The organism is Nonomuraea sp. GTA35 (genome assembly GCF_041950525.1).
In the GTDB taxonomy this organism is placed as follows: Bacteria; Actinomycetota; Actinomycetes; order Streptosporangiales; family Streptosporangiaceae; genus Nonomuraea.
On the sequence record NZ_JBGNUV010000012.1, the window covers coordinates 283,044 to 339,688 of the forward strand.

The window sequence follows — 56,645 nt, forward strand, 5'->3', positions numbered from 1 at the left end:
CTTGCCGTAGCCGACGTCGCCGCAGATCAGCCGGTCCATCGGGACGCCGCGCTCCATGTCGCGCTTGACCTCGTCGATGGCTTCGAGCTGGTCGCCCGTCTCGGCGTACGGGAAGGCGTCCTCCATCTCCCGCTGCCACGGCGTGTCGGCCCCGAAGGCGTGTCCCGGCGAGGCCATCCGGGCGGAGTAGAGCCTGATCAGCTCGCCGGCGATCTCCTTGACCGCCTTCTTCGCCCGGGACTTGGCCTTGGCCCAGTCGGCGCCGCCCATGCGGTTGAGCGTGGGGGCCTCGCCGCCGACGTAGCGGGTGACCTCGTCGAGCTGGTCGGTCGGCACGTAGAGGCGGTCGCCCTTGGCGTACTCGATGACCAGGTACTCGCGGGTGGCGCCCTGCACCGTGCGCTGCACCATCTCGATGTAGCGGCCCACGCCGTGCTGCTCGTGCACCACGTGGTCGCCGACCTTGAGCTGCAGCGGGTCGACCATGTTGCGGCGGCGGGAGGGCAGGCGCCGCATGTCCTTGGTGGAGGCCTTCTGGCCGACCAGATCAAGGTGGGTGAGCACGGCCAGGGTGGGGGTGATGAAGCCGTGCTCGATCAGGCCGGTCGAGACGTGCACGACCTTGGGCTCGGGCGCCTTGTCCAGGAACTGCTGGAGCCGCGCCGGCACGTCCACGCCCTTGAGCAGCTCGACCATGCGCTCGGCCGGGCCGTGGCCCTCGCTGAGCAGCACGACGGCCTTCTCGTCGGCCAGCCAGCCCTTGATGTCGGCCAGCGCCTTGGCGGTGTCGCCGCGGTAGGCCTCGGAGTCCTGGGCGTCGAGCTCGATGCCGCCGCCGAACGGCGCCATCGTCCACCAGGGCTGGCCCAGCACGTCGGCGTGCTCGCGGATCTCCTCCAGCGACCGGAACGCGGCCGCGCCGAGGTCGATCGGCGCCTCGCCGCCGGCCGCGGCGTTGATCCAGGAGGCTTCGAGGAACTCCTGCGAGGTGCGGACGAGCTCCTCCGCCCTGCCCCTGATCCGCTCGGGGTCGCACACGAACACCGCCGACCTGACCGGCAGGTGGTCGAGCAGCAGGTCCATCTCCCCCGCCAGCACGGGCGCGAACGCCTCCATGCCCTCGACCGGCGTGCCCTCGGCGAGCTGGTCGAGCACCTCGGCCAGCGCCGGGTGCTCCTCGGCCAGCTCCCGCGCCCGCGTCCGCACCTCGCCGGTCAGCAGCAGCTCCCGGCACGGCGGCGCGAACAGCCCGTCCTCGGCCGCCTCCAGCGAGCGCTGGTCGGCGACCTTGAACCAGCGGATCTCCTCGACCGTGTCGCCCCAGAACTCCAGCCGCAGCGGGTGCTCCTCGGTCGGCGGGAACACGTCGAGCAGCCCGCCCCGCACGGCCACCTCGCCGCGCTTCTCCACCATGTCGACCCGGTGGTAGCCGTTGTTGACCAGGTTGTCCACGACGTCGTCGAGGTCGGCGTCGTCGCCGGCCCGCAGCCGGATGGGCTCCAGGTCGCCCAGGCCCTTCACGATCGGCTGGAGCAGGGCGCGGATCGGCGCCACGATCACGCTGAGCGGCCCGGCGGCGGCATCGCCCTTGACCGGGTGCGCCAGCCGGCGCAGCACCGCCAGCCGCTGGCCCACGGTGTCGCTGCGCGGCGAGAGCCGCTCGTGCGGCAGCGTCTCCCATGCCGGGAACACCGCCACGGAGTTGGGCTCGATCAGGCTCGTCAGCGCGGCGGCGAGGTCTTCCGCCTCACGCCCCGTCGCGGTGACGGCGAGCACGGTGCGCTGATCGTGCCCGGCCAGCGCGGCCACGCCGAACGGGCGCAGCGCGGAAGGCGCGATCAGCGCGACGTCGCCGCCCTCTTCGAGAGCGGCGGTCAGCTTCGGGTCGGCGCGAACAAGGTCAAGTAGCCCGGAAAGACTCATCAGATACGCCCACAGCCCCACGACGGCAACACGACTACCCCCGGCCGTATCAGGTCGCGGGGGTCCCTCACCAGCCTACTCGCCGCGGCGGCTCAGCCAACTCGATAACCAGGCACGGAGGGCCAGCGCACGGTCAGCACCGTCGAGGCCGCCTCCGCCCGCCAGGAATGGTCGACGCCCTTGCCCCACACCACGTAGTCGCCCGGCTCGCACAGCAGCACGCTGCGCCCCGGCAGCTCCACCCGGAAGCGGCCGCTGATCAGCACCAGCAGCGCGGTGCGCGCCTCCCCCTTGACCCACTCGGCCCGCTCGTCGCCGGCGGGGTGCACGCCCCACTTGATCTCGACGTCGTCGCTGTGTCTTGGATCGCCGGGGGGTTTGAAGTGACCGAGCAACCATCCCCGGTCGCCCGCGGCGTCCAGACCCGCGTTGCCGACGTAGACCTGATCGCTCACAGGCCAGGACGCTAGCAGGGAAATGCATTACGAGGGGGGAGCGGTTGATTACTGTAGGTCACATGTCTGAGGTGCGATCGGTCGCCCAGCGAGGCGACCTCTTCGGTCAACGGGTCCGCGAGCACGTTGCCGGGCAACCGATGAGGCGGCTGGACGTGCTGGTCGCCGGGTGCGCCCACGACGAGCCGCTGGTGCTCGAGCACATCGAGACCAGGGCCACCGGGGCCGACGAAGACCATCCCGCGATCAGGCGGGTCCTGGCGGAGCGGGCCGACCTGGTCGCCTGGCAGCTGGGTGACCTGCGCTCGGTGCCGCTGCCGCCGCGCGGCTTCGACATCATCCAGCTGTCGTTCCTGCTGGAGCGGGTGCGGCACGCGGAGCTGGTCTTCGACCGGCTGCTGCAGTCGCTGCGTCCCGGCGGGCTGGTGCTGCTGCGCATGCGCGACCGGCGGTCGGCGTACGGGCTGCTCGACCGCCTCACGCCGGGCCCGCTGCGCCGCCTGCTCTGGCGTGGCCTGGTCCGGCCCGGCACGCCGGGCCCGCTGCCCGCCGTGTACGAGCCCCTGGCCTCCAGCGACGGGCTGCACGCGTTCTGTCTCAGCCGCGGCCTGATGATCACCGATGACGAGCGCAACCTGAGCGGGCCGGCCCGCTCGCGCCGGATCGGCGCCGCCGCCGTCGTGCTGGCGTCCAAGCTGACCAGCGGGCGCTTCCCCGCCTCCCACGACGAGATCACCATGGTGATCCGCAAGCCTCAGCACCACTTCGCGCGGTTGCTGTGAGGCATGCTGGGGCCCCACCGACCCCAGGAGGGGGTCTAGCGACACACTGGTATCAGCCGGTAGACTCCTTCCCTACCAATTCAATCGGAATAGTTGGGATGCAGACAACGTGGAGTGGACCCCCGACCCGCGCGAGCTGGCCGATCTCGAACTGCTGCTCTCCGGCGCGTTCGAGCCGCTGACGGGGTTCCTGGGCCACGACGACCTGCACACCGTGCACGAGCGCGGCACGCTCGCCGACGGCACCCCGTGGCCCGCACCCGTCACCCTCCATCTCGACGCCGCCGTCGAGCCGGGCGACGAGGTCACCCTGCTCGACCCCGAGGGCCTGCCGCTGGCCGTCATGACCGTGACGGCGCACGAGCCCGACGGCCTCACCTCGGGGCCGCTGAAGGCGCTGAGCTCCCCCGAGCACGGGCCGTTCGGGCGGCTGCGGCGTACCCCCGCCCAGGTCAAGGAGGCGCTCGGCGGGAGCCCCGCGCTGGCCGTCACCATGCGCGGCCCGCTCGACGAGCTCGACGAGATCGTCGCCACCGCCAAGGAGCTGGACGGGACGATCCTGCTGCTCCCCCTCGCGTACGGCGAGGCGGGCCCGGCGGTCGTCCGGGCCGCGCTGCGCGCCAAGGAGCAGCTCCCGGCGGGCACGCTCGTCGTCCCCGTGCCGCTGGCCCCGCGCGAGGAGCCCGAGCTCGACCTGGAGCTGCGCGAGCTCGTCGCCACCGCCTACGGCGCCACCGAGCACCTGGCGGGTCCCGATCCCGTGCACATCCCCGGCCCGCCGCACCGCCGCGGCCTGGTGGTGTTCTTCACGGGCCTGTCGGGCTCGGGCAAGTCCACGATCGCCCGCGGGCTGCGCGACGCGCTGCTGGAGCTGGGCAGCCGCACGGTGACCTACCTCGACGGCGACGTGGTGCGCCACCTGCTCTCCAAGGGCCTGACCTTCTCCAAGCAGGACCGCGACCTGAACATCCGCCGCATCGGCTTCGTCGCCGCCGAGGCCGCCCGCCACGGCGGCCTGGCCATCTGCGCCCCGATCGCGCCGTACGCGGCCACCCGCGAGGAGGTGCGCGAGATGGTCGAGTCCGTCGGGGCCGACTTCCTGCTCGTGCACGTCGCCACGCCGCTGGAGGAGTGCGAGCGGCGCGACCGCAAGGGCCTGTACGCCAAGGCGCGCGCCGGCCTGATCCCCGAGTTCACCGGCGTCTCCGACCCCTACGAGGAGCCGGACAACGCCGACCTGGTCATCGACACCACGCACATCTCGATCGAGGCGGCCGTGTCCAGGGTGCTGGACACGCTCAGGAGCGGAAGGTGGATCCGTTGATCGACTGGGCGCTGATCGCCGGGTCATTCGTCGTCGCCATCGTGGTCGGGCTGACCGGGATGGGCGGCGGCGCGCTCATGACCCCCATGATGATGTTGTTCTTCAACGTCCCGCCGCTGGCCGCGGTCTCCAGCGACCTGGTCGCCTCGGCCGTGATGAAGCCGGTCGGCAGCGTCGTGCACCTGCGCCGCGGCACGGTCAACCTGCGCCTGGTCGCCTGGTTGTGCGTGGGCTCGGTGCCGGCGGCGTTCTGCGGGGTGTTCCTGGCCAGGGCGTTCGCGGTGAGCGACGCGGTCAAGTACGCGCTCGGCGTCGCGCTGCTGCTGGCCGTGGCGGGCATGGCGCTGAAGAGCTGGCTCGGCGGGCGGGGAGGCACGTCGAGCGCGCACGACATCGTCGTGCGCCCAATTCCTACCCTACTGGTCGGTACGGTCGGCGGTCTGGTGGTGGGCATCTCCTCCGTCGGCTCCGGGTCCCTGATCATCGTGGCCCTGCTCGTGCTCTACCCGGCGCTCAAGGCCAACCAGCTCGTCGGCACCGACCTGGTGCAGGCCGTGCCCCTGGTCGCCGCCGCCGCGCTCGGTCACATCCTGTTCGGCGACTTCCAGCTGGACCTCACGCTGTCGCTGCTCATCGGCTCCATCCCGGGCGTCTACCTCGGCGCCAGGATCTCCTCGCGCGCTCCCGGCGGCCTGATCAGGGCCATGCTGGCGATCGTCCTGCTCGCCTCCGCGCTGAAGCTGCTCGACGTGAGCAACACGCTCACCGTCTGGGCGCTGCTCGCCGCCACCGCGGTCACCGTGATCGGCTGGCGGGTGCGGGTCAGGGCCGCGGCACGGGTGTCGAGCGAAAGTACGGATCTCGAGCCAGCTCGGTGAACGCCCGGTCCGCCCCCGGGTCGGAGTCGAAGCTCGTGTCGCCGCGCGGCGCCTGCGGCGAGTCGAAGTAGAGCAAGGCCTTGATCTGCGGGTAACGCTTGATCTGCTTGAGCGCGGACTCGAAGAAGCGCCGCTTGAACGAGCGGTCCTTCGGCCGCTCGAACACCCCCCACTCGGCCACCATGACCGGCTTGCCGGGGAAGCGCGCCTGCATCCACCGGTAGAAGCCCGGCCAGTCGGGGTACTCCTTGCGCGTCTTGTTCACCAGCCCGTCGAAGTCGTGCACCCGGTCGTCGGCGTACGGGTCCATCGCCACCCAGTCGACCACGTCGTCACCGGGGTACAGCTCCTCGAACCAGGACTTGGCCGCCCAGTTGGGCGCGCCCATGTACGTCATGACGACGACCGCGTTCTTGACGCCCTTCTCCCGCAGCCTGAGCACGACGTGCCGGAACATGGCCGCGTAGTCGGCCGCCGACATGCCGGAGCCCGAGGAGGCGTCGACGTCGTTCTCCGGCTCGTGGTGCAGGGTGAGGAAGAACCGTTCGGGGAAGGTGCGTCTCAGATGGCCGGCCAGCCGGTCGATCCTGGCGTCGAGCGCCCCCTCGGCGATCTCCGCCCACGTGTGGTCGAACGACGGCTTCCAGTTGATCATGAGCAGCCGCGGCCGGGCCGGGTCGCGGGCCAGCCTGATCTCCGCCGCGGTCGGGAACAGCTCGCTGCCCCGGTGGTAGACGTGCAGCACGTCGGCCGGCGCGCCCATGCGCGACTCCGCCCCGTGCAGCGCCTGCTCCACCGGGGCGCCGGTGAAGACCTCGGGCGCCATGCCCCACCACGCGCCGCAGGACGGGATGAGCCGGGTGGTCGCCGTACAGGCGGGCGCGCCCGCCGGCTTGGCCACGGGAGCCTGGACCGGCACCGGCAGGACGTCGGAGCCTTCGGCGCTGGAGCAGGCGGCCAGCAGCACGACCATGGCCAGAATTGCGGTGGTGAATGGTTTTTCCTGGGAAATGCCCCGTTGCTGCAAAGCCTTCCAACCCCCTCGTCGAACGACCCCGCATCTCACACCTGAACCTTGCCATGTCATTCCTGGAACTTCAGCCAGTGTGGAAGTCTCCCCAGTTCGTAGCGGTGAGGTGACGTTCCAAATTTCCTGATATTTCGCTTTATCCGATTGCTTGTTTATGGCCTTACCGGAGAAAATCTTGAGTATTCAACCTGGGTGCTGACCGTCCCTCTTATAGTGGGCGCACATGAGCTCCGGCACCGACCTGGACGAGCACCTCTCGCTGCTGCGCAGGCGGTGGCTGCTCCTCGTGGGCTGCGTCGTGTTCGGCGGCACCGCGGGGCTGGCGCTGATGCGCCTGACCCCGCCCGCCTACACCGCCACGACGCAGGTGCTCGTCATGCCGGTCGGCCCGCAGGAGCAGGCCAACCAGGTGACCAGCCGCCAGCGAGAGTCGCTGAACCTCGACACCGAGGCCCAGGTCGCCCAGTCGGCCGTGGTCGCGGCGCGCGCCGCCAGAGCACTCGGGCTCGACAGGATCGAACCGGTCGAGGTCACCGTGCCACCGAACTCCGCGGTGTTGTGGATCTCGGTGACGGCCGCCCACCCCGCCACCGCGGCCGCGCAGGCCGGCGCGTACGCCGAGGCGTACCTCGCCAACCGCCGCGAGAGCGCGCTGACCTCCATGGCCGAGCAGCAGGAGGCCGTGCTCAGCAAGCTCAGGCAGGTCAACGCCGCGATCGACCAGGTGATCAAGCAGCTCGGCACCCTGCCCAAGGGCAGCCCGCAGCACGCCATCGCCGCCCAGCGGCAGGGGGTGCTCAACCGTCAGGCGGCCAGCCTGGCACTGAAGTACGACGCGCTCAGAACCGTCGCGATCACCCCCGGCACGGTCATCAGCCAGGCCGCGCCACCAGAGGCGCCCAGCTCCCCCAGGCTGCCCCTCTACCTGGGCACCGGGCTGATGGCCGGGCTGCTGATCGGCTCGGCCGCCGCCTACCTCCGCGACCGCCTCGACCGGCGCCTGCGCACGCCCGCCGACGTCGAGCGGCTCACCGGCCTGCCCCTGCTCAGCGACCTGTCCAGCCCGCGCGAGCACGGCGCGCTGCACGACCTGGCCTGCGCCGTCGTCTCCGCGTGCCCCGGCAAGCGGCTGCTGATCCGGGCGCTGCCCGCCGACCTGTACGCCTCGTCGCTGGCCGAGCCGCTCGCCGTGAGCGCGCCGCTGGTCGTGCTCGACGGCTCCGACGTACGCGACCTGGCCAGGTCGGACGCCGCCGTGCTGCTGATCGGCCTGGGCCTGGTCTCCGCCGACGAGGTCGCGGCCGCCGTCCGCCAGCTCGCCCGGCACGACGTGCCGGTGATCGGCGTGGTGACGACCACCGACGCGGTGCCGTCGTTCGTGCCGCTGCTGGAGCCGCGCCCGCACAGCCCGCTCGGCAAGCTCGTCGCGAGCGGCGAGCTGGAGCCGAGCGTGTCGGCCGAGACCACCCCCATGCAGGCGCTCCACCACCACCCGAGACGCCCCGGCAAGCAACCGTGACAGGGCCGACGTGAAGGGGCCGGCATGACACGGGCCGCGTGGCCCATCGCGGCGCTGCTGGTCGGCTACCCGGTCTGGTGGGCGCTGGGGTTCGGCGGGCTGTCGGTGATCGTGCTGGCCGTGCCCATGGCGGTGGTGCTGTGGCGGCGGCGGCCGATCAGGGTGCCCCGCGGGTTCGGGCTGTGGGTGCTGCTGCTGGCCGGATACCTGGTCAGCGGGCTGATGCTGGGCGAATCGCCGCCCGGCACGTACGGCGGGCTCGGGGCGGGCCGGCTCATCGGTTACGGCATGCGGCTGGCGCTCTACTGCTCCGTCCTGATCACCGTGCTGTACCTGGGCAACCTCACCGAGCGGGAGCTGCCGCAGCTCCGCCTGGTACGCATGCTCGGCGTGCTGTTCGTCAGCACGGTCGCGGGCGGGCTGCTCGGCGTGTTCCTGCCCGGCTTCGCCTACACCTCGCCGGTGGAGATGCTGCTGCCGGAGTGGATCAGCGGGAACTCGTTCGTGCAGAACCTCATCCACCCCACGGCCGCCCAGACGCAGAAGGTGCTCGGCTTCGCCTCCCCCAGGCCCGAGGCGCCGTACGAGTGGGCCAACGCCTGGGGCAGCAACGCGTCGGTGCTGCTGGTCTGGTTCGTGGTCGGCTGGTGGGTGTACGGCAGGGCGCGGCACAGGCTCTTCGTGGCCGTGGTGCTCGCCCTGGCCGCCATCCCGATCGTGTACTCGCTCAACCGCGGCCTGTGGATCGGCCTCGGCCTGGCCGTGCTGTACGTGATCGTCCGGGTGGGCGGGCGCACCAGGGCCGCCCTGTGCGGCGGGCTCGCGGCGGCGGCGCTGGCGTTCGCGCTCAGCCCGCTGGCCTCCCTGTTCGCGCAGCGCCTGGACCGGCCGCACTCCAACGACATCCGCGCCTTCACCGTCAGCGCCACCCTCACCGCCGCCGGGCACTCCCCCGTGATCGGGTACGGCAACACGCGCAACGCCACCGGCAACCACCGCACGATCACCACGGGCAAGACCGACTGGTGCGACACGTGCGGGCATCCGCCGCTGGGCAGCGACGGGCAGCTCTGGCTGCTGATCATCACGCAGGGGTTCACCGGGGCCGCGCTGTACGTGGCGTTCTTCCTGGGCGCGATCCGGCGCCACTGGCGCGACCGCAGCCCCGTCGGGCTGGCCGGGGTGCTCGTGATGGGGCTGGTGCTGCTCTACATGTTCATCTACGACGGCCTGGTCACGCCCCTCACCCTCTACCTCGTCTCGTTCGCCCTGCTGTGGAGGAACTCATGAGGGATGCCGCCGTCCGGCTCGGGTACCTCGCGGAGACCGTGCGGTTGCTGTATCCGGGGCCCGGCGCGCCCAGGGAGTACACCCTGCTGCCGCACGCCGCCGTGCCGCGCAGGCTGGCGCCGCGCCGCTGGTGGCACCTCGGCTCCCCGGTCGTGGTGCCCGTCGAGGGCTCCATCGCGGCGCACCTCAGCGAGGTCTTCCACCGGCCGGTCGAGACCGTCCTGCACGTGCGGCCGGCGCTGCGGGCCAACCGCAAGCCCATCCTGGAGGCGCACTCGGGCGGGCGGCGGCTGGCGTTCGTGAAGATCGGTGACAGCGCGCGGGCCCGCGCGCTGGTCGACGCCGAGGCGGCGACGCTGCGCAGGCTGGCCGGGCTGTCGCTGGACACGGTCGCCGCCCCGAGCGTGCTGCACCACGGCGAATGGCGGGGGTTGTCCGTGCTGGCGCTGTCACCCCTGCCGGTGCCCGGGAGGGCGCGCCGCGGCCGGGTGCCGGGCCCGCTGCTGCTGGACGCGGTCAGGGAGATCGCCGGCACCGGCGACGGCCGCCCCGCCTGGCACGGCGACCTCGCGCCCTGGAACATGTGCCGCTCGCACGACGGGCGGCTGCTGGTGTGGGACTGGGAGCGGTACGAGATCGGCGTGCCGTACGGCTTCGACGCCGTGCACCACTTCTTCCAGCGGGCGCTGCGCAGGATGGCGCCGCCGCTCGCGGCGCGGGCGTGCGTGGCGCGGGCCGCGCGGGTGCTGGCGCCGCTCGGGGTGACGCCGTCGGCGGCCAGGCAGACCGCGCTGCGCTACCTCATCGTGCTGGCCGAGCGGCACGCCGCCGACGGTCATGCGCCGCTCGGCCCGCCGGAGTCCTGGCTCAACCCGGCCGTCGATCACGAGGAGCTGCTGACATGAGGACGATGAAGCGATCGGTGCTGTCGCTCTCGCGGGCCACGGGACGGTTCACGTCGGGGGCGCGCCTGCTGCCCGCGTTCCTGATCACGGGTGCGCAGCGGTGCGGCACCACCTCCCTGTACCGGGCGCTGGCCCAGCACCCGCTGCTGCTCAAACCCGTGCTGCACAAGGGCGTGCACTACTTCGACGTCGCCTACTGGCGCGGGATGGCCTGGTACCAGGCGCACTTCCCGCTGCGGGTGGGCGCGGCGCTGCTCCACCACCGGTACGGCATGCGCGCCCAGGCCTACGAGTCCTCCCCCTACTACCTGTTCCATCCGCTGGCCGGGGAGCGCATCGCCGGCGACCTGCCGGGGGTCAAGGTGATCGTGCTGGTCCGCGACCCGGTGGAGCGGGCCGTCTCCGCGCACGCCCACGAGCTGGCCAGGGGGTTCGAGACGGAGTCGCACTTCGAGTACGCGGTGGAGCTGGAGGCCCAGCGCCTGGCCGGGGCCGAGGAGCTGCTGCGCGGGTCGCCGTTCGCGCTGCACCACTCGCACCGCCACCACGCCTACCTCGCCAGGGGCCGCTACGCCGACCAGCTCGACCGGCTGGAGCCGCTGGTCGGCCGCGAGCGCATCCTCGTGCTGGACAGCCACCGCTTCTTCGCCGAGCCTGAGCCCGTCTACGACCGGGTGCTGGACTTCCTGGGGGTGCCGCACCTGGGGTATCCGGCGTTCGAGCGGCACAACGGGCGGGCGCTGCCGCGCCGGGTGCCCCAGGTGCTGGCGCGAGCGTTGCGGGACCACTTCGAGGCGTACGACGCGCGGCTGGCGCGCTGGCTGGGTGGTGAGCCGTCGTGGCGGCGGTGATCGGGCGCAGGGGGCTGGCCGGGCTCGGCGGGGCGGCGCTGGGGGCGCTGGCGCAGTTCGTCCTCGTGGTGGTGGTGACCAGGGCGTATCCGGCGGCCGAGGCGGGCGCGTTCTTCACGGCGACCGCGCTGGCGCTCATGGTGTCCGGCATCGCGAAGCTGGACGCCGGGAACGGGCTGATCTACTTCATCGCCCGCGCCAAGACCTACAGCTACCTCGGCATTTCCGGATATATCCGGGCGGCGCTGGTGCCGTGCGCGCTCGTGGCCGCGGTGGCGGCGGTGGCGCTGTACCCGCGGCTCGGGCCGCTGGCCGCGCTGCTGCCGATCATGGTGGTGGCGGACGTGCTGCTGGCCGCCACCCGCGGGTTCGGGGTCATGCGGCCCACGGTGCTGCTCGACGGGGTGCTCGTACCGGTCGGCCAGGTCCTGCTGGTGGGCGGGGCGGCGCTGGCGGGGGTCTCCGGGTGGGGGCTGACGGTGGCGTGGGGGGTGCCGTACCTGCCGGTTCTGGTCCTGGCGGCGGCCGGGCTGAGGAGGCGGGTGCCGCGGACGCCGTACCTGCCGGGGACGGGGCGGGACCTGTGGCGCTACACGGCGCCGCGGTCGGTGGCGGGAGCGATCCAGGCGGTGTTCCAGCGGGTGGACATCGTCATCGTGGCGGTGCTCGCCGGGCCCGCGCAGGCGGCCGTCTACACGGCGGCCACCCGGTTCAAGGTCGTCGGGCAGCTCGCCAACCAGGGACTGGCGCAGACGGTGCAGGCCGGGCTGGTCAGGGCGCTGGCCGACGGTGAGCGGGAGCGGGCCGGCGAGCTGTACCAGGCGGCGACGGCCTGGCTGGTGCTGCTGACCTGGCCGGTGTGGCTGGCGTACGCGGCCGCGGCGCCGTGGGTGCTGCGGCTGTTCGGGCCGGCGTACGGGGTGGCGGTGCCCGTGGCGCTGGTGCTGGCCGGGACGATGATGGTGGCGACGGCCTGCGGGATGGTGGACGTGGTGCTGACGGCCGCCGGGCACACCGGGACGAGCCTGGCCAACCTGCTGGCCGCGATCAGCTGCACGGTGCTGCTCGACCTGGCGCTGATCCCGGCCCACGGGGCGCTCGGGGCGGTCGCCGGGTGGGCGGGCGGCGTCATCGTCAAGAACCTGCTGCCCCTCTGGCAGCTCCACCGCCGCTACGGCCTGCACCCCTTCGGCCGCCACACCCTCGCGGCGCTCCGCGGGACGGCGGTCGCATGATCCCGCACACCGGCGACGAGACAGCCGGCCACGTCACCCCGCCTGCCCGCGACAGGACGCCCGACCTCGTCACCCCGCCTGCCTGCGACGGGACCGTCGGTGGCAGGAGCCCCGTGCTGGTCACCGGGCTGCCGCGGAGCGGGACGAGCTGGGTGGGCAGGATGCTCGCCGCCGGAGGCGAGCTCGTCTACGTCAACGAGCCCCTCAACCCCCAGCACCCGCCCGGCCACTGCCCCGGCGTGCTCGACGCGCGGGTGACGCACCGGTTCCAGTACATCTGCGACGACAACTCCGGCGACTGGCTGCCCGCCTTCCGCGACACCGTGGGCCTGCGCTACCACTGGCTGGCCGAGCTGCGCGCGAACCGCTCCCCGTACGACCTGGCCCGCCTGCTCCGCTACGGCACCGCCTTCACGCTCGGCCGCCTGTCGGGCCGCCGGGCGCTGCTGGACGACCCGTTCGCGGTGCTGAGCGCCGGGTGGTTCGCGCGGCGGCTGGGGTGCCGGGTGATCGCGCTGGTGCGGGATCCGGTGTCGTTCGTGGCGAGCTGGCGGCGGCTCGGGTGGACGGTGTACTTCCACGAGCTGCTGGACCAGCCGCTGCTGGTCAGGGACCACCCCGAGGTGCTGGAGCTGCGCGCGCTCGCCGGGTCGCGGGACCGCGTGGCCAGGGCGGCCGCGCTGTGGCGCCTGACCCGGTCGGTGCTGGAACGCACGCCGGGGATCCTCGTCACCTCGTACGAGTCGCTGGCCGCCGACCCGGTGCCCGGCTTCCGGCGCCTGTACGCGTACGCGGGGCTGCGGTGGACCCCCGCGGCCGAGCGGCGGATCGTCCGGGCCTGCTGCCGTCCCTCGGGCGGCCCGGGGACGGGCTTCGCGTGGTCGGGCCTGTCACGCACGGCGTACCGGCGGATGGACTCGCGCCAGGCGCTCGCGCAGGGGCCACGCGGGCTCAGCGAGCAGGAGGCAGCCCGCGTCCGCGCCCTGACGGGAACCTGAGCCGGGTGGCCAGGCACCCGCCGAGCAGCCGTACCGCGAACGGCAGGTCGTCGAGGAGGTAGCGGCCCGCCAGCCGCCCGGGCTCCCGCACCAGCCGGAACGCCCACTCCAGCCCGGCACGCCCGGCCCACGCGGGCGCCCTGGCGACCGTGCCGGCGGCGAACGCGATGGCCGCCCCGCAGCCCACGAACCACGCCCCCGGCAGCTCCTCCCGCAGCCTGGCGATGAGCCGGTCCTGCCGGGGGAAGCCGAGCCCGACGAACACCAGCCGCGGCCGGGCCGCCACCACCATCCCGCGCACCCGGGCCGCCCCCTCGGGGGTGGCGTCGAACGCGTACGGCGGCGCGTGCGTCCCGCAGATCTTGAGGTCGGGATGGCGGCTCCTGAGCTCGGCGGCGGCCCTGCCGGCCACCTCGGGCGGGCCACCGCCGAGCAGGTAGACCGGCCAGCCGCGGCGGGCGGCGAGCGCGCTGAGCGACCAGATCAGGTCGGCGCCCGTCACCCGCTCGGGCACGGGGGTACCGAGCAGCCGCGCCGCCCAGACCAGCGGCATGCCGTCGGGGACGACGAGGTCGGCGGAGCACACCAGCTCGCGGAGCGCGGGATCGGCGGCGGCGGCGCGGCAGATGTCCACGTTGGGGGTGACGATCCGCCCCCCGCGCCCTGCCTCCAGAGCCTCGGCGACCCGGCGCACGACCTCGCTCTCGGTCAGCGCGTCCACCCCGACCCCGGCCACCTGCACCCGCGCCGCCCTCGGTCGCTCGCCGCCCACCGGCGCGGCCGCCGCTCTGGCGGACGGCGGGCGGGGTGCGGGCGTGGTCCGGGGCTGGGTCGGGGGCGGGGCGGCGTCCGTGAGGGGCCCTGTATCGCCTGGTGACAGGGTCAAATGCCGTGTCCCCGGTCATGCAGGGCGGACAGCACGGTGGGCGCGGTGACCAGACCCGACGCCACCGCCAGCGCGAGCGGCACGCGCGGCTCCCAGAGCCGGGCGGCGAGGGCGCGCAGCGCCCAGCGGACGGCCGCGCGCCGCTGCCCCAGCGCGGCGTGGCAGAAGGCGAGCTGACCGCGGACCCGCGCCGCACCACGCGGGTCCACGGCCAGCTCGGGGTGCCGGGCGAGCATCCACTCAAGCCCGGCTATCCGGTCCGTCCACCGGACCGCGTAATGGGAACCGGCCCAGCGCACCAGCACAAGCGGCCGGTCCACGTGAACGAGTGGCCGCCGCTTGGCGGCGCGCAGGGCCAGATCCCAGTCCTCGTTCTGCCCGCCGGGCGCGCTCTCGTCGGGCCAGAGCAGCCCTCGGGCGAACAGGAACGTCGATGAGTGCACCATCATCATCCGCGAGCGCACCAGGTCGCCGGCGCTGACGGAGGAGGCGCCCGCGAGGCGGGTCACGCGGCGCCCGCCGTGCTCCACCTCGATCGCGCAGCTGGCGAACTCGCCGCCCGCCTCGTCGAGGGCGCGCACCTGCGCGGCGAGCTTGCCGGGCAGCCACACGTCGTCGTCGTCGCAGAAGGCGATCAGGTCGGTGCCGCAGGCGGCGATGCCGGTGTTGCGCGCGCCGGGCAGCCCAGGCGTGAGCGTGTTGGGCAGGATGCGCACGGGACGCGGAACGCCGGCCACGTCGTGGGGAGAGCGGCCGTCGGCCACCACGACCACCTGCAGCTCGCCCGGGTAGTCCTGCAGCAGCACCGCGTCCACGGCCTGGCGGAGCAGCGAGGGCCGGTCGCCGCGCGTCGGGATGACGACGCCCACCGACGGGCTCACCTCACCACCCCCCAGTAGCCGTAGCGGGCCCTGAGCGGCCAGGTGAGGGCGTTGACGACCCGCCGGTGCGCGTCGGGCAGGCCGGCGCGCCAGGAGTCGTCGCGCCGCAGCTCGACCCGCCCCACGTGGAAGCGCATGGGGTTGCCGGAAGCGGTGTGGGAGGGCCCCAGCCAGGCCGTGCGGCCCTGGAGGAACGGCAGCTCGGGCTCGGGCAGCCCGAGCCGCAGCGCCAGCGCCGTCAGGGTCTCGCCGGGCGCGGCGAGCAGGTCCTCGTAACGGACCCGGGTCACGCGGGCGCCGCGCCCCGGGAGCAGCTCCAGCGCGGTGTTCTGGGCCGACCAGTGGAGGGCGGTGCGGACCGGGCCCCACCGGGTCATCGGCCGCCCGTCCTCGGGCCTGCGCACGGTCCGGCCCCAGGAGTGCGCGACCGCGCGCGGGTCCCTGACCACGTGCACGACGCGTACGTCCACGCCGCTCGCCAGCAGGCAGCAGGCCAGCGACGCGTGCTTGCTGGAGTCGATCACGACCTGTGCCCCGGTCGCGTCGTACAGCAGCCGGTACGCCCGCGCGTACTCGGCCAGATCCGGATGCGCGATCCGCGCGATCCTGCGGGTGCGGTCGATCCTGCCACGCAACAGGACCATCCGCTCGGCCAGCTCGGATCGCCAGCCGCCGAACGCACGCTCCCCCACCTGCCGCCAGAACGGACAGGCGGGGAACGCCGAACCGCACCCGCAGAGCTCCTCCGCGAGAACCCCCCGGTCCCACAGATGCACCACCTCGCCCAACGGCACCACCCCGGGAAGCTCGCCAAGGAGCCTCTCGAGCAGCGTGGTGCCGCTACGGCCGAGGCCGCCCAGGTAGATCACCTGGGCGGACGTGCGATCGGTCAACGGAGGAGGGCCTTCCCGTCGTGACAACGGAACGCGACGACCCTACTGCGGAGAGTAAAGGGACGGTAACCCGAACCCCAAAAGATCTACCTGGCGTCGATGACCATGCCGGCGCCGACCGTGGCGTTCGTGGTCTCGTCCACGAGGATGAAGCCGCCGGTGGCGCGGTTACGCGCGTAGTCGTCCACGAACAGCGGCTGCGTGACGCGCAGCGAGACCCTGCCGATCTCGTTCAGGCCGAGCGAGGTGGCCTCCTCGTCCCGGTGCAGGGTGTTGACGTCGAGCCGGTAGTGCAGGTCGCGGACGAGGGCGCGGGCCGTACGGGTGGTGTGCTTGATCGTCAGCTTGGAGCGCGGCCCGAGCTTGACGCCGTCGGCCATCCAGCAGACCATCGCCTCCAGCTCCTGCGCCGCCTGCGGCTGGTTGTTGGGCCGGGCGATCATGTCACCACGCGAGACGTCCAGGTCGTCCTCGAACCGCAGCGTCACCGACATGGGCGGGAACGCCTCCTCGACCGGTCCGTCGAAGGTGTCGATCGAGGCGATCCGCGTGGTCAGGCCCGACGGCAGGTGCACCACCTCGTCACCGGGCTTGAGCACGCCGCCGGCCACCTGGCCCGCGTAGCCGCGGTAGTCGTGGAAGGCCGGGTCGGTGGCCCGCTGCGGGCGGATGACGTACTGCACGGGGAAGCGCACGTCGGTCAGGTTGCGGTCGGAGGCGATGTGCACGTTCTCCAGGTGGTGCAGGAGGGACGTGCCGAGGTACCACGGCATGTTCTCCGAGCGGGAGACCACGTTGTCGCCGTTGAGCGCGGAGATCGGGATGAAGGTGAGGTCGGCGATGTTCAGCTTGGACGCGAACGCCGTGAACTCGTCCTTGATCTCCTCGAAGCGCTCCTGGGAGTAGTCGACCAGGTCCATCTTGTTGACGGCCAGCACCAGGTGCGGGACGCGCAGCAGCGAGGTCAGGAACGCGTGCCGCCGCGACTGCTCCAGCACTCCCTTGCGGGCGTCGATGAGCACGATCGCCAGGTCGGCGGTGGAGGCGCCGGTGACCATGTTGCGCGTGTACTGGATGTGCCCGGGCGTGTCGGCGATGATGAACTTGCGGCGCGGGGTCGCGAAGTAGCGGTAGGCCACGTCGATCGTGATGCCCTGCTCCCGCTCGGCCCGCAGCCCGTCGGTCAGCAGCGACAGGTCGGTGTACTCGGTGCCGCGGTCGCGCGAGGTGCGCTCGACGGCCTCGAGCTGGTCCTCGAAGATCGCCTTGGAGTCGAAGAGCAACCGTCCGATGAGGGTGGACTTGCCGTCGTCGACGCTTCCCGCCGTGGCAAAGCGCAGAATGTCCATCGTTAGAAGTAGCCCTCTCGCTTGCGATCTTCCATCGCGGCCTCGGAGGAGCGGTCGTCGGCCCTGGTGGCCCCGCGCTCGGTGATCCGGGTGGCCGCGATCTCCTCGATGATCTCCTCGACCGTGGCGGCCGTGGACTGCACGGCGCCGGTGCAGGTCATGTCGCCCACGGTGCGGTAGCGCACCACGGCCTCGAACAGCGGCTCGTCGTCGCCGCGCTGGACGACGTCGGAGTCGGGCAGCAGCATGCCGTCGCGCTCGAAGACCTTGCGGGTGTGGGCGAAGTAGATGGAGGGGATCTCGATGCCCTCGCGCCTGATGTAGTCCCAGACGTCGAGCTCGGTCCAGTTGGACAGCGGGAAGACGCGGATGTGCTCACCCTTGCGGATGCGCGAGTTGTACAGGCTCCACAGCTCGGGGCGCTGGTTCTTCGGGTCCCACTGCCCGAAGTCGTCGCGGAAGGAGAACACCCGCTCCTTGGCGCGGGCCTTCTCCTCGTCGCGCCTGGCACCGCCGAAGACGGCGTCGAACTCGTGCTCCTCGATCGCGTCGAGCAGCGTGGTGGTCTGCAGGCGGTTGCGCGAGGCGCGCCGGCCTGTCTCCTCGACCACGCGGCCCTGGTCGATGGAGTCCTGCACGCTGGCGACGATCAGCCGCGCGCCCAGCTCGGCGGAGCGGCGGTCGCGGAACTCGATGACCTCGTCGAAGTTGTGCCCCGTGTCCACGTGCATGAGCGGGAACGGGATCGCGGCGGGCCAGAACGCCTTCTCCGCGATGCGGAGCATGACGATCGAGTCCTTGCCTCCGGAGAAGAGCAGACAGGGACGCTCGAACTCGGCAGCCACTTCTCGCATGATGTGAATGGCCTCTGCTTCGAGCACGTCGAGCTGCGACGTCGTGTAGTCGCGCTGCAGCATGGAGCTCCCTCCGGCGGGTTCTAGCGGTGCAGGTCCCGGATGCCGGCGAGCAGGGATGCCGCCAGCTCCGGTAGGGAAACCAGAATATCTGGTAGTGAGGGGTCGGCTTGGTTGTAGGTGGCCTCCGAGCCGTCGATGCGGCTCGCGTGGGCCCCGGCGGCCAGCGCGACGGCGACGGGCGCGGCGGAGTCCCACTCGTACTGGCCGCCGGCGTGCACGTACGCCTCCACCTCGCCGGTGAGCACCGCCGAGATCTTGGCCCCGGCCGAGCCGATCGGCACGAGGTCGGCCCCGACGAGGTAGGCCAGCTTCTGCACGAACTCGGGCGGCCGGGTGCGGCTCACCGCGATGCGGAAGCGGCCCTTGTCGAAGGAGGGCAGCTCGGGCGGCTCGGCGGTCGTCAGCGTGCGCCCCTGCGCGGGCAGCGCCACGGCCCCGGCGGCCAGCCTGCCGCGCTCCCACAGCGCCACGTGCACGGCCCAGTCGGCCCTGCCCTCCTCGGAGAACTCCCGGGTGCCGTCAAGGGGATCGACGATCCACACCCGCTCGGCCTTCAACCTCCGGGGGTCGAGGCGCTCCTCGCGGGTGGCCTCCTCCGACAGCACGCTGTCGCTGGGCCGCAACCTGGCCAGCGACTCCATGAGGTAGACGTGAGAGGATCTGTCGCCTTCGGCCCGCAGCGCGGCGGAGTCGGAGAACCCCACGCGCTCGCGGACCCGCAACAGCCTCTCGCCCGCCTCGGTCGCCAGGTCGGCGGCCAGGGCGTGGTCGTCGCGAATCGTCATCAATATGCTCCTTGCCCGCGGGCGACGGCCGACCAAGTCTTCCACAGGATCTGGAGGTCCAGGGTGAGGGACCAGTTCTCCACGTAACGCAGGTCGAGACGCACGGATTCCTCCCACGATAGGTCAGATCTACCGCTGACCTGCCACAGCCCGGTCAGCCCAGGGCGTACGAGGAGTCGTCTGCGCACGTCGTCACCGTAGCGTGCCACCTCGTCCGGCAGCGGCGGCCGGGGGCCGACGAGCGACATGTGGCCGCGCACGACGTTGAGGAGTTGCGGCAGCTCGTCCAGCGAGTGCCTGCGCATCAGCGCGCCGAGCGGCGTGACCCGCGGATCGTTGCGGATCTTGAACAGCACGCCCTCCCGGTCGCTCACCAGGGTGATCTTCTGCTCCTCCGAGCCGCGCCGCATCGTGCGGAACTTCAGGATCGTGAACAGCCGCCCGTCCCTGCCCACCCTGGTCTGGCGGAACAGCGCGGGCCCCGGGCTGGTCGAGCGCACCGCCACCGCCAGCCCCGCCAGCAGCGGCGACAGCAGCACCAGCAGGACGGCGGCCACCAGCCGGTCGAAGACGTTCTTGACGAGCTGCCTGGCCCCGGCCAGCTCGGGGTGCTCGACGTGCAGCAGCGGCATGCCCGCCACCGGCCTGATCGTGGTGCGCGGGCCCGCCACGTCCATCAGCGCGGGGGCCACGACGAGCTCGGTGTGGCTGCGCTCCAGTCGCCAGGCCAGCCGGCGCAGCGCCTGGCCGTCCATCTCGGGGCAGGCCAGCACGGCCACCGTGTCGGCGTCGAAGTGCTCGACGGCGAGGGGCACGTCGCTGAGGTCGCCCGCGACGGGCACCTCCTCCAGCCGCCCGCCGGCGTGCCCGCCGGGCAGGCAGGCGGCCACGACGTCCATGCCGTGGTGGCGTTCCCTGCGGAACAGGCGGACCAGCTCGGCGATCGAGGCCGCGTGGCCCACGGCGACGACCTTGCGCATGCACGCCCCCGCGGCCCTGCGGCGGTACAGCGAGCGGCGCAGGGCGTGCCTGAAGATCAGCGTGAGCAGCGTGACCAGCGGCAGGGCCAGCACGACGTAGCCGCGGGCGACGTCGGTCTTGGTCACGTAGGAGCCGATGGCCGTGCCCGCCGTCAGCGCCATGCCGGCCTGGACGACCCGGCGGAACTCCTCGGAGCCGACGCCGAGCATGCGCGGCTCGTAGGCGCGGCTGAGCGCCACCGCGCAGCACCACACCAGCGGCAGCGCCAGGCTGACCAGCAGGTACGGCAGCACGTACGGGGTGAGCCCGCCGAACCTGACCGTGAACGCCGCCCCGGCCCCGAGCCAGGCCCCGCACAGGTCGCCCAGCACGGCTCTGAGCCGGTAGGAGTGGACCCAGGAGGGCGTGCGCGGCCTGCTTCCCCATGTGACCCCTTGACCAGACCAGACGACGGTCAAGAGCTCGTGGCCGCGCACGCCTTGCCTCCAGGAGGTGTTGTGTGACGAACGATCTCCCTGAACGGACAGTCACAGATAGTAGCCGCGCGAGAACCGGCAGACTGGCGAACGACCCTATGCGGTGATCAGCGAGGAGGGCCCGAAATGTGCAGATCAGACCGGTGGAAATCGTTCTGAGTGACTTCCAGGCCGCGGATCATCAGCGACTCCACCACGTCGGCCGCCCGGTCCACGAGGAAGGGCAGGTCCTTGCGCTCCATGGTGGCGAAGTCGCGCAGCACGAAGGAGGCCGGGTCCATGCGGCCGGGCGGGCGCCCGATGCCGAAGCGGACGCGCAGGTAGTCGCGGGTGCCGAGGACCTTGGTGATCGACTTGAGGCCGTTGTGGCCGTTGTCGCCGCCGCCGAGCTTGGCGCGCAGCGCGCCGTACGGCACGTCCAGCTCGTCGTGGACGACGATCAGCCGCTCGGGGCCGATCTTGTAGAAGTCGGAGAGCGCCTTGACGGGCCCGCCGGAGAGGTTCATGTAGGTCAGGGGCTTGGCCAGGATGGCGGCGCTCGTCTCGCACACCTCGGCCCTGCTCCTGTGCGCCTTGAACCGCCCGCTCGCCCTGGCGGCCAGCTCGTCGAGCACCATGAAGCCCGCGTTGTGCCGGTTGCCCGCGTATTCGGCCCCCGGGTTGCCCAGTCCGGCGATCAGCCAGCGATCCATGCCCTGCCCCTCATGTACGACCCCTCATATGCGGAAACGGGACGGCTCGAGTCCGGCCGCCCCGTTCACGAATGAACCCGTCGCGCTTACTCGGCGGCGGGAGCCTCCGCGCTCTCGCCCTCGGCGGCGGCCTCGGCGCTCTCGCCCTCGGCGACCTCCGCCTCGGTCTCCTCCACAGCCTCGGTCGGCTTGTTGATGACCTGGAGGATGACGGTCTCGGCGTCGGCGACCAGCGTGGCGCCCTTCGGGAGCTTGAGGTCGGCGGCGGTGACGACCGTGCCGATCTCCAGGCCCTCGACGTCGACCTCGACGCCCGTCGGGATGTGGGTGGCCTCGGCCTCCACGGCGACGGAGACGAGCTGCTGGTCGAGCAGGCCCTCGGAGTTGACGTCGCCGACCGTGGTGACCGGGATCTCGACCGTGACCTTCTCGCCGCGCTTGACCAGGAGCAGGTCGACGTGCTCGACGAAGCCCTTGATCGGGTCGCGCTGCACGCCCTTGGGCAGGGCGAGCTCGTCGACGCCGTCACCCTTGAGGTGGATCAGCACGTTCGGGGTGCGCAGGGCGAGCAGCACCTCGTGGCCCGGCAGGGTCAGGTGCTTGGGGTCGATGCCGTGCCCGTAGAGGACGGCGGGCACCTTGTCGGCGCGGCGGATCTTGCGAGCGGCGCCCTTGCCGAACGTGGTGCGCGGCTCGGCGGCGATACGTACTTCGGACACGACATCTCCTAGGGATGCGGTAGTCGGATGGTCTTCGGCGCTCACCCTCACCCGCCCTAGCGGAAGGCGTTACGAGCGCAACCTCGACAGTCTATCGGCTCAGGTGTCGCCTTCGAACAAGCTCGTGACGGAGCCGTCCTGGAAGATCTCCGTGATCGCGCGGGCGATGAGCGGCGCGATCGACAGCACGGTGAGCTTGTCGAACCTGGCGGCCTGCGACAGCGGCAGCGTGTTGGTGACGATGACCTCGGAGATCCGGGAGTTCTTGAGGCGGTCGACGGCCGGGTCGGAGAAGACCGCGTGGGTGGCGGCCACGATGACGTTGGTGGCGCCCTGCTCGTACAGGGCGTCGGAGGCCTTGCAGATCGTGCCCGCGGTGTCGATCATGTCGTCGATCAGCACGCAGGTGCGGCCCCGCACCTTGCCGACGACCTCGCTGACCTTCACCGAGTTGGCCACGTCGAGGTCGCGGCGCTTGTGGATGAACGCCAGCGGCGTGCCGAGCGTGTCGGCCCAGCGCTCCGACAGCCGCACGCGGCCGGTGTCGGGGGAGACGACGGTGGTGTTCTCCAGGTCGAGCTTGTTCTTGAGGTAGCTCTCCAGGACCGGCATGGCGAACAGGTGGTCCACCGGGCCGTCGAAGAAGCCCTGGATCTGGGAGGTGTGCAGGTCGATCGACATCAGCCGGTCGGCACCCGCGGTCTTGAACATGTCGGCGATGAGCCTGGCCGTTATGGGCTCGCGGCCGCGGCCCTTCTTGTCCTGGCGGGCGTAGCCGTAGAACGGCATGACCACGGTGATGCGCTTGGCGGAGGCCCGCTTGAGCGCGTCGACCATGATGAGCTGTTCCATGATCCACTTGTTGATGGGCCCGGTGTGGCTCTGGATGACGAAGGCGTCGCAGCCGCGTACGGACTCCAGGTAGCGGGCGTAGATCTCACCGTTGGCGAAATCGATGAGCTTGGTGGGGGTGAGGGAGACGCCGACGTGCTCGGCGACCTCCGCGGCCAGCTCCGGGTGGGCTCGCCCGGAGAAGAGCATGAGGTTCTTCTCTCCGGGCTGCTTGATGCTGGTCACTGCTGATTCTCCTGCTCTTGCTCGGCCAGCGCCCGCTCCGCGTGCGCGGCCGACTTCGTGCCCGCGCGCCTGCGCAAGACCCATTTCTCGATGTTGCGCTGTCGCGCTCGTGCCACGCCCATCGCGCCCGGCGGGACGTCGTCGGTGATGGTCGAACCCGCCGCCGTGTAGGCGCCTTCGTTGACCGTCAAGGGAGCGACCAGCATGGTGTCGCACCCGACGAACGCGCCGTCGCGCACGGTGGTGTGGTGCTTGTTGACCCCGTCGTAGTTGACGAAGACGGTGGAGGCGCCGATGTTCACGTCCTGGCCGATCGTGGCGTCACCGGCGTAGGTCAGGTGCGGCACCTTGGAGCGCTCGCCGACCTTGGTGTTCTTCATCTCGACGAACGTGCCTGCCTTGGACTTGCGGCCGAGCACGGTGCCGGGGCGCAGGTAGGCGTACGGCCCGACGCTGGCCTCCGGGCCGATCTCGGCGTGGTCGGCGACGGCGTTGCGGACCACCGCGCCCTCGCCGACGAGGGTGTCGGTCAGCGTGGTGGCGGGCCCGACCTCGGCTCCGGACTCGATGACGGTGGCGCCGTGGAGCTGGGTGCCGGGGTGGATGACGGCGTCGGGACCGATGCGCACGCCGACGTCGATCCAGGTGCTGGCCGGGTCGATGATCGTGACCCCGGCGCGCATGTGCCGCTCCAGCAGGCGCTGGTTGAGCACCTTGCGGGCGGCGGCGAGCTGCACGCGGTCGTTGACGCCCTCGACCTCGACGAAGTCGCCGGCCACGCAGGCGCCCACCCGGTGGCCGTCGCGGCGCAGGATGGCCAGGACGTCGGTGAGGTACTCCTCGCCCTGGGCGTTGTCGGTGGACACGCGCTTGACGGCGTCGGCCAGGAGCAGGCCGTCGAAGGCGTAGATGCCGGAGTTCATCTCCTTGATGGCGCGCTGCTCGGCGCCGGCGTCCTTCTCCTCGACGATCTCCAGCACGGCGCCGGCCTCGTCGCGGATGATCCGGCCGTAACCGGTCGGGTCGGGCACCTCGGCCGTCAGCACGGTGACCGCGTTGCCCTCGGCCTCGTGCCGTTCGAGCAGGTCGGTGAGGGTCTGGGTACGCAGGAGCGGCACGTCGCCGTACGTGACGAGGACGGTGCCGGAGATCGTGCCGACCTCCTCGATCACGGTGCGCACGGCGTGGCCGGTGCCGCGCTGCTCCCGCTGCACGACGGCGCGGGCGTCGGGGCTGGTGGCGGCCAGGTGGCCGCCGACCCGCTCCAGCGCGTGGCCGATGACGACGATGAGCTGCTCGGGACCGAGGTCGCGAGCGGCGGCGAGCATGTGGTCGACCAGCGCGCGGCCGCACACCTCATGCAGGACTTTCGGGGTCTGGCTCTTCATCCGGGTGCCCTCGCCGGCGGCGAGGACGATCACGGCTGCCGGGCGCGGCACACTCACGGGCTGAGGCTCCCTGTGACTGGACGGATCGGGCTTCGGTACGTCAACTACTCAGGGCGTTCGGTACGTCAACCGCACCGCTACCCTCCCGACACCGTGAGGATACCTGGCCGCCCCCAGAACATTCTCTGGGGGAGGTCTTCAAGGCTCCCGGAAGAGGACTCGAACCCCTACAAAGTGGACCAAAACCACTTGTCCTGCCGATTAGACGATCCGGGACAGATCGGACACGTGATGTCCGACACCCCTCTACGATACCGACCCCGCACCCGCACGCGCGCCCGTATTACCCCTCACGCATGTCCTGCCTGCGCGCGGGTAACAGACAGGCCGAAAAGACGCAAGACACGAATCCCACTCACCTTGCCCCGGCTCGCAGCAGCTTCTCACCATTCCGCCCTTAGGACTTCCTTACTTACGCTTGCGTAGGTTACGGTTGCGTAGCCCGGACATTCAATCTCATACATGCCCTTGGAGGTCGCCGATGACCGTTGTCGCCGAGCGCTCTGCACCTGCCCCCAAGCCCGATTTCGAAGCCGAACCGAAGTCGAAGTCCGAACTGATCACCTTCGGCCTGGTCGTCGGACTGCCTCTGGTCGCGATCGCGGCCGCCGTGCCGTTCGCCTGGGGATGGGGACTCGGCTGGACGGACATCGCCATCGCCTTCGTCTTCTACGTGGTCTCCGGCCTGGGCGTCACCGTCGGCCTGCACCGCTACTTCACGCACGGCTCCTTCAAGGCCAAGCGGCCCCTGAAGATCGCGATGGGCATCGCGGGCAGCCTGTCCCTGGAGATGTCCGTGCTGGACTGGGTGGCCACGCACCGCAAGCACCACAAGTTCTCCGACAAGGAGGGCGACCCGCACTCGCCGTGGCGCTTCGGCCCCGGCTTCAAGAACATGGCCAAGGGCCTGCTCTACGCCCACATGGGCTGGCTGTTCGAGAGCGAGCGCACCAACAGGGAGAAGTACGCCCCTGACCTGTGCAAGGACCAGGACGTGCTGAAGCTGCACAAGTGGTTCGGCCCCATCGCCCTCACCTCGATCCTGCTGCCCGGCGTGCTCGGCATGCTGTTCACCTGGTCCTGGCAGGGCGGCCTGACCGCGCTGTTCTGGGGCTCGCTCGTCCGCATCGGCCTGCTGCACCACGTGACCTGGTCGATCAACTCGATCTGCCACGTCTTCGGCGAGGAGGACTTCCAGGTCCGCGACAAGTCCCGCAACGTGTGGTGGCTGGCCATCCCGTCCTTCGGCGAGTCGTGGCACAACCTGCACCACTCCGACCCCACCTGCGCCAGGCACGGCGCGCTCAAGGGCCAGATCGACCTGAGCGCCGGCCTGATCCGGATCTTCGAGAAGCTGGGATGGGTGCACGACGTGCGCTGGCCGACGCCCGAGCGGCTGGCGGCGAAGCGCATTGCCTAGCGCCTCTCAGCTCGCCGACGGCCCCCGGCTTTCCGACGCCCCTCGGCTCGCCGGCGGCGTTCAGCCGGTGAGCGGCGGTGCGGGCATGGCCGTCATTATGGAAACCGTGACCGAACCCCGATCTCGCAGGCGCATGTCCGGAAGCGAGCGAAGAGAGCAGCTGATCCGCATCAGCCGCACCCTCTTCGCGGAGAAGGGGTTCGACGGGACCTCTATCGAAGAGATCGCAGCGACCGCACAGGTGTCCAAGCCCGTGGTGTACGAGCATTTCGGCGGCAAGGAAGGCGTCTACGCGGTCGTCGTCGACCGCGAGATGCAGAAGCTGCTCGGCATGATCACCGAGGCCCTCGCCGCCTCCCACTCCCTGGTCAAGCTGGAGCGGGCCGCGCTGGCCCTGCTCCGCTACATCGAGGAGAGCAGCGAGGGCTTCCGCATCCTGGTGCGCGACTCCCACGCCGCCTCGGGCACCGGCACGTTCGCGAGCCTGATCAGCGAGATCGCCAGCCAGGTCGAGGACGTTCTGGCCGACGAGTTCGCGGCCCGCGGCTACGACCCCAAGCTGGCCCCGATGTACGCCCAGATGCTGGTCGGCATGGTCGCCCTGACCGGCCAGTGGTGGCTCGACGTGCGCAAGCCGGGCCGCGAGGAGGTCGCCGCCCACCTGGTCAACCTGGCCTGGAACGGCCTGACGGGGCTCAACCCCAACCCGACGATCACGGCCACGAGCCGGGCTCTGACGAGCGCGGCCAAGCCGCCGCAACCGCGCCCCGCCAGCGAGAAGGAGCTGCGCGAGCTGGAGAAGGCTCGCGAGAAGGAGCTCAGGGAGGCGGAGAAGGTCCGCCAGAAGGAGCTCAAGGAGGCCGAGAAGGCCCGCGTACGCGAGCTGAAGGAGCGCGAGCGGCTGCTGAAGGAGGCCGAGAAGGCCCGCGAGCGGGAGGAGAAGATCCGCCAGCGCGAAGCCCGCCTGGCCGAGCGCGCCGCCCGTCTCGAACAGGTAGATCATCCCGAGTGACTCTTGAACGGAATGGGCGCGGAGAGTGACGATTGGGTTGAGCAGGGCTGACCTTCACGGGTGAGCCGTTGCGGCTACGTTAACGTTCTGTTCAACCAAACGGGGCAATATACGCCATATGTCCGCGGAACCGTTCGAGCCTGCCAATGACCTGCCCCTGCCACAGGAGCGCTTTCTCAACCGCGAAGAGAGCTGGCTCCAGTTCAACCTACGCGTGCTCGAACTGGCCGAGGACCCCTCGCTGCCGCTGCTCGAACGGGTGCGCTTCCTGGCCATCTTCGCCAGCAACCTGGATGAGTTCTTCCGGGTCCGGGTGGCCGGGCTCAAGCGGCGGATGGCCACGGGCCTGCTGCTGCGCACCAAGAGCGGGCTCAAGCCGCGCGAGGAGCTGGTGCGGATCGCCGGGATCGCGGACGAGCTGGCCCGGCGGCACGCGGCGGTCTTCCACCGACAGATCTGCCCGCAGCTCGCGAGCGAGGGCATCGAGATCGTCCGGTGGGACGATCTGGGCCGCGAGGAGCGTACGGAGCTGCGCAAGCTGTTCAGGGAGCGGATAAGGCCCGTCCTGACGCCGCTGGCCGTGGACCCCGCCCACCCGTTTCCGTATATTTCCGGGCTCAGCCTGAATCTGGCGGTCCTCGTGCGTAACCCGGCGACCGAGCACACCGTGTTCGCCCGGGTCAAGGTCCCTTCGCAGCTGCCCAGGTTCGTCCAGGCGTCGAAGGACCGGTTCGTGCCGCTCGAGGACGTCATCGCCGCCCATCTGGGGCAGCTCTTCAAGGGCATGGAGATCCTCCAGCACCACGTCTTCCGCGTGACCAGGAACGAGGATCTCGACGTGGACGAGGACGTCACGGAGAACCTCATGCAGGCCCTGGAGAAGGAGCTGCTCAGGCGGCGCTTCGGGCCGCCCGTGCGGCTGGAGGTCGAGGACACGATCACGCCCGAGGTGCTGGCGCCGCTCGTGGAGGAGCTGGAGCTGGCCCCGCACGAGATCTACCGGCTGCCGGGGCCGCTCGACCTGACCGGCCTGCACGCCATCGCCGACCTCGACAGGGGCGAGCTGAGCTACCGGCCGTTCGTGCCCGCCGAGGTGATCAACGCCGAGGACGACATCTTCTCGACGCTGCGCGAGCGCGACATCCTGCTGCACCACCCGTACGACTCGTTCGCCACCAGCGTGCAGCGCTTCATCGAGGTGGCGGCCGAGGATCCGAGGGTCCTGGCGATCAAGCAGACCCTCTACCGGACCAGCGGCGACTCCCCCATCGTCAACGCGCTCATCGACGCGGCCGAGGCGGGCAAGCAGGTGGTGGTGGTCGTCGAGATCAAGGCCCGCTTCGACGAGCACGCCAACATCTCCTGGGCCCGCAAGCTGGAGCGGGCCGGCTGCCACGTCGTCTACGGCGTGGTCGGGCTGAAGACCCACTGCAAGCTCGCCCTCGTCGTCCGCCAGGAGCCCTCGGGCGAGCTGCGCCGCTACTGCCACATCGGCACCGGCAACTACAACCCCAAGACCGCCCGCCAGTACGAGGACTTCGGCCTGCTCACGGCCGACCCGCTGGTCGGCGAGGACGTGACGGACCTGTTCATCCACCTGACCGGCTACTCCCACCACTCCGCCTACCGGCGGCTGCTGGTCGCGCCGCACTCGATGCGCAGCGGGCTGGTGGCCAGGATCGAGCGGGAGATCGCCCACCAGCAGGCCGGGCGGCCCGCGCGGATCAGGATCAAGACGAACTCCCTGGTGGACGAGCCGATCATCGACGCTCTCTACCGCGCGTCCAGGGCAGGCGTCCCGGTGGACCTGTGGGTACGCGGCATCTGCATCCTGCGGCCGGGCATCCCCGACCTGTCCGAGAACATCCGCGTGCGTTCGGTGCTGGGGCGGTTCCTGGAGCACTCCAGGGTGTACGAGTTCGGCCTGGGCAGGCGTCCCGAGGTGTGGATCGGCAGCGCCGACCTGATGCGCAGGAACCTGGACAGGCGCGTCGAAGCCCTGGTCAAGGTGACCTCCCAGCAGCACAAGGCCTACCTCATCGACCTGATGGACCAGGCCATGGCCGAGACCACGACCACGTGGTGGCTCAACTCCGACGGCACGTGGGTCCGCCATCAGGGCGAGGACATGCAGAGCCGTCTCATCGGTACGCGTCGATGGAGGACCGTTGATGACTGACCTGCTCCGCGCCGCCGGAGCCGTGGTCTGGAGGGGCGACGAGAGCAGCCCCGAGGTGGCCGTCATCCACCGCCCCAACTATGACGACTGGACCTTCCCCAAGGGCAAGCTGAAGTCCGGGGAGCACGTGATCGCCGCGGGCCTGCGCGAGGTCCGCGAGGAGACCGGCCTGACCGTGCTGCTCGGCCGCGCGCTGCCGCCCGTCCACTACATGAGCGCCGGCCGGCTCAAGCGGGTCGACTACTGGGTGGCCCGGGCCGTCGCCGACGGCGGGTTCGAGCCCGGCGAGGAGGTGGACGAGCTGCGCTGGCTGCCCGTGGCGCAGGCCAGGCGGCTGCTGACGTACGAGTGGGACGCCGGGCTGCTGCGGGCGCTGGGCGCCGCGCCGCTCGGCACGGTGCCCCTCCTCCTCGTCCGGCACGGCTCGGCCGGCTCCAGGAACGAGTGGCAGGGCGACGACGACGCCCGGCCTCTCGACGCCGACGGGGCCTCCCAGGCGGAGAACCTGGCCACCGCGCTGCCCGCCTACCGGCCCGAGCTGCTGCTGAGCTCGCCCAGCGCCCGCTGCGTGCAGACGCTGGAGCCGTACGCGGCCGAGGCGGGGGCGGAGATCAGGGTCGAGCCGCTGCTCAGCGAGGAGAGCCAGGACCCGGAGAAGACCCCCGCGCTGGTCGGGAACCTCTCCGCGCCCGCGGCCGTGTGCAGCCACGGCAAGGTGCTGCCCGGCCTGATCGAGGCCCTCAGCGGCAAGGACGTGCACCTGCGCAAGGGCTCGTTCGGGGTGCTGCACAGGGCCGGCGGGCGGGTCGTCAGCGTCGAGCGCTACCCGACCTGAGCCTCACCAGGTGACGGGCAGCTCGGCGTACCCGTCGGCGATCCTCCCCTCGGTGCGGGGCAGCTCCTGCTCCGGCACGGCCAGGCGCAGCGTGGGGAAGCGCTGGAACAGCCGGCCGAAGACCGCCTCCAGCTCGACCCTGGCCAGGCCGGCGCCGATGCAGAAGCGGGGGCCGTACCCGAAGCTCAGGTGCGGGTCGGTCAGCGGGCGGCGCAGGTCGAACGCGTCCGGATCCGGATAGGTCCGCTCGTCCCGGTTGGCCGCCCCGGGTGTGATCACGACGGCCTCTCCCTTGCGGATCGTCAGGCCGCCGATCTCGATGTCCTCGTGCGCGTACCTGGCCAGGCCGTGCAGGCTGGGCGAGGCCAGGCGCAGGATCTCCTCGACCGCCCCCGGCGCCAGCCCCGGATCGGCCTTGAGCAGGCCGAGCTGGCCGGGGTTGGCGAGCAGGAGCAGCACGCCGAAGTCGATGCGGTTGACGGTCGTCTCGTGCCCGGCGAACAGCAGCGAGCCGGCCAGCTCGGCGATCGTCCCGTCGTCGTCCAGCTCTCCGGCCAGGTCCGACAGGACGTCCTCGGCCGGCTCGCGCCGCTTGCGCTCGATCAGGCCCGCCGTGTACGCGCTCATCTCGTCCATGGCGGCCTGCGCCCGCTCCCGGTCGCGCATGTCGCCCATGCGGTGCGACAGGCCGCTGAAGTACTCCCTGTCCTCGAACGGGACGCCCAGGAGCTGGCAGATGACGAGCACGGGGAGCGGGAAGGACAGCTCGGCGTGCAGATCCACCGGCGGCGTGAGCTTGGCGAGGTGCTCCAGCCGCTCGTCCACCAGCGAGCCGACGTGCCCGCTGAGCCGCTTCATGCGGCGCGCGGAGAAGGCCGGCATGAACAACCTGCGCATGCGGTCGTGCTCGGCCTTCTCCGTGGCCACGTCGCCGCGGGGGCCGCCGAGCAGCGGCGACCCCGACAGGCGTGGCGCGTTGTCCGGGTCCGGGTGAGAGCGTCCGAGCCGGCCGTCGTTGAACAGGGCGCGGGCGTCTTCGTACCCGCTGACCAGCCAGACCTCGTCGCCCGCCGGAGTGCGTACCTTCGCGATGCCCTTCGCCGCCCGCAGTTCCCGGTACGCCTCGGGCACCTCGAGCAGACTGCTGCGCGCGAAGGGGATGGTAGGAAGGTTCATAGAACCTTACTAACCGCTTTGACGGTCTCCTTCCAGACCCGGGGGAACTCGGCGTGCGCCCGCTCGGCGGCGTTGCGCTCGATCCCGATCAGCAGCCCGTACGTGAAGGTGTCCTCGCCCGCCTGCCGGGCGCTCTCGGCCTCCTTGGCCAGCGTCTCCTGCGCCACCACGCCGTCCTGGTAGGTGCCGAGCACCTCCTGGACGTTCTCGGCCAGCTTGGCGAGCTTGCCCAGGTCGGCGCCCAGGCTCGGCTGGAGCGCCTCGGCGGTGTAGCGGGCGCGTTTGGCCGCCTTGCGCACGTCGTGCATGGCGAGCTCGCGGCGCTCCAGGTCCTCGATGGCCTGGGCCTCGTCGTAGCGCTTGGTGACCCGCTTCCAGTTGGCGGCGGCGACACTGCGCAGCTCCGTCTGCGCCGGCCTGGCCGCCGCCTTGCCCAGCGCCGGAGCGGCGACGAGCCGGTCGAGCGAGTCGAGCAGCACGTAGTAACGGTCGCCGCTGAGCGCCTCCTTGATCCGCTCGTACGCCTCTTCTTCGCGTTTGTGCAGGTCCGAGCCGAGCCGAGCCTGGATCGGGCCCGTGACCAGCTCCGGTGCCAGGCCGGCGAGCGCCTCGGTGAACCTGGCCCTGATCACCTCCAGGTCGCGGGCCTCGCCGAGCACGGTGCCGAGCCAGCGCAGCTCCTCCTGCACCTCGCCGGTGTCCGTCACGACGGTCTTGAACGCCTTGAGCGCGCTGCGCAGCCTCCTGGCGGCCACGCGCATCTGGTGGACGGCGTCCTCATCGGCCCGGCGCACGCGCGGGTCCTGGGAGAGCAGGGCCTTGACCTGGCCCGCCAGGTAGCCGATGACGATCTCACCGGCGCTGCCCGGTTCCGTGGGGGCCGTGGGGAGGGGGGCGGGTTCGAGGAGTTTCGCGAGCTTGCTAGTGGACTCCGAGGCGCTCGCGCCGGCCTTCCTGAGCCGCTTGCCGACCTTGGCCAGCAGTTGCCGGGTACCGCCTTCGAGCAGCTCCGCCTCGACCTCGCGCCAGCGTACGATCTTGGGCTCGGCGCCGTACACGGTGCCCTTGACGCGGTCGTCGGCGATCTCGACCAGCCCGGTCTCGCCGTCCTTCAGGATGGTGACGCTTCTGCGGGTCTCCAGCTCGGCGACCACCTTCAGCTCGGCGCCGCGGGTGTAGGCGCGCACGAGCTCGGCCAGCTCCTGGGGGACGAGCTTGGTGCTGCGGGTGAGCGGGTGGGTGATCTCCTGGCGCACGCCCTTGGCCTTGGGCAGCTTCAGGTGCCAGCCGGCATCGGCGCCGCCCCGCCTTCGCCTCAGCGTGACACCGCGCGCGGCCAGCCGCAGGTCGGGGGTGTCGAAGTAGAGAGCCACCAGCTGGTAGCTCTTGGGGCCGGCGACGTCCGCGAGACCACCGAGGTCGGGGATCTCAAATTCCGGAGGGACGTCGAACTTGTCCTCGATCTCGATGCCCACTACACCTCACAAGTGTCCGATTTCGGACCATGATGCCACCGCAAGGTGAACATCACACGGGTTGCAGGAGTTCGATTCTGTTGCCCACCGGGTCAGAAACATAGATGCGTCGGTACCCCGGGAACAGGGCGTCTTCCCGCGCATCGGGCATTTTCTCCGCGTACGCGTCGAGATCGTCCACCAGGAGGGCGGGGTGGGCCTTGCGCGCGGGCCTGAAGCCCTCCTCGATGCCGAGGTGGATCTCCACCCCTTCGCCCCTGAACCAGACACCTCCGCGGGCGGCCAGCCCGGCGGGCTTGGGCACCTCGCGCAGGCCCAGCACGCCCGCGTAGAACTCGCGTAAGGCCGGCTCGCTGCCCTCGGGCGCGGCGAGCTGCACGTGATGCAGTCCCTTGATCGTCACTTCTGCGCCACCACGAAGATCCTCCTGAACGGGAACGGCGTGCCGTAGCTCCTGGCCGGGTAGGCCTCGGCGAGCGGCTTGGCGAGGTCCTGCTTGAAGCGCCGCTGCTCGTCGGGGTCGAGGCGGTCGAAGACGGGGCGCAGGGCGGTGCCGGAGACCCACTCGAGCACGGGGTTCTCGCCGTGCAGGACGTGCACGTACGTCGTCTCCCACGCGTCCACCTGGGAGCCGCCCTGGTTGAGCAGGTCGACGTACTCCAGCGGCTCGCCGACGGGCATGCCCCTGGCGAGGTCGCCGAGCCTGTCGGACCAGGCGCGGGAGGAGCACAGCTCGCGGATCGCGACGTGGCTCGGGGCGTCGAAGTTCCCCGGCACCTGGAAGGCCAGCCAGCCGCCGGGGGCCAGCTCCTCGACCCAGTGCTCCAGCACGTCGCGGTGCGCGGGCACCCACTGCAGGACGGCGTTGGAGACGATCACGTCCATGGGCCGGTCGGGGCGCCACATGGCGACGTCGGCCACCGCGAACCTGACCGGCGACCCGAGCTTGCGGGCCTTGGTGATCATCGCCGGCGAGGAGTCGAAGCCCTCCACGGTCGCGTTGGGCCAGCGGCTGATCAGCTCCACGGTGAGCTCGCCGCTGCCGCAGCCGGCGTCCACGACGTAGTCGGGCTCGACGGCGCCGACCCGGGAGATCAGCTCGATGAACGGCCGTGACCGCTCGTCCGCGTAGACCGCGTACGTGACAGGGTCCCAAATATCTCTTGACATAGAGATAATTGATATCGAGAGAGATATCTCGATGTCAAGACAGTACACTTGTGTGTCATGACGGAGGATGCTAGAGACGAGGTCGATCGCCTCGTCGCGGCTTGGCGAGCGGAGCGCCCCGACCTTGACGTCGAGCCGCTCCACGTGCTCTCTAGAGTGTCACGACTCGCCAAGCATCTCGACCGTGCGCGGCGGGCGGCGTTCGCCGAACACGATCTGGAGCCATGGGAGTTCGACGTGCTCACCGCCCTGCGGCGGGCCGGCAAGCCCTACGAGCTCAGCCCCGGAGCCCTGCTGCGGGCCACGCTGGTGACCTCCGGCACGATGACCAACCGCATCGACCGGCTCGCCCAGGCCGGGCTGGTGCGGCGGCGGCCCGATCCCGAGGATCGGCGCGGGGTGCTGGTGTCGCTGACGGACACGGGGCTGGCCCGGGTGGACGCCGCCTTCGACGACCTGCTGCGGCGGGAGCGGGAGTTGCTGTCGGGGCTGGGGGCGGCGGATCAGCGCGCTCTCGCGTCGCTGCTCCGCACCCTCCTCACGCCCTTCGACTCCCCGCTCTGACCCCCGCCCGCCCCTCCCGGATCCCGCCCGCCCTCCGGCGCGCCGCCCGGGCGTGGCGTCAGTCGCCCAGGCGGTCGGCCACCTCCAGCCACTCGGCCTCGACCGTGTCCTTCTGGGCGGTGATCTCGCGTAGCTGGGCGTCCAGCGAGCCGAGCTTGGCGTAGTCGCTGGCCGCGTCGGCCATGGCGGCGTGCAGGCGGGACTCCTGGTCGCTGAGCTTGTCGAGCTGGCGCTCCAGGCGGTTGAGCTCCTTGCGCAGCTCGCGTTCCTCCTTGGCGGACAGCCCGCCCTGCTCGGCCGCCGCACCCGAGGGAGCGGCCGGCACGCCGGCCTCCGCCGCGGGCGCCGGGGCGCCGGCGCCGAGCCGGGCGGTCACCGCCGTGCCCGCGGCGCGGCGTTCGAGGTACTCGTCCACCCCGCCGGGAAGGAACGACAGCTTGCCGTCACCCAGGAGCGCCACGCACCGGTCGGTGACCCGCTCCAGGAAGTAGCGGTCGTGGCTGACCAGGATCAGCGTGCCCGGCCAGCCGTCGAGCAGGTCCTCCAGCTCGTTGAGCGTCTCGATGTCGAGGTCGTTGGTGGGCTCGTCGAGCAGCAGGACGTTGGGGTCGTCCATGAGCAGCCGGAGGAGCTGCAACCGCCGCCGCTCACCGCCCGACAGGTCGCCGATCACCTTCCACTGCGCGTCGCCGCGGAAGCCCAGGCGTTCCAGGAGCTGGGAGGCGGTCCACTCCCGCTTGCCGAGCTGGAGGTACTTGCGTACCTCCTCCACCGACTCCAGCACGCGCCGGGCCGGGTCGAGCTCGGCGAGCTCCTGGGACAGGTGCGCCAGGCGCACGGTCTTGCCCCTGACCACCCGGCCGGAATCGGGCTTGATCGTGTCGGCGAGCAGCCGCAGCACCGACGACTTGCCCGACCCGTTCACCCCGATCAGCCCGATCCGGTCGCCCGGGCCGAACTGCCACGTCAGGTGGTCGAGCACCAGCGGGCCCGTGCCGGGGCCGCCCGCGTGGAGGGTGACGTCCTCGAGGTCGTAGACGGTCTTGCCGAGGCGGGCGGCGGCGAAGCGCATCAGCTCGACGGCCTCGCGAGGCGGCGGCTCGTTCGCGATCAGGGCCTGGGCGGCCTCGATCCGGAACTTCGGCTTGGACGTGCGGGCGGGCGGGCCCCGCCGCAGCCAGGCGATCTCCTTGCGCATGAGGTTCTGGCGGCGCTCCTCGGCGGCCTGCGCGATGCGCGCCCGCTCGGCCTTGGCCAGCACGTACGCCGCGTAGCCGCCCTCGTAGCGCTCGACCCGCCCGTCCACGACCTCCCAGGTGCGGGTGGAGACGGCGTCGAGGAACCACCGGTCGTGGGTCACCACCACCAGCGCGCTCTTGCTGCCCGCCAGGTGCCCGGCCAGCCACGCGATGGCCTCGATGTCGAGGTGGTTGGTGGGCTCGTCGAGCATGATCAGGTCGTGGTCGTCGATCATCAGCTTCGCCAGCGCCGTGCGCCTGCGCTCGCCGCCCGACAGGTCGCCGGCCCTGGAGCCGAGGTCGAGGTCGCCGATCAGGTTCGCGAGGATCTCGCGTACGCGCTGGTCACCCGCCCACTCGTGCTCGGCCAGGCCGCCGAGGACGATCTCGCTCACGGTGGCGCCGGGGTCCAGAGTGTCCTGCTGCGACAGGAAGCCGACGCGCAGGCCGCGGTTGTGCGTGACACGACCGCTGTCGGGGCGCACGGTGCCCGCCAGCACGGACAGCAACGTCGTCTTGCCGCCCCCGTTGCGCCCGACGACGCCGATGCGCTCGCCGGCCTCCACCCCGAGCGAGACGTCGCTGAGGAGCGGCTTGGGGCCGTAGGCGTGGGAGACAGACTCAAGATTGACCAGATTCATGGCCTACCCAGGGTATCGGCTTCCCACGGGCCTCCCCGCCGTCCTTCGGACGGAACGAGCAGGCGCCGGTCGCTCCGGTCAGACCAGGACGGCGCCCTGGACGGGGCCGTGGGCGGCCACGGCGGTGTGGGCCGCGCCCGTCGCGGTCAGGCTCTGCGCCAGGTCGCGGGCGTGGGTGGCGTCGATGGCCAGGAAGGCGCAGGTGGGACCGGATCCGGAGACGATCGCGCCGAGCGCTCCGTGCTGGCGGCCCGCGTCGAGGGTCGGCGCGAGCTCGGGGCGGAGGTTGAGCGCGGCGGCCTGGAGGTCGTTGCTGAGGTTGGAGCCGAGGGCGTACGCGTCGCCGGTGCCGAGGGCCTCCATCAGCGAGTCGTTGAGCTGGGGCCAGGGCACCTGGGCGCCGGAGGCCTCCCTGAGCCGGTCGCATTCCGCGTACACGCTGGCCGTCGAGAGCCCGCCGTTCGCCAGCGCGAACACCCAGTGGAACGTGCCCCCGGTGGGCAGCTCGCTGAGCTGCTCGCCGCGCCCCGTGCCGACGGCCGTGCCGCCGATCAGCGAGAACGGGACGTCGCTGCCCAGGTCTCCGGCGATCTCCATCAGGTCCTCGAACGGCAGCCCCAGGCCCCACAGCTCGTTGCAGGCCACCAGCGCGCCCGCGGCGTCGGCGCTGCCGCCCGCCATGCCGCCGGCCACGGGGATGTCCTTCTGGATGACGAGGTCGGCGCCGTAGGTGCGGCCCGCGTGCTTGGCGAGGGCGCGGGCGGCCCGGATGGCGAGGTTGGTGTCGTCGACGGGCACCTGGTCGGACCACTTGCCGTTGACCTGGACGGTGATCGACTCGGACTCCCTGGCCACCACCTCATCGAAGATCGATACCGCGTGGAAGACGTTGACCAGGTCGTGGTAACCATCTTCCCTGAGCGGGCCGACAGAAAGCTGCACGTTGACCTTCGCGGGCACACGTACGGTCACCGAACTCATCGATCTTCTGCCACTCTCATCGCTTGCCGGGGTCAAGGACACTCGATGTTATCCGTGCCCGCCGGCCTGACATGCGGTTCTTGAAATATGAACCGCATGTCCCGGCCGCTCCCCGGCGCGGAGCGTCAAGTTGGTGGGTATTTGCCGGGGCCGCCGCTAGCGGGCGGCGGCCTCGCCGGGCACGGGGTGCACGGCCTCCCCGGGCACGGGGTGCGCGGCCCCGTCAGGCAGGCGGCGCGCGGGCTCGCCGGGCACGGGCTGCGCGGCCTCGCCGGTCGGGGGGTGCGCTGCCTCGCCGGGCAGGGGGTGCGCTGCCTCGGCGCGCAGGCCGTCGAGGAAGAACGCCAGGCAGCGGCGCCACGCGCCCGGAGCGGTGCCCATGGACTCGCGGATGACCTGGGACATCGCCCAGATCAGGGTGATCAGGTCCTGAGGCCCGAAGTCGGCGCGGAGCCGGCCGGCGGCCTTGGCGCGCTCGATGATCCGCTGGGCGTCCACGAAGCCCTGGTGACAGGCCTGGCTCACGTCGCTGGCCAGGGAGAAGCCCTGGGTCAGGGCCTCGTTCAGGCCGTGGTCCTCGGACTGCAGCGCGAACAGCCCCTCGAGGAAGCCGACGAACCCGGCCCAGGGGTCGGGGTCGGCCAGCGCGGTCGCGGTGATCCGCTCCAGGACCGCCAGCCGCTGGGGCATGACCGCCCCGAGGAGTGCCTCGCGGGTCGGGAAGTGGTTGTAGAGGGTGCCGATGCTGACGCCGGCGCGGCGGGCGACGTGCTCCAGGGGCACGTCGAGGCCGCGCTCGGCGAAGAGCTGGGTGGCGGCGACCAGCAGTTTGTCGCGATTGCGCGCGGCATCCGACCGCAGCGGCTTGGTTCCGGCTGCCATTCCTCCATCATACGAAATCGAGGGCTGCCTCAAGTTTTGTGGTACGGTCGGCCCATCAAGTTGAGGGAACCCTCGATTTAGTTGAAGGGAAGGCATCGTCATGTCCGCAGCAGCACGCAAGACCGCCGTCGTCATCGGAGCCGGGCCGGGGCTCGGCATGTCCATCGCCCACCGGTTCGGACGCGAGGGATACGCCGTGGCGCTCGTCTCGCGCAGCGACGCCCGCCACGCCGGATATGTGGCGTCGCTGGCCGCGGCCGGGGTGGAAGCGGCGGCGTTCGTCGCCGACGTGCGCGACCGCGACCGGGCGGCGGCCGCGCTGGACGCGATCGGCGAGCGGTTCGGCGCGATCGACGTTCTCTACTACGGGCCCGGGGCCGCCGACCTGGACGTCGCCCCCGCCCCCATCACCTCCATCACCTCGGCCGACGTGCGGGAGGCGATGGAGGTGGTGTATCCGGCGGTCGACCTGGTCGGCCGGGTACTGCCCGGCATGGTCGAGAGGGGCGAGGGCGGGCTGCTGTTCGCCGGCGGGCTCAGCTCCGTCATGCCGATGCCCGCACTCGGCAGCCTGGCGATCTCCTCGGCGGCGCTGCGCAACTACTCACTGACGCTCAACGCGGCGCTGGCCGGGAAGGACGTCTACGCCGGGAGCCTGATCATCGGCGGGCTGATCGAGCGGGGTGACATCCACACGCACGTGCTCTCCCGGCCGGAGCGGTTCGGCGACGTGGGCATCAGGACTCTCGACCCCGACCTGATCGCCGGCACCGCCTGGGACCTCTACACCAAGCGGGACCGGCCCGAAGTGACCATCAGCGCCTTCGAGTGACGCATCCCCGGGGCGAGGCTCCCCCGCCCCACCGCCCTCGCGCCGCCCTTGTGCCGCGCCGCCCTTGTGCGACAGGCGCTCGCGCGCACCGCCCTCGCGCGGCGGGACCTCGCGCGGCGGGACTGCCGCGTCACAGGGCGCTGCGGCCTCGGGGACCGCTCCCCCGTATGGTCAGGGTCTGAGCTCGGCGATGCGGGCGAAGGCCGTGACGTCGAGTTGCTCGCCTCGCGCCGACGGGTCCACCCCGGCCGCCCGCAGCGTACGCTCGGCGTCGGCGGGCGTGCCGGCCCAGGAGGCGAGCGCCGCCCTCAGGGTCTTGCGGCGCTGCGCGAAGGCCGCGTCCACCACCTCGAACACCTCCTCCCGCGACGCCGACGTGACCGGCGGGTCGCGGCGGGCCAGGGAGACGAGGCCGGAGTCGACGTTGGGGACGGGCCAGAAGACGGTACGGCCGACGGGGCCCGCCCGGCGCACGTCGGCGTACCAGGCCGCCTTGACCGACGGCACCCCGTACACCTTCGAGCCCGGCCCGGCGGCCAGCCGGTCGGCCACCTCCGACTGGACCATCACCAGGCCCTTGCGCAGCGACGGCAACACCTCGAGGAGGTGCAGCACCACCGGGACGGCCACGTTGTACGGCAGGTTGGCCACCAGGGCCGTAGGGCTGTGACCCGAGAGGTCGTCGAGCGTGACCTTCATGGCGTCGGCGTTGACGACCGTGAGACTGTCGGCGGCCCCGCGCTCGGCCACCGTGATGGGGAGCTGCCCGGCCAGCACCGGGTCGATCTCGACGGCGACCACGTGCGCGGCCGCCGGCAGGAGCGCGAGCGTGAGCGAGCCCAGGCCCGGACCCACCTCGATGACCACGTCATCGGGCGAGAGGTCGGCCACGCGGACGATGCGACGGACGGTCCCTGCGTCGATCACGAAGTTCTGGCCCAGTTTTTTTGTCGGACGTAGATCTAGCTTGTTCGCCAAAATACGTATTTCTGCAGGGCCCAACAGCCTCATCATCCAACCAGTCTCCCGCATCGAAGAACGTGCGATGGCGGATGGGGAGACCAAAGGAGAGGATGGCGTGGAACAGGAAGGGACGTCGCTCATGGAACCAACGGGCGCCGCGCCGCTCCGGCCGACCGACTTGCGCGCGATCGGGCCGTACCGGCTGCTGGGCCGGTTGGGCGAGGGCGGCATGGGGACCGTGTTCCTCGCGCGGGCGCCGACGGGGCGGTTCGTCGCGCTCAAGGTGGTCAAGGCCGAGTTCGCCAACCAGGAGGGGTTCGCGGCGCGGTTTCATGGGGAGGTCGAGAACGCTCGCCGGGTGGCGTCGTTCTGTACGGCCCAGGTGCTGGACAACGGCAACACCGGGGACGGCCGGCCGTACATGGTGACCGAGTACATCGCGGGCACTCCGCTGTCGGACCAGATAACGACGTACGGCGCCCTGGAGCCGGGGCCGCTGCACGGCGTCGCGCTCGGCGTCGCGGCCGCGCTGGCTGCCATCCACGTGGCGGAGCTGGTGCACCGGGACCTCAAGCCGGCGAACGTGATCCTCTCCCTGTCCGGGCCCCGGGTGATCGACTTCGGGATCGCCAGGGCGCTCGACCGGGAGACGGGGTTCACGCTCTCCGGCGAGCTGCTGGGCAGCCCGGGATGGTGGGCGCCCGAGCAGGTGCGCGGCGAGCCGGTCAGCCCGGCGGTCGACATCTTCGCCTGGGGCTGCCTGGTGGCCTACGCGGGCAACGGGCGGCATCCGTTCGGGCGCGGCGACCCCATCACCATGGCCTCCCGGGTGCTCAACACCCCGCCCGACCTCGGGGCGTTGCCCGCGCCGCTGAACGAGCTCGTACGGCGGGCCACCTCCATGGACCCGGCCCTGCGGCCCACCGCGCAGGATCTGCTGATCGCGCTGGTGGGAGGGAGTGCGCCGATGCGGGCGGCGGCCGATCCGCCGACGCTGGTGGCGAACGAGATGCTCAGCGAGTGGCAGCCGCCGCCGAACGTGGTGGACGAGCCGGACATCACGGCCACCTTCACGACGCCCCCGCCCAGTGACGCGACCGGACGGAGAGGGAGAAGCCCCGCGGCCCCCGGAGCCGCCGGCCCGGCGACCGGTCCTGGCGGTCCGTCCACCGCGCCGGCCTCCGCGAGCGTGCCCGGCTCCGCCGGCGTGCCGGATCCCGCGAGCGCGCGCGGGTCCGGTGAAGCGGGGAGCGCGCCGCCGTCGTCCCTGGAAGAGCGGGCCCGGCGGGAGGAGGAGGCGGCCAGGGAGGAGCTGGCACGCTGGCAGGTGCCCGGGCAGGCGGAGGCTCCTCGGCGGCGGCTCGGGCTGTTCCGCTCGGGCAAGGCCTCCCGGCAGGAGCAGGAGCCCGGGCAGTCGCGAGACGAGCCCGCGCAGTCCCGGCAGGACTCCCGATCAGGCCCCGAGCTGCAGGGCACCAGGCCAGGGCCCGCACAGCAGAGCGCCGGGCCGGGGTCCGCACAGCAGAGCGCCGGGCCGGGGTCCGCACAGCAGGGCACCGCCTGGCGGCCCGCGCACGGCCAGGGGGCAGAGGCGCCACGTCAGGATGCCGGTTTGGAGCCGGCGCGCCGGCGTACCGCGCCGGAGCCCGCGCGGCAGGACGCAGCCGTGGGGCGCCTGCCGCAGGCGGCCGGCTTAGGGCCGGACACGCACCCAGGCACGCTGGGCTCCCCGGCCGAGAGAGCCGAGCGAGCCGACGAGGACGACACCATCGGCGGCACGCGCACGCCCGGCACCCGGTGGCTCATCGCCGCCGCGGCCGCCGTGCTGGCCATCGTGGTGACCGTGGCCGTACTGATCGTCACCTCGGCCCGTGACACGACCACCACCGTGACCCCCGGCACCCCGACCCAGGCCGCGGGCAGCCCCAGCCCGAACGACGTGGGCCGCAGGTTCGCGCTGGGCGCGAGCTTCGACGACCCCGTCGCGATCGTGACCGGGGCGCCGGAGTGCGGGGCGAAGGAGTTCGAGGGCATCACGTCCGCCAAGGGCCAGCTCTGCGTGATCCGCTGGACGATGCTCAACCCGGGCGGCGAGCGCAGGGTGCTGGTCCAGCCCGTGGTGACCATGGTCGACGACCGGGGCGGCGAGCACGACCCGGCCCCCGTCACGTTGCCGCCGGCCATCCTGCCCGGTGCCCGGGTGGACAGCGCCTTCGTGTTCGACCTGGCCATGTACCGCAAGCCGATGAAGCTGACGGCGACCCTGCTGGAGAACGGCAAGCTGATCGAGGTGGCGCTGTGACGCTCAGAGCGGCCCTCACCGCGCTCGCCGCGCTCGCCGTCATGGCTGGAACGGCCACGGCGAGCGTGACCCCCGCCGCGGCCGCGGTCCCCCCTGCGTCCGCCGTGACCCCCGCCACGGCGGCGGCCTGCTCCGGAGCCGCCGACTTCGACGGTGACGGCGTGGACGACGTGGCGGTGGGCGATCCGTTCGCGGACGACCAGAAGGGCGCGGTGCACGTGCTGTCCGGCGGCAAGGTGGTGCCGGTCGGCGTTCCCGGGCTGGCCAGGGGCGACGGCTTCGGCTGGTCCGTACGGCTGGCGCAGGTCAACGGCGACACCTGCGCCGACCTGGTGATCGGCGCCCCGTACGCGGACGTGGACGGCACCGAGGACGCCGGCGCCGCGTACGTGGTCTACGGTGGCGGCGCGGCGGCCCCCGAGCGCCTGACGGCGCCGCAGCCCCAGCGGTTCGCGCACTTCGGCTGGTCGATGGCCGCGCGCGGCGACCTGGTGGCGATCGGCGCGCCGTACGAGGACGAGGCCCGGCTCCTCGACGTGGGCGCCGTCTACGTGCGCAAGGGCGCGGGCGAGCTGCGCAGGGTCAGCCAGGAGACCGTGGACGTGCGGGGCAACAGCGAGGTGGGCGACCAGTTCGGCTGGTCGATGGCGTTCGGGCCGGAGAACGGGCTGGTCGTCGGCGTGCCGTACGAGAACGACGACGGTGCGGGCCGCCAGATCGAGGCCGGGAAGATCGACTCGGGCTCGGTGGTGTTCATCGACGACGTGCTGGCGCCGCGGATCACCTCGTTCAAGCTGGACTCGCCGACGAACGCCTCCGGCGACCGGTTCGGGTACGCGGTCGCGTACGCCGAGGGCTCCGGCTACGCCGTCGGCTCGCCCGGGCCCGGGTACGTCCAGCTCCTCGATCCCGCGCGCAAGCCCACGAGGAGGGTGACGCAGGGGGGCAAGCAGGCGTTCGGGTTCTCGATGGCCGTCTCGGCGGACGGTCGGCTGGCGATCGGCGCCCCGTACGGCGGTGGTGTCCGGGTCGTCTCCTGGAAGGACGCCGCCGAGGTCCGGGAGCTGGCGACCGCCGACGGGCTGTTCGGCTGGTCGGTGGCCTTCAGCGGCAACAAGCTGTACGTGGGGCAGCCGGACGCCGCGCCGTACGGGAAGGTCGCGGTGGCGGCCCGCAACGACGAGGCGGCACCGCAACCGATCCAGCCACCGAAGGGAGCCGACTTCGGCGTCTCGCTCGCCGGTTAGCGAGCGCTGAGCGGTGCCGCCGGTGGCGACACCGGTTGGCGAGCGCTCAGCGGTGCCGGCGGGGGCGACCGGGCAGGGCGGTCAGGAGGCGGGGCGGCGGGCGTTCATGGTGAACAGGCGGTCGCCGCAGTGCGGCCACTGGCCCTGCCACCTGCCGCCGACCTGCTGGTAGAGAACCTGCGCCCGGTACGTCTGCTCCTCCTCCGGCCAGGTACTCGGCGTGTCCATGCCGCCCACCGCCTGCCACATGGGCAGGCTGAACTGGTACAGGCCGTAGTAGGGCCCGTCCGGGTTGTACGCCTCCAGGTCGCCGTGCGACTCGCACTCGGCCAGCGCCTCCCAGTCGAGCTCGGCGACCTCGGGCTGGATCTGCACGGTCCTCGGCGGGGTGACCGTGATGACCGTGCCGTCCTTGGGGAAGCTGCTCAGCGGCGGGTTCACCAGGTAGCCGCGGCGCAGCGCGATGCGCTTCTGCTTGAGCACCTCGCGCACCGTCCTGGCCGTCGTACGCGAGGTCACCCGCGTGGTGCCGGCCACCACGTACACCTTCCGCCGCGTGTACACGGTCAGCTCCATGCCCTCCAGCGGCACCTTATCGCCGGGCGGGGCCGAGAGCTTGCCGGCGGCGGGGGCGATGTCCAGCTCCGCCAGGGCGTCGCCCACGTTCGTGGCGGTGACCAGATGCGTGCTGGTGCGGCCGTCGAGGGTCAGGGTGAGGGGACGGGCGCGGCGCACCTCGATCGTGGCGCCGTCGTCGACCGCCGCCTGGATGGACGGCCGGACGACGTCGCCGTACCCCACGGACACCTCGGCGTCGGCGAGCACTTCCTGGACCGTTCCACCGAACGCCCGGACATGCCTGCGCTCGCCGTCGACCACCACGATGACCTCTTTGACCAGGAACGACACCACGACGAGCGCTCCGACGGCCACCACCCCCGCCACGCACACGACCGGCGTCCACGGGGAACGCCATGGAACGGGCGGTCGGGGCGCACGCCTCTTTCCTCGCACGAGCCACCTCCGATGTGGTGCCGGACGGCCCGAACTTTACGCTTGTCCGGTGCTTGTATCCCGGAGTTCGCGAAAAGTTGGTCACCACTCGCCGAAAACTGTGACTCCGTTGACGCTGATCGCCTCGCACAACTCGTCCGGGTGGACGTTCTTGACCTCGGCCAGGCAACGCAGGGTGAGGGGGATGAGGTAGGGCGCGTTGGGCTTGCCGCGGTGCGGGACCGGGGGGAGGTAGGGGGCGTCGGTCTCGACCAGCATGAGCTCGGCGGGCGCGAGCTCGGCCGCCTCGCGGAGGTAGCCGGCGTTCTTGTACGTCACAGGCCCGGAGAACGACATGAAATATCCGGCTTCGACGCACTTCTTCGCCATTTCGGCGTCACCGGAGAAGCTGTGGAAGACCACCTTGTCCGGCGCACCCTCGGCGGCCAGCACCTTGAGCACGTCGTCGTGCGCCTCGCGGTCGTGGATGACCAGCGCCTTGCCGGTGCGCTTGGCGATCTCGATGTGCGCGCGGAAGCTGGCGTGCTGGTCGTCCTTGCTCGCCCAGTCGCGGTAGTAGTCGAGCCCCGTCTCCCCCACCGCGCGCACCTCGGGCCGCCCGGCCAGCGCCTCGATCTCGGCCAGCACCTCCGCGGTGGCCTCGTGCGCCTCGTTCGGGTGGATGGCCACCCCGGCGTACACGCCTTCCTGCCCGGCGGCCACCTCGGCGTTCCAGCGGGAGGAGGCCAGGTCGTAGCCGATCGTGACCAGCCTCGTCACGCCCACGGCCCGCGCGTCGTCGAGGATGCTCCGCACGCTCGCCGAGGCGGCCTGCGCGGCCTGCGCCACCGGGTCGCCCGACGACGCCTGCCTGTTGCCGACCATGATGTCGAGGTGGCAGTGGCTGTCGAACACGGGTGAGGAGAGCGGCTCTGGCACGGCGGGAAGCTTGGTCACGCCATCAAAGCCTAGCCGCCGCGCCGAAGCCGCCGTCACTCACCCGGCCGGCGCACCGAGACCGCCGTCACTCACCCAGCCGGGCCAGCTCCTCGTCGATGACCTTCGGGTCGAGCTTCTTGAACAGCGGCACGGGCGGCGCCAGCGGGGTGCCGGGCCTGATCGGCCGGTGCTCCCAGCGGGCGGCGCCGTCGGCGTAGTCGCCCGTGATCACCGGGTACGGGGTGCCGCCGTCCTCGTCGACCTCGCGGATCTCCGGCATGCCCGACCAGACGCCCTCGCCGCCCAGCATGGCGAAGACCTTGTTGGACGAGCTGGGCAGGAACGGCGTGAGCATCGTCTTGGCGTCGTCCACGACCTGCAGCGCGACGTGCAGGATGGACTTCTGCCGCTCCGGGTCGTCCTTGAGCTTCCACGGCTCCTGGTCGGCGAGGTACTTGTTGGCCTCGCGCACCACGTCGAACGCCTCAGTGATGGCGTTCTTGAAGCGCGAACGGCCCAGCTCCGCCCCCACGGGCCCGAACGCGTTGCGCGAGCGCTCCAGCAGCGCCCTGTCGGCGTCGGTGAGGTCGCCCGGCTCCGGCACCGCCCCGAAGTTCTTCGCCGCCATCGAGATGGACCGGTTGACCAGGTTGCCCCAGGCCGCGACCAGCTCGCCGTTGTTGCGGTTGACGAACTCCTGCCAGGTGAAGTCGGTGTCCTGGTTCTCGGGGCCGGCCACGGCGATGTAGTAGCGCAGCGCGTCGGCGTCGTAGCGGGCCAGGAAGTCGCGCACGTAGATGACGACCTGCCGGGAGGAGGAGAACTTCCTGCCCTCCATCGTCAGGAACTCGCTGGAGACCACCTCGGACGGCACGTCGAGCGCGCCCAGCGAGCCGGGCGAGCCGTCGCGCGCGCCGATGCCGCTGTAGCCGAACAGCATCGCCGGCCAGATCTCGGCGTGGAAGACGATGTTGTCCTTGCCCATGAAGTAGTAGCCGCGGGCGTCGGGGTTCTGCCACCACTGGCGCCACGCGTCGGGGTCGCCCGAGCGCCTGGCCCACTCGATGGAGGCGGACAGGTAGCCGATGACCGCGTCGAACCACACGTACAGCCGCTTGTTGGGCTGGTCGCGCCAGCCGTCGAGCGGGATCGGCACGCCCCAGTCGAGGTCGCGGCTGATCGCCCGGGGCTGGAGGTCGCCGAGCAGGTTGAGGGCGAACTTCAGCACGTTCGGGCGCCACTCGCCCTGCTTGGACTGCAGGTAGGAGCCGAGCACCTCGGCGAAGGCGGGCAGGTCGAGCATGAAGTGCTCGGTCTCGACGAACACCGGCGTCTCGCCGTTGATGCGGCTCTTGGGGTTGACGAGCTGGATCGGGTCGAGCTGGTTGCCGCAGTTGTCGCACTGGTCGCCGCGCGCGCCGTCGTAGCCGCAGATGGGGCAGGTGCCCTCGATGTAGCGGTCGGGGAGGGTGCGGCCGGTGGAGGGCGAGATGGCGCCCATCGTGGTCTTGGGGAAGATGTAGCCGTTGTCGTAGAGACCCTTGAAGATCTGCTGCGTGACGGCGTAGTGGTTCTTCGTCGTCGTCCTGGTGAACAGGTCGTACGACAGGCCGAGGCCGGTCAGGTCTTCGGCGATGACGCGGTTGTAGCGGTCGGCCAGCTCCTTGGCGCTCACGCCTTCCTTGTCGGCCTGGACCTGGATGGGGGTGCCGTGCTCATCCGTGCCGGAGACCATCAGCACGTTGTTGCCCGCCATCCGCTGGTAACGGCTGAAGACGTCGGACGGCACGCCGAACCCCGATACGTGCCCGATATGGCGGGGCCCGTTCGCATACGGCCACGCCACGGCGGTAAGAATGTGCTGGGTCATGATGCTCAGCCTACGGGTCTGCGAGATTCATTTGTTACGCGGTGCCGTGGCTCACCACCCGCCGCACTCCGGCTGGCGGCCCTCCAGGAAACGGCCTGTGACCCTTCACCGCGCGCCCGCCGTCACGCGAGCCCGGGTTGCCCGGTGACGTGGTCGCGCCCGGCCACGGCAACGGCCGGCGGCGCGCCCCGTAACGGCGGCGCGCCACTGACCGGTCAGAAGCCGTTTCCCTGGACGGACGCCCGCCGGCGACGGCGGGTGTCCGTCCACGGCGGCGCGTAAAACTATCCCTAACTCTTGGCGTTCCCGAGAGGGGTCGCGGAGTCTTCGAGGGAGATCGCGGCGGCGGCCTCCTCGGCCGCGGCGGCGGCGTTGTCGATGGGGGTCTCGCGGGTGCGGCGGATGCCGAGGATGCTGATGAACAGCGCCGCGAAGATCGTCTGGAAGCTCATGATGAGCGCCGTGGCCGCGGGCACCACGATGCGCAGCGACTCGCGCGGGTCCAGCTCGCCGAAGTCGCGCACCTGCCAGTGCACCAGCGACATCACCAGGCCGACGAGGCCGGCCAGCGCCAGCAGCCCGCCGACGACGAGCCCCTTCTCCAGGCTCACGATGTCGATCAGCCGCCTGATCCGCGGCGACTCCGGCAGGAAGCCCTCCTCCGCCGCGTACACCTTCGTGAACACCGCGAACAGTGCCGCCTGGAAGCCGATCACCACCAGGGCGGCCGATCCGACCAGGGTGTCGACGTCGAAGGCCAGCTCGCCGATCTCCACGGGCCCGAACACCAGCGCCGTGCCCGCGACGAGCCCGACGATCATCATCAGCACGCCGGGGTAGAAGAACAGCCACTTCGGGCTGTAGAGGAGCAGGAAGCGCAGGTGACGCCAGCCGTCGCGCCAGGAGCGCAGGTGCGGCGGGCGGGAGCGGCCGTCGGGCGAGAGCGTGGTCGGGACCTCGCGCACGTCGAGGCCGGCCAGGGTGGAGCGGACCACCATCTCGGAGGCGAACTCCATGCCGCCCGTCTGGAGCTGCAGGCGCAGGATCGAGTCACGGCGGAAGCCGCGCAGCCCGCAGTGGAAGTCCTTGATCGCCGAGGGGAAGAACAGCCGCCCGATGAACGACAGCACCGGGTTGCCCAGGTAGCGGTGGAGCGGCGGCATGGCGCCCGGGGAGATGCCGCCCCTGAAACGGTTGCCCATGACCAGGTCGGCGCCGTCGCGAAGCTGCTCGACGAACGGCAGCAGCGCGGTGAAGTCGTAGGAGTCGTCGGCGTCGCCCATGATGACGTACTTGCCGCGCGCCGCCCTGATGCCGCCCATGAGGGCGTTTCCGTATCCCTTCTCGTCCACATGGACCACGCGGGCCCCGGCGTCTCGGGCCAGCTGTTGCGAGCCGTCCGTGCTGCCGTTGTCGGCGATCAGCACTTCGCCCTCGATGCCGTGCTCCTCCATGCACGCCAGTGCCTTGCGTACACAGACTTCCACGGTCTCCGCCTCGTTGAGGCAGGGCATGACCACCGTCAGTTCCACGTGTCTACCCTTCAGTTAAGGCTCTTCCAGTGAACCATCATGCCCTGAACGGGCCCGTGCTCGGGCACAGACCCGGAAACGACTGGCATTCTTTACAGCATGGTGAGCGTCGCGGAGATTACCCCTGTGGACCCCTCCGCCCCAGGCAGGATGGCCCGTTTGCTGGCCATGGTGCGCAGGCATCGGGTGTTCGCCGCGGCTATCGGCGTCGGCGCCGTGCTGCGGCTCATCACCATGCTCGGCTACGGCCCGGCCATGTGGTTCAACGACTCCTACGAGTACGTCTCGGTGGCGCTGCACCCGCGGCCGCACCCGATCAGGCCCGACGGCTACAGCTTCTGGCTGATGCTGCTCCAGCCGTTCCACAGCTTCAGCCTGGTGACGTTCACGCAGCACCTCATGGGCCTGGCCACGGCCTGCCTGATCTACGCGTTGCTACGGATCAAGTTCAGGCTGCCGAAGTGGGGGGCCACGCTGGCCGCGGCGCCGGTCCTGTTCGACGCCTACCAGATCCAGCTCGAACAGATGGTGATGTCCGACACCCTGTTCATGCTGCTCGTGGTGGGCGTGATCACGATGGTGCTGTGGAAGCGGCGGCTGACGTGGAAGGCGGGCGCGGTCGTCGGGCTGCTGCTGGCGCTGACCTGGCTGACCCGCTCGATCGGGCTGCCGATCCTGGCGCTGGTCGTGCTCTACCTGCTGGTCAAGCGCACCGGCTGGCGGCCGATCACGGCCGTGATCACCGCCTGCGCGATCCCCGTGATGGCGTACATGGGATGGTTCGCCTCCGCGTACGGCAAATTCGCCATGACCAACAGCGACGGCCTCATCCTTTACATGCGCACCGCCATCTTCGCCGACTGCAACAAGATGGACATCGACAAGTACAAAGAGGTCCAGCTTCTGCTGCTGTGCATCACCGACCCCGTCGAGGACCGCAAGGACCACGCGCAGTGGTACCTGTGGGGGCAGGGCAACGGCAACGGCAACGGCACCGGCGAGGTGCTGCACCGGTGGGGCGTCAACAAGAAGTGGAGCGAGATCACCAACGACGCCGCGAGCAAGTTCGCGACGCGGGCGATCCTGTCGCAGCCGGGTGACTACTTGCGGGTGGTCGCGCGTGACTTCTTCCGCTCGTTCAACTGGTCGCGCCCGACGTTCCCCGACGAGCCGACCTACCTGATGTACGAGTTCAAGCCCTACGAGCAACTCGACGAGAACGGCCAGCCCAAGCGGCTGCCGAAGTGGGCGTCGTACGCGGGCGGCCGCACTGACACCGACGCCTTCAGCTACGAGCAGGGCCCGCCGGAGACCCGGATCGTGCAGCCGTGGGCCACGATCATGAGCAGCTACCAGAAGGTCTTCTACCTGCGCGGCATCATGGTCGGCGGCATCCTGCTGATCGGCCTGTACGGCGTGGCGGTGCGCTGGCGGAAGTTCGGCGGGCCGGTGGTGCTGCCGTGGCTGGGCGCGGTCGGGCTGCTGCTGGCGCCGGCGGCCACGGCGGAGTTCGACTACCGGTACGTGCTTCCGGCCGTCCCTCTGGCCTGCATCGCGGCGGCGATCACGCTGCGCCGCGGGGTCACTTGGGGGCGGCGGTCACCCAAGAGCTCATCAGCATCCGAGCCCACCACTGTGACTGCGTGATCGTCTCGGCGGTCAGCACCGGGTAGAGCCACCAGAAGTTGACCAGCACGACGAGCGCGACCGCGCCCACGACCGCGGCCCCCGTCGCCCTCCGGGTGGCGGGGGCGTCCTGCCTGCCGAGGATGAGCCCCGCCATGAGCACCAGCGCCAGCACCATGAACGGCACCACGGGGATCATGTAGAACAGGTACATCGTGCGGTTGTCGGCGATGGCGTAGTAGAACCACGGCAGCCAGCCGGCCGCGAAGGCCAGCAGCGTCGCCCCGGCCCGCCAGTCGCGGGAGGAGACGTACCACGCGACGAGCCCGAGCAGCGCGAGCGCGGCGGCGTACCAGAGCGCGGGGGTGCCGACCCCGAGCACGGCCTGGGAGCACTGGCCGGCGCCGCAGGACGACGGCGGCAGGCCGGTGGGGTAGTGGAAGGAGACCGGCCGTAAGAGCAGCGGCCAGGTCCACGGCTCCGACATGTACGGGTGGTAGTCCTCCAGGCCGCTGTGGAAGCCCAGCACCTGCGTCTGGTACTGCACCCACGACCGCGCCGAGTCGAGCACGAAGAACACGGGCCCCGAGGAGGTGGCCCGGTCCCAGTTGCGGCCCCAGCCGTCGGCGGAGGCGAACCAGCCGGCCCACGACGCCGTGAACACCAGCGCGGGCACGAGCGTCATGGCCGCGAACCCGCCCGGCAGGTCGTACGACAGCGCCCCCCGGTACGGCTCGCGCAGCCCCAGCGCCCGCCGGGCTCCCAGGTCCCACATGATCGACAGCACGGCGAAGGCGACGAGGAAGAAGATCCCCGACCACTTGACCGCGCACGCCGCGCCCAGGCAGGCCCCCGCCGCCAGCCGCCACGGCCGCGGCCCCAGCCGCGGGCCCAGCTCGGTGACGGGCGCGCTCTCGTACCAGCCGACCAGCTTGCGCCGCGCCCAGTCGCGGTCGGCCACCAGGCACGCGAACCCGCACAGCACCCAGAACATCAGGAAGATGTCCAGCAGCGCGGTCCGCGACAGCACCAGGTGCAGCCCGTCGAGCGCCAGCAGCAGCCCGGCCAGGCAGCCCAGCAGCGTCGAGCGGGTCATCCTGCGCGCCACCCTGGCCATGACGAGGATGGACAGCGTGCCGGCCAGCGCGGCGGCGAACCGCCAGCCGAACGGGTCCATGCCGAACAGCCACTCCCCCGCGCCGATCATCCACTTGCCCAGCGGCGGGTGGGCGACGAAGGAGGCGCATTCGGACGGCTGCCCGCACTGCTTGAAGATGTCCAGGTTCCCGGCAATGAGGCGCTGGTCGGCGATGGGGTTCTTGACGTCGCCGAGCGTGGCCATCTCGACGCCGTGGACGATCAGCGAGTAGGCGTCCTTGACGTAGAACGTCTCGTCGAAGACGACGGCCCTGGGCTCGCCCAGGCGGACGAACCGCAGGATCCCGCCGAAGATCGCCACCGCGAGCGGCGCCAGCCAGCCCAGGAGGGCGCCGCCCTGCATCGGCGGGATCAGTCGCTGTGCCGGCACCCCCCAGTTCCTCACGATGCGCACCCTATGGCGTGGCGGTTCTCCTGTGAACCAGGTCGTACAGCTCTCGCCTGGGGACGCCCGCGCCCTTGGCCACCTCGGCCACGGCCAGGCTGCGCCGCTCCCCCGCGGCGACCCTGCGGTCCACCTCCGCGGCCAGGGCGTCGAGGTCGGGCTCTGCCTCGCCCGGCGCGAACCCCGCCACGACGATCGTGATCTCGCCCTTGACGCCCGGCGCCGCCCACTCGGCCAGCTCGCCGAGCCCGCCCCTGCGCACCTCCTCGTAGGTCTTGGTCAGCTCCCTGCACACCGCGGCCCGCCGGTCGGGCCCGAACGCCTCGGCCATGGCCCGCAGCGACTCCTCCAGCCGGTGCGGCGACTCGAAGAAGACCATCGTGCGCTCCTCGGCCGCCAGCGCGCCCAGGCGGCGGGCCCGCTCGCCGGTCTTGCGCGGCGGGAAGCCCTCGAAGCAGAACCGGTCGCTGGCCAGCCCCGACACGGCCAGCGCGGTGGTGACCGCGCTCGGCCCCGGCAGCGCGGTGACCGTGATGCCCGCCTCGACCGCGAGCTGCGTCAGCCGGTAGCCGGGGTCGGACACGCCCGGCATGCCCGCGTCCGTGATCACCACGACCGTGCGGCCCTGTTTCAGCGTCTCGACGAGCTCCAGGGCCCGGCCCGCCTCGTTCTGGTCGTAGTAGGACACCACCCTGCCGGTGAGCTCGACGCCGAGGTCGGACGCGAGCCTGCGCAGCCGCCTGGTGTCCTCGGCCGCCACCACGTCGGCGCCCGCCAGCAGCTCACGCAGCCGCGGCGAGACGTCTCCGACCTGGCCAATGGGGGCTCCTGCCAGCACCAACCTGCCGTTCCCAGTCACCCGACCATTGTTGCAGGGCATCCCAAATAGACCGTGTTTCCTTGGTAACCACCGCTCTGGGGCCCGTACGATGTCCGAATGGCGGTGACCGATTCCCCGTACCAGGCCTACGAGAGCTCGGAGGTCGGCGAGAGCCATCCCAGGACGCGGTCCGTACGCGATCGGGTCGTGCCCCCCATGCGCGGCAGCGTGTTGTGGGGATGGGTGGGGCCACTGCTCGTCACCCTGTTCGGCGGGATCCTCCGCTTCGTTCAGCTCGGTCATCCCAAGGCCGTGGTGTTCGACGAGACGTACTACATGAAGGACGCCTTCTCGCTCATCACCCACGGGGTCGAGAAGGTCACGATCAAGGACGCCGACAAGGCGATCATCGCGGGGAACACCGACATCTGGCAGGCGTGCACGCCGGACGACCTCGGCAAGTGCGCCTCCTACGTGGTGCACCCGCCCATGGGCAAGTGGATGATCGGCATCGGCGAGTGGCTGTTCGGGCTCAACCCGTTCGGCTGGCGCTTCGCCGCCGCCGTGGTCGGCACGCTGTCCATCCTCATCCTGGCCAGGGTGGCCCGCCGGATGACCCGCTCGACGCTGCTCGGCTGCTTCGCCGGCCTGCTGCTGGCGCTCGACGGCCTGCACTACGTGCTCTCCCGCACGGCGCTGCTGGACATCTTCCTGATGTTCTGGGTGCTGGCGGCGTTCGCCTGCCTGGTGGTCGACCGTGACCGCGCGCGCGAGAAGCTGGTCACGTGGTACGAGGGCTCGCCTGTGTCTCCGCAGGGCCCGTCGCTGGGCATCAGGTGGTGGCGGATCGGGGCCGGGGTGTGCCTGGCCTTCGCGATGTCGGTCAAGTGGTCGGGCCTGGCGTTCGCGGTCGCGTTCGCGATCATGTCGCTGATGTGGGACTTCGGCGCCCGCCGCGCCGTGGGGCTGCGCCGGCCCTACCTTGGGGCGGTCAACAAGGACGTGCCGCAGGGGGTCGTGGCGTTCGGCGTCGTGCCGTTCGTGGCGTACATGGCCACCTGGACGGGCTGGTTCGTCAACGCCTCCGGCTACGGGCGCAACTGGGACCAGGCCACCTCGCCGGGCAACCCGCTCTTCTTCGTCTTCGACTCGATGCGGTCGTGGGTGCAGTACCAGTGGCAGGTCTTCACCTTCCACAGCGGGCTGGAGACCTCGCACCCGTACATGTCGGAGCCGTGGTCCTGGCCGCTGCTGCTGCGCCCCGTGGCCTTCTTCTACGAGGGCAAGCAGAACACGTGCGGCGTCAAGGACTGCTCGCAGGCCGTGCTCGGCGTGGGCACGCCGGTGATCTGGTTCGGCGCGGTGGCCGCGCTGGTGGCGCTGGTGGCGTGGTACTTCTCCTCGCGCGACTGGCGGGCCGGGGCCGTGCTGCTGGCGTACGCGATGGGCTGGCTGCCGTGGTTCTACTTCGCCATCGCCGACAACCGCACGATGTTCCTGTTCTACGCCATCCCGATGGTGCCGTTCATGGTGCTGGCCATCACGTTGTGCGCCGGGCTGCTGATCGGGCCGTCCACGCCGGCCGTCAAGGGCTCGACGCCGATGCGGCGCACCCTCGGCGCCGCCGTCGTCGGCGCGTTCGCCCTGCTCGCGCTCATCAACTTCTGGTGGCTGCACCCCATTCTCTCCGCCGAGCTGATCCCGTACGTGGACTGGAAGGCCCGCATGTTGTTCGAGAAACGGTGGATATGATCACGTTACAGTCGGCTCAATAGGGGTTTCTTAGGTAGTCGCTGTGCAAGACCCAATACGCACCGGATTCGGTCATCGTCAGGCCCGGGGTCGATACGGCAAACTTCGAGGCATGAGTGCACCGGATGTCACCGCCCTTCTCGCCGAGTTGGAGCGATCTCACCCGGATCTGGCCGAGGAGGCCAGGACCGCCGTCGAATGGTTGACGGGTGGGGAGCCGCTGGAGACGGTGACCCAGCTCGACGTCTGCGAGTTCCTCTGGTACACGTTGCCGCTCAAGGTCGCGCCGCCCAACGCCGGGGCGGCCAAGGGCAGCGGCGACATGGAGCGCCTGGCACGTTCCCTGGGGCGGTTGCTCCAGCTCGGCGGCATGGACCGGTATGCCGCCCTGTGCGTGTCTTCGACAACCGTACAGATCCTGCGCACCTACGCCCGCGAGGGCGACGACGCCGGCACCGCCGCCTACCAGCAGGCGCTGGAGGCCACGGGTGTGCTCCCGCCCGACGTGCCCGAGCTGCAGTGGAGCATGATCATGGGGCCCGAGGAGCTGGGCGCGCACATCGCCTGCTCCGCCGCGCTGGAGCTGGCCATCGTGGCCGGCGAGAGCGTCGACCGTACCGCCCTGACCCGGCGCTGGCTCACCGAGCCGCGCGCCGACCTGGGCGGCGACAGCTGGCTCAACCGCGTGCACGGCGAGCGGCTCAACCGCTGGGTGCTGGGGCGCGGCCCGGCCAGGCGGGAGCTGGCCCAGCCGTTCGAGGTGCGGCTGCACGCGCCCGTGGCGCCGCAGCCGCTGCCCGCGCTGCACCGGCTGCTGTCCGTGGCCGCCTCCGGGGAGACGCTGCCGCTGCGGCTGGCGCCCTCGCCCGAGGCGGCGCGGCTGCGCGACCTGGCCGAGCGTGAGCTGGGCGCGATCCGCCGCGACGGCGCCAAGCTGGCCATCACCGAGTACGGCCTGCGGCTGCTGAAGTCGAAGTCGGCCATGTGGTCGGCGGTCACCCGGCTGCTGCTGGCCAGGGGCGAGCACGAGTTCGAGGTGTCGGCCAGGGAGGCGGCGCTGATGCTGCTGGCCGACGGCACGCTCATGTCGCCCGCGAAGCTGCGCGAGCGGGTGGCCGAGGTGGTGGGCGGCGAGGGCTGGCATCCGGCGACGAGCCTGGAGGACGTCACCGGGCCGGTGACCGATCTGGTGGCCCAGCTCACGGCGCTGGGGCTGGCGTTCAGCGACGAGCTGGCCGTGCGGATGGACCGGCCGGGGCAGCTCGCGGCCCTGGCGGCGCTGCGGGCCCACGCCCTGCGGCCGAGGAAGTACGTCAGCTCGGCCTGATGTCTGGCGGCGGGTTCCCCTCAGCCCTGGGGCACCCGCCGTACGGCCTGCTTGAACTCGGGGCATTCCACCAGCGGGTCGTGCGTGCAGACCACCGCGTGGCGCAGGCTGTCGCGCAGCCGGGTGAGCTGGTCGACCCGCTGCGACACCTCCCGCTCCTTGGCGGCCATGCGGGCGCGCAGCCGCTCGTCGGACGGCCCCGCCCGCAGGAACTCGCCGATCTCGGAGAGCGTGAACCCGGCGTCGCGGGCGCAGGAGATCAGCGCCAGCCGCTCCAGGGTCTCCGGCCGGTACGCGCGGCGCAGCCCGTTGCGCCCCTCGGCCTGGATGAGCCCCTTGCGCTCGTAGAACCGCAACGCGGACGCGGCCAGCCCGCTCTGCCTGGCCACGTCACCGATGTCGATCAACGTGTCGTTCACACCCTGGCTCCTTGACTTGAACCGCACTTCAAGTCGCAGTCTATCCGCATGCGAATTCACCATCTCAACCTCGCCTCGATGCGCGAGATCGACTCCCCCGACGGCCTGTCCCCCGCGCCCGTCGTCTGCCACGCGCTGCTCGTCGAGACCCCGGCCTCCGGGCTGGTCCTCGTGGAGTCGGGCCTCGGCCTGGACGACGTGGCCGACCCCGCCCTGCACCTCGAACGCGAGTGGGCGGAGCTGGTCGAGCCGGTGCTGTCCCCCGCCGAGACGGCCGTGCGGCAGGTGGCGGCGCTCGGGTACGACCCCTCCGACGTGCGCCACATCGTCCTGACCCACCTGGACGTGGACCACAGCGGCGGCCTGCCCGACTTCCCGCACGCCGAGGTGCACGTCATGGAGGCCGAGCTGAAGGCCGCTCTGGAGCAGGCCCCCAACCGCCGCTACCGGCCCTCGCACTGGGCGCACACGCCGCGCTGGGTGACGTACCCGGGCACGGGCACCCGGTGGCTGGGCGTGGACGGGGTGCGGCCACTGACCGGCCTGCCGGAGGACGATTTCCTGTACGTGCCGCTCGACGGGCACTCGGACGGGCACGCCGGGGTGGCGGTCA

Annotated in this window: 50 protein-coding genes and 1 tRNA gene (2 of these 51 cut by a window edge); 21 read left to right on the forward strand and 30 right to left on the reverse strand. The window is 71.4% G+C overall.

The window, feature by feature from the left end; all coding sequences use genetic code 11:
* Both mfd and ACBJ32_RS42215 read right to left on the reverse strand, forming a co-directional pair.
* Nucleotides 1-1,923: the 5' portion of a transcription-repair coupling factor gene (mfd, locus tag ACBJ32_RS42210; RefSeq protein WP_375131559.1), read on the reverse strand. It extends 1,566 nt beyond the left edge of the window; only the first 1,923 of its 3,489 coding nucleotides appear in the window; it begins with the start codon at nt 1,921-1,923; the stop codon falls past the left edge of the window.
* Nucleotides 1,924-2,015: 92 nt separating this feature from the next.
* Nucleotides 2,016-2,378 (reverse strand): signal peptidase I, encoded by a 363-nt coding sequence (locus ACBJ32_RS42215; protein ID WP_357876720.1) that lies wholly within the window; start codon nt 2,376-2,378, stop codon nt 2,016-2,018.
* Nucleotides 2,379-2,440: 62 nt separating this feature from the next.
* Here ACBJ32_RS42215 and ACBJ32_RS42220 point away from each other — a divergent pair, with 62 nt between their 5' ends.
* From ACBJ32_RS42220 to ACBJ32_RS42230, 3 genes are all read left to right on the forward strand, one after another.
* Entirely contained in the window at nt 2,441-3,160 is a 720-nt protein-coding gene (locus ACBJ32_RS42220) for a class I SAM-dependent methyltransferase (RefSeq protein ID WP_375131560.1), read from the forward strand.
* A gap of 109 nt (nt 3,161-3,269) precedes the next feature.
* Nucleotides 3,270-4,484 carry an adenylyl-sulfate kinase gene (gene cysC, locus ACBJ32_RS42225; RefSeq protein WP_375131561.1) on the forward strand — a complete coding sequence of 405 codons (1,215 nt, stop codon included), beginning with the start codon at nt 3,270-3,272 and terminating at the stop codon, nt 4,482-4,484.
* The gene (locus ACBJ32_RS42230) at nt 4,481-5,362 is read left to right on the forward strand and encodes a sulfite exporter TauE/SafE family protein (RefSeq protein WP_375131662.1); all 882 of its coding nucleotides are present in this window, start codon (nt 4,481-4,483) and stop codon (nt 5,360-5,362) included. The genes cysC and ACBJ32_RS42230 overlap by 4 nt, the downstream gene beginning before the upstream one ends.
* Here ACBJ32_RS42230 and ACBJ32_RS42235 read toward each other — a convergent pair.
* Entirely contained in the window at nt 5,307-6,335 is a 1,029-nt protein-coding gene (locus ACBJ32_RS42235; RefSeq protein WP_357876713.1) for a glycosyl hydrolase, read from the reverse strand. The genes ACBJ32_RS42230 and ACBJ32_RS42235 overlap by 56 nt on opposite strands.
* A gap of 280 nt (nt 6,336-6,615) precedes the next feature.
* On the opposite strand from ACBJ32_RS42235, the gene ACBJ32_RS42240 reads away from it, so the two are divergent.
* The 6 genes from ACBJ32_RS42240 to ACBJ32_RS42265 are packed head-to-tail and all read left to right on the forward strand — an operon-like array spanning nt 6,616 to nt 13,190.
* Complete coding sequence (locus ACBJ32_RS42240; protein ID WP_375131562.1) at nt 6,616-7,911, forward strand: Wzz/FepE/Etk N-terminal domain-containing protein; 1,296 nt, start codon at nt 6,616-6,618, stop codon at nt 7,909-7,911.
* Nucleotides 7,912-7,935: 24 nt separating this feature from the next.
* Entirely contained in the window at nt 7,936-9,201 is a 1,266-nt protein-coding gene (locus ACBJ32_RS42245; protein ID WP_357876709.1) for a hypothetical protein, read from the forward strand.
* Nucleotides 9,198-10,106, forward strand: coding sequence for a hypothetical protein (locus ACBJ32_RS42250; protein ID WP_357876707.1), 909 nt, complete (start codon nt 9,198-9,200; stop codon nt 10,104-10,106). The genes ACBJ32_RS42245 and ACBJ32_RS42250 overlap by 4 nt, the downstream gene beginning before the upstream one ends.
* Complete coding sequence (locus ACBJ32_RS42255) at nt 10,103-10,957, forward strand: sulfotransferase domain-containing protein (protein WP_375131563.1); 855 nt, start codon at nt 10,103-10,105, stop codon at nt 10,955-10,957. Before ACBJ32_RS42250 ends, ACBJ32_RS42255 begins: the two co-directional genes overlap by 4 nt.
* Entirely contained in the window at nt 10,945-12,192 is a 1,248-nt protein-coding gene (locus ACBJ32_RS42260) for a lipopolysaccharide biosynthesis protein (protein ID WP_375131564.1), read from the forward strand. Before ACBJ32_RS42255 ends, ACBJ32_RS42260 begins: the two co-directional genes overlap by 13 nt.
* Complete coding sequence (locus tag ACBJ32_RS42265; protein WP_375131565.1) at nt 12,189-13,190, forward strand: sulfotransferase; 1,002 nt, start codon at nt 12,189-12,191, stop codon at nt 13,188-13,190. The genes ACBJ32_RS42260 and ACBJ32_RS42265 overlap by 4 nt, the downstream gene beginning before the upstream one ends.
* On the opposite strand, the gene ACBJ32_RS42270 is transcribed toward ACBJ32_RS42265, so the two are convergent.
* From ACBJ32_RS42270 to ACBJ32_RS42325, 12 genes are all read right to left on the reverse strand, one after another.
* Nucleotides 13,144-13,962, reverse strand: coding sequence for a WecB/TagA/CpsF family glycosyltransferase (locus tag ACBJ32_RS42270; protein WP_375131566.1), 819 nt, complete (start codon nt 13,960-13,962; stop codon nt 13,144-13,146). The genes ACBJ32_RS42265 and ACBJ32_RS42270 overlap by 47 nt on opposite strands.
* A gap of 110 nt (nt 13,963-14,072) precedes the next feature.
* Nucleotides 14,073-14,957: a glycosyltransferase family 2 protein gene (locus ACBJ32_RS42275; RefSeq protein ID WP_375131567.1), complete on the reverse strand. Its 885-nt coding sequence runs from the start codon at nt 14,955-14,957 to the stop codon at nt 14,073-14,075.
* Entirely contained in the window at nt 14,954-15,850 is an 897-nt protein-coding gene (locus ACBJ32_RS42280; RefSeq protein WP_375131568.1) for a sulfotransferase, read from the reverse strand. Before ACBJ32_RS42280 ends, ACBJ32_RS42275 begins: the two co-directional genes overlap by 4 nt.
* Nucleotides 15,851-15,936: 86 nt before the next feature.
* Entirely contained in the window at nt 15,937-17,199 is a 1,263-nt protein-coding gene (cysN, locus tag ACBJ32_RS42285; protein ID WP_357876694.1) for a sulfate adenylyltransferase subunit CysN, read from the reverse strand.
* Between the two features lie 2 nt (nt 17,200-17,201).
* A complete protein-coding gene (cysD, locus tag ACBJ32_RS42290; RefSeq protein WP_357876692.1) occupies nt 17,202-18,116 on the reverse strand; it encodes a sulfate adenylyltransferase subunit CysD in 915 nt (304 codons plus the stop codon).
* A 20-nt stretch (nt 18,117-18,136) separates the two neighbouring features.
* On the reverse strand, nt 18,137-18,901 hold the full coding sequence (locus ACBJ32_RS42295) for a 3'(2'),5'-bisphosphate nucleotidase CysQ (protein ID WP_375131569.1): 765 nt from the start codon (nt 18,899-18,901) through the stop codon (nt 18,137-18,139).
* Nucleotides 18,901-20,358 (reverse strand): sugar transferase, encoded by a 1,458-nt coding sequence (locus ACBJ32_RS42300; protein ID WP_357876688.1) that lies wholly within the window; start codon nt 20,356-20,358, stop codon nt 18,901-18,903. Before ACBJ32_RS42300 ends, ACBJ32_RS42295 begins: the two co-directional genes overlap by 1 nt.
* 107 nt (nt 20,359-20,465) lie before the next feature.
* Nucleotides 20,466-21,050: an aminoacyl-tRNA hydrolase gene (gene pth, locus ACBJ32_RS42305; protein ID WP_375131570.1), complete on the reverse strand. Its 585-nt coding sequence runs from the start codon at nt 21,048-21,050 to the stop codon at nt 20,466-20,468.
* Between the two features lie 86 nt (nt 21,051-21,136).
* Nucleotides 21,137-21,769, reverse strand: coding sequence for a 50S ribosomal protein L25/general stress protein Ctc (locus ACBJ32_RS42310; protein WP_375131571.1), 633 nt, complete (start codon nt 21,767-21,769; stop codon nt 21,137-21,139).
* A gap of 99 nt (nt 21,770-21,868) precedes the next feature.
* Complete coding sequence (locus ACBJ32_RS42315) at nt 21,869-22,846, reverse strand: ribose-phosphate diphosphokinase (RefSeq protein WP_357876682.1); 978 nt, start codon at nt 22,844-22,846, stop codon at nt 21,869-21,871.
* On the reverse strand, nt 22,843-24,291 hold the full coding sequence (gene glmU, locus ACBJ32_RS42320) for a bifunctional UDP-N-acetylglucosamine diphosphorylase/glucosamine-1-phosphate N-acetyltransferase GlmU (RefSeq protein WP_375131572.1): 1,449 nt from the start codon (nt 24,289-24,291) through the stop codon (nt 22,843-22,845). The genes ACBJ32_RS42315 and glmU overlap by 4 nt, the downstream gene beginning before the upstream one ends.
* A 147-nt stretch (nt 24,292-24,438) precedes the next feature.
* Nucleotides 24,439-24,510, reverse strand: a tRNA-Gln gene (locus tag ACBJ32_RS42325).
* Nucleotides 24,511-24,775: 265 nt separating this feature from the next.
* Between ACBJ32_RS42325 and ACBJ32_RS42330 the strand changes: the two genes are divergently transcribed.
* From ACBJ32_RS42330 to ACBJ32_RS42345, 4 genes are all read left to right on the forward strand, one after another.
* Nucleotides 24,776-25,714: an acyl-CoA desaturase gene (locus ACBJ32_RS42330; RefSeq protein WP_375131573.1), complete on the forward strand. Its 939-nt coding sequence runs from the start codon at nt 24,776-24,778 to the stop codon at nt 25,712-25,714.
* Nucleotides 25,715-25,811: 97 nt separating this feature from the next.
* Complete coding sequence (locus ACBJ32_RS42335) at nt 25,812-26,726, forward strand: TetR family transcriptional regulator (RefSeq protein ID WP_375131574.1); 915 nt, start codon at nt 25,812-25,814, stop codon at nt 26,724-26,726.
* Nucleotides 26,727-26,844: 118 nt separating this feature from the next.
* Complete coding sequence (locus tag ACBJ32_RS42340) at nt 26,845-28,905, forward strand: RNA degradosome polyphosphate kinase (RefSeq protein ID WP_375131575.1); 2,061 nt, start codon at nt 26,845-26,847, stop codon at nt 28,903-28,905.
* On the forward strand, nt 28,898-29,740 hold the full coding sequence (locus tag ACBJ32_RS42345; protein ID WP_375131576.1) for an NUDIX domain-containing protein: 843 nt from the start codon (nt 28,898-28,900) through the stop codon (nt 29,738-29,740). The genes ACBJ32_RS42340 and ACBJ32_RS42345 overlap by 8 nt, the downstream gene beginning before the upstream one ends.
* Nucleotides 29,741-29,743: 3 nt before the next feature.
* On the opposite strand, the gene ACBJ32_RS42350 is transcribed toward ACBJ32_RS42345, so the two are convergent.
* Genes ACBJ32_RS42350 through ACBJ32_RS42365 form a run of 4 tightly spaced genes read right to left on the reverse strand, consistent with a single transcriptional unit; the run spans nt 29,744 to nt 33,561 of the window.
* Nucleotides 29,744-30,916: a cytochrome P450 gene (locus tag ACBJ32_RS42350; RefSeq protein ID WP_375131577.1), complete on the reverse strand. Its 1,173-nt coding sequence runs from the start codon at nt 30,914-30,916 to the stop codon at nt 29,744-29,746.
* On the reverse strand, nt 30,913-32,391 hold the full coding sequence (locus ACBJ32_RS42355) for a CHAD domain-containing protein (protein ID WP_375131578.1): 1,479 nt from the start codon (nt 32,389-32,391) through the stop codon (nt 30,913-30,915). The genes ACBJ32_RS42350 and ACBJ32_RS42355 overlap by 4 nt, the downstream gene beginning before the upstream one ends.
* 52 nt (nt 32,392-32,443) lie before the next feature.
* Nucleotides 32,444-32,794, reverse strand: coding sequence for a glyoxalase (locus tag ACBJ32_RS42360; protein ID WP_357876666.1), 351 nt, complete (start codon nt 32,792-32,794; stop codon nt 32,444-32,446).
* Complete coding sequence (locus ACBJ32_RS42365) at nt 32,791-33,561, reverse strand: trans-aconitate 2-methyltransferase (protein WP_375131579.1); 771 nt, start codon at nt 33,559-33,561, stop codon at nt 32,791-32,793. Before ACBJ32_RS42365 ends, ACBJ32_RS42360 begins: the two co-directional genes overlap by 4 nt.
* 57 nt (nt 33,562-33,618) lie before the next feature.
* Between ACBJ32_RS42365 and ACBJ32_RS42370 the strand changes: the two genes are divergently transcribed.
* A complete protein-coding gene (locus ACBJ32_RS42370) occupies nt 33,619-34,125 on the forward strand; it encodes a MarR family transcriptional regulator (RefSeq protein ID WP_357876662.1) in 507 nt (168 codons plus the stop codon).
* 58 nt (nt 34,126-34,183) lie between these two features.
* Here the strand turns inward: ACBJ32_RS42370 and ACBJ32_RS42375 are convergent, their stop codons facing one another.
* From ACBJ32_RS42375 to ACBJ32_RS42385, 3 genes are all read right to left on the reverse strand, one after another.
* Nucleotides 34,184-36,004, reverse strand: a complete 1,821-nt coding sequence (locus tag ACBJ32_RS42375; protein ID WP_375131580.1) for an ABC-F family ATP-binding cassette domain-containing protein — start codon at nt 36,002-36,004, stop codon at nt 34,184-34,186.
* 78 nt (nt 36,005-36,082) lie between these two features.
* The gene (locus ACBJ32_RS42380) at nt 36,083-36,985 is read right to left on the reverse strand and encodes a 4-(cytidine 5'-diphospho)-2-C-methyl-D-erythritol kinase (protein ID WP_357876658.1); all 903 of its coding nucleotides are present in this window, start codon (nt 36,983-36,985) and stop codon (nt 36,083-36,085) included.
* A gap of 156 nt (nt 36,986-37,141) precedes the next feature.
* Nucleotides 37,142-37,867 carry a TetR/AcrR family transcriptional regulator gene (locus ACBJ32_RS42385; protein WP_375131581.1) on the reverse strand — a complete coding sequence of 242 codons (726 nt, stop codon included), beginning with the start codon at nt 37,865-37,867 and terminating at the stop codon, nt 37,142-37,144.
* Between the two features lie 100 nt (nt 37,868-37,967).
* On the opposite strand from ACBJ32_RS42385, the gene ACBJ32_RS42390 reads away from it, so the two are divergent.
* Nucleotides 37,968-38,699: an SDR family NAD(P)-dependent oxidoreductase gene (locus ACBJ32_RS42390; RefSeq protein WP_375131582.1), complete on the forward strand. Its 732-nt coding sequence runs from the start codon at nt 37,968-37,970 to the stop codon at nt 38,697-38,699.
* Between the two features lie 171 nt (nt 38,700-38,870).
* On the opposite strand, the gene rsmA is transcribed toward ACBJ32_RS42390, so the two are convergent.
* Nucleotides 38,871-39,710, reverse strand: a complete 840-nt coding sequence (rsmA, locus tag ACBJ32_RS42395) for a 16S rRNA (adenine(1518)-N(6)/adenine(1519)-N(6))-dimethyltransferase RsmA (protein WP_375131663.1) — start codon at nt 39,708-39,710, stop codon at nt 38,871-38,873.
* 67 nt (nt 39,711-39,777) lie between these two features.
* Between rsmA and ACBJ32_RS42400 the strand changes: the two genes are divergently transcribed.
* Together ACBJ32_RS42400 and ACBJ32_RS42405 are read left to right on the forward strand one after the other, a co-directional pair.
* On the forward strand, nt 39,778-41,964 hold the full coding sequence (locus ACBJ32_RS42400) for a protein kinase (RefSeq protein ID WP_375131583.1): 2,187 nt from the start codon (nt 39,778-39,780) through the stop codon (nt 41,962-41,964).
* Entirely contained in the window at nt 41,961-43,211 is a 1,251-nt protein-coding gene (locus ACBJ32_RS42405) for an FG-GAP-like repeat-containing protein (protein ID WP_375131584.1), read from the forward strand. Before ACBJ32_RS42400 ends, ACBJ32_RS42405 begins: the two co-directional genes overlap by 4 nt.
* An 81-nt stretch (nt 43,212-43,292) precedes the next feature.
* On the opposite strand, the gene ACBJ32_RS42410 is transcribed toward ACBJ32_RS42405, so the two are convergent.
* From ACBJ32_RS42410 to ACBJ32_RS42425, 4 genes are all read right to left on the reverse strand, one after another.
* On the reverse strand, nt 43,293-44,162 hold the full coding sequence (locus tag ACBJ32_RS42410; protein WP_357876649.1) for a ubiquitin-like domain-containing protein: 870 nt from the start codon (nt 44,160-44,162) through the stop codon (nt 43,293-43,295).
* Nucleotides 44,163-44,306: 144 nt separating this feature from the next.
* Nucleotides 44,307-45,161 (reverse strand): TatD family hydrolase, encoded by an 855-nt coding sequence (locus ACBJ32_RS42415; RefSeq protein ID WP_375131585.1) that lies wholly within the window; start codon nt 45,159-45,161, stop codon nt 44,307-44,309.
* Between the two features lie 67 nt (nt 45,162-45,228).
* The gene (metG, locus tag ACBJ32_RS42420; RefSeq protein WP_375131586.1) at nt 45,229-47,013 is read right to left on the reverse strand and encodes a methionine--tRNA ligase; all 1,785 of its coding nucleotides are present in this window, start codon (nt 47,011-47,013) and stop codon (nt 45,229-45,231) included.
* Nucleotides 47,014-47,303: 290 nt separating this feature from the next.
* Entirely contained in the window at nt 47,304-48,545 is a 1,242-nt protein-coding gene (locus ACBJ32_RS42425; protein ID WP_375131587.1) for a glycosyltransferase family 2 protein, read from the reverse strand.
* Between the two features lie 99 nt (nt 48,546-48,644).
* Here ACBJ32_RS42425 and ACBJ32_RS42430 point away from each other — a divergent pair, with 99 nt between their 5' ends.
* Nucleotides 48,645-50,192, forward strand: coding sequence for a hypothetical protein (locus ACBJ32_RS42430; protein WP_375131588.1), 1,548 nt, complete (start codon nt 48,645-48,647; stop codon nt 50,190-50,192).
* Here the strand turns inward: ACBJ32_RS42430 and ACBJ32_RS42435 are convergent.
* Nucleotides 50,128-51,714: a dolichyl-phosphate-mannose--protein mannosyltransferase gene (locus ACBJ32_RS42435; protein WP_375131589.1), complete on the reverse strand. Its 1,587-nt coding sequence runs from the start codon at nt 51,712-51,714 to the stop codon at nt 50,128-50,130. The genes ACBJ32_RS42430 and ACBJ32_RS42435 overlap by 65 nt on opposite strands.
* 10 nt (nt 51,715-51,724) lie before the next feature.
* Nucleotides 51,725-52,594 (reverse strand): 16S rRNA (cytidine(1402)-2'-O)-methyltransferase, encoded by an 870-nt coding sequence (gene rsmI / locus ACBJ32_RS42440; protein WP_375131590.1) that lies wholly within the window; start codon nt 52,592-52,594, stop codon nt 51,725-51,727.
* Nucleotides 52,595-52,651: 57 nt separating this feature from the next.
* On the opposite strand from rsmI, the gene ACBJ32_RS42445 reads away from it, so the two are divergent.
* Both ACBJ32_RS42445 and ACBJ32_RS42450 read left to right on the forward strand, forming a co-directional pair.
* Nucleotides 52,652-54,286, forward strand: coding sequence for a dolichyl-phosphate-mannose--protein mannosyltransferase (locus ACBJ32_RS42445; RefSeq protein WP_375131591.1), 1,635 nt, complete (start codon nt 52,652-52,654; stop codon nt 54,284-54,286).
* A 112-nt stretch (nt 54,287-54,398) separates the two neighbouring features.
* The gene (locus ACBJ32_RS42450; RefSeq protein ID WP_375131592.1) at nt 54,399-55,613 is read left to right on the forward strand and encodes a hypothetical protein; all 1,215 of its coding nucleotides are present in this window, start codon (nt 54,399-54,401) and stop codon (nt 55,611-55,613) included.
* Between the two features lie 20 nt (nt 55,614-55,633).
* Here ACBJ32_RS42450 and ACBJ32_RS42455 read toward each other — a convergent pair whose 3' ends face one another.
* Complete coding sequence (locus ACBJ32_RS42455; RefSeq protein WP_375131593.1) at nt 55,634-56,032, reverse strand: MerR family transcriptional regulator; 399 nt, start codon at nt 56,030-56,032, stop codon at nt 55,634-55,636.
* 48 nt (nt 56,033-56,080) lie between these two features.
* On the opposite strand from ACBJ32_RS42455, the gene ACBJ32_RS42460 reads away from it, so the two are divergent.
* Nucleotides 56,081-56,645, forward strand: the 5' portion of a protein-coding gene (locus ACBJ32_RS42460) for an MBL fold metallo-hydrolase (protein ID WP_375131594.1). Its footprint extends 230 nt past the window's final position; the window shows 565 of its 795 coding nt (coding positions 1-565); it begins with the start codon at nt 56,081-56,083; the stop codon falls past the right edge of the window.

Bases quoted from the DNA above. Each gene is read 5' to 3' on its own strand.
- cysD (WP_357876692.1), bottom strand. From the start codon at position 18,116: ATGCTGCAGCGCGACTACACGACGTCGCAGCTCGACGTGCTCGAAGCA.
- rsmI (WP_375131590.1), bottom strand. From the start codon at position 52,594: ATGCCCTGCAACAATGGTCGGGTGACTGGGAACGGCAGGTTGGTGCTG.
- ACBJ32_RS42240 (WP_375131562.1), top strand. From the start codon at position 6,616: ATGAGCTCCGGCACCGACCTGGACGAGCACCTCTCGCTGCTGCGCAGG.
- ACBJ32_RS42250 (WP_357876707.1), top strand. From the start codon at position 9,198: ATGAGGGATGCCGCCGTCCGGCTCGGGTACCTCGCGGAGACCGTGCGG.
- ACBJ32_RS42235 (WP_357876713.1), bottom strand. From the start codon at position 6,335: ATGGTCGTGCTGCTGGCCGCCTGCTCCAGCGCCGAAGGCTCCGACGTC.
- rsmA (WP_375131663.1), bottom strand. From the start codon at position 39,710: ATGAGGCTGTTGGGCCCTGCAGAAATACGTATTTTGGCGAACAAGCTA.
- ACBJ32_RS42330 (WP_375131573.1), top strand. From the start codon at position 24,776: ATGACCGTTGTCGCCGAGCGCTCTGCACCTGCCCCCAAGCCCGATTTC.
- ACBJ32_RS42265 (WP_375131565.1), top strand. From the start codon at position 12,189: ATGATCCCGCACACCGGCGACGAGACAGCCGGCCACGTCACCCCGCCT.
- ACBJ32_RS42255 (WP_375131563.1), top strand. From the start codon at position 10,103: ATGAGGACGATGAAGCGATCGGTGCTGTCGCTCTCGCGGGCCACGGGA.
- cysN (WP_357876694.1), bottom strand. From the start codon at position 17,199: ATGGACATTCTGCGCTTTGCCACGGCGGGAAGCGTCGACGACGGCAAG.
- ACBJ32_RS42245 (WP_357876709.1), top strand. From the start codon at position 7,936: ATGACACGGGCCGCGTGGCCCATCGCGGCGCTGCTGGTCGGCTACCCG.
- ACBJ32_RS42385 (WP_375131581.1), bottom strand. From the start codon at position 37,867: ATGGCAGCCGGAACCAAGCCGCTGCGGTCGGATGCCGCGCGCAATCGC.
- ACBJ32_RS42295 (WP_375131569.1), bottom strand. From the start codon at position 18,901: ATGACGATTCGCGACGACCACGCCCTGGCCGCCGACCTGGCGACCGAG.
- ACBJ32_RS42380 (WP_357876658.1), bottom strand. From the start codon at position 36,985: ATGAGTTCGGTGACCGTACGTGTGCCCGCGAAGGTCAACGTGCAGCTT.
- ACBJ32_RS42345 (WP_375131576.1), top strand. From the start codon at position 28,898: ATGACTGACCTGCTCCGCGCCGCCGGAGCCGTGGTCTGGAGGGGCGAC.
- ACBJ32_RS42370 (WP_357876662.1), top strand. From the start codon at position 33,619: ATGACGGAGGATGCTAGAGACGAGGTCGATCGCCTCGTCGCGGCTTGG.
- ACBJ32_RS42335 (WP_375131574.1), top strand. From the start codon at position 25,812: ATGGAAACCGTGACCGAACCCCGATCTCGCAGGCGCATGTCCGGAAGC.
- ACBJ32_RS42375 (WP_375131580.1), bottom strand. From the start codon at position 36,004: ATGAATCTGGTCAATCTTGAGTCTGTCTCCCACGCCTACGGCCCCAAG.
- metG (WP_375131586.1), bottom strand. From the start codon at position 47,013: ATGACCCAGCACATTCTTACCGCCGTGGCGTGGCCGTATGCGAACGGG.
- pth (WP_375131570.1), bottom strand. From the start codon at position 21,050: ATGGATCGCTGGCTGATCGCCGGACTGGGCAACCCGGGGGCCGAATAC.
- ACBJ32_RS42350 (WP_375131577.1), bottom strand. From the start codon at position 30,916: ATGAACCTTCCTACCATCCCCTTCGCGCGCAGCAGTCTGCTCGAGGTG.
- ACBJ32_RS42220 (WP_375131560.1), top strand. From the start codon at position 2,441: ATGTCTGAGGTGCGATCGGTCGCCCAGCGAGGCGACCTCTTCGGTCAA.
- ACBJ32_RS42445 (WP_375131591.1), top strand. From the start codon at position 52,652: ATGGCGGTGACCGATTCCCCGTACCAGGCCTACGAGAGCTCGGAGGTC.
- ACBJ32_RS42340 (WP_375131575.1), top strand. From the start codon at position 26,845: ATGTCCGCGGAACCGTTCGAGCCTGCCAATGACCTGCCCCTGCCACAG.
- ACBJ32_RS42390 (WP_375131582.1), top strand. From the start codon at position 37,968: ATGTCCGCAGCAGCACGCAAGACCGCCGTCGTCATCGGAGCCGGGCCG.
- ACBJ32_RS42365 (WP_375131579.1), bottom strand. From the start codon at position 33,561: ATGTCAAGAGATATTTGGGACCCTGTCACGTACGCGGTCTACGCGGAC.
- ACBJ32_RS42430 (WP_375131588.1), top strand. From the start codon at position 48,645: ATGGTGAGCGTCGCGGAGATTACCCCTGTGGACCCCTCCGCCCCAGGC.
- ACBJ32_RS42450 (WP_375131592.1), top strand. From the start codon at position 54,399: ATGAGTGCACCGGATGTCACCGCCCTTCTCGCCGAGTTGGAGCGATCT.